The following is a 54,333-nucleotide window of genomic DNA, read 5'->3' on the forward strand; positions in this document are numbered from 1 at the left end:
GATGTTGACTTATCGTAGGGAGAAGAGCGAAGTCCACTAGCCGATGGCGCCTGGAGCTGGACATTTCTCGAAGTCAAATGCTATATTTTCTTATTCTAATAAGAAAAGCGCAAGGCGCCCGTCTATCGGCGTATGGGCTGGAGCGCTTCGACTGAGATAAAGGAAACACGGAGAGCGTAGCGATCCGATGTTGACTTATCGTAGGGAGAAGAGCGAAGTCCACTAGCCGATGGCGCCTGGAGCTGGACATTTCTCGAAGTCAAATGCTATATTTTCTTATTCTAATAAGAAAAGCGCAAGGCGCCCGTCTATCGGCGTATGGGCTGGAGCGCTTCGACTGAGATAAAGGAAACACGGAGAGCGTAGCGATCCGATGTTGACTTATCGTAGGGAGAAGAGCGAAGTCCACTAGCCGATGGCGCCTGGAACTGGACATTTCTCGAAGTAGAAAATTAACTTCATTATCTTAAAAAAAGCTGCGATCTATTTAGTTTTCCTTGAGGAAATCGCTTAAGGCTTGAAGCACACCCACATTTTCCTCAAAAGAGCCCACCGTAACTCTAACTGCTGTCGGGAATCCTAATGCTTTTCCGGAGCGGACAATAAATCCCTTTTCAAGTAAATATTGAAAGACTTTATCACCATCTATTTTAAAATCGATTAAAATAAAATTAGTTTGTGAAGGATAGTAGTCCAACTGATTTTGTTCACAAAAATCATAAAATTGGGTTAGACCTTGTCTGTTTTTTTCTTTACAAACCTCAACAAATTCCTGATCATTAATTGCCGCAATGGCTGCTAATTGACCTAATGAATTAACATTAAAAGGCTCTCTTGCAGGCTCAAGTGCTTTTATGATTGTACGATTTGCAACTCCATATCCGACTCTTAAGCCCGCCATTCCATATATTTTAGAAAAGGTTCTAAGCACAATTAAATTTTCATACTTCCTTGTTAAATTAATGGAATCATAGTAATCTTCAGCTACGACATATTCATAGTAGGCTTCATCTAGCACGACTAGAATATGTGGGGGAACCTTTTCTAAAAACGGAATTAATTTATTTTCTGGTATATATGTACCCGTTGGGTTATTAGGGCTGCAGACCCAAATAACATTTGTCTGCTCGTCTATAGCCGCAAGCATTTCATCCAAATCATGTTCACCGTTTATAAGAGCTAATTCCTTAATAACGGCCCCTTCAATGATAGCGTTGTGTTTGTATTGTGAAAATGAGGGTGTTGCCATAATCGTACTTGCATTAGGATGCAAGAGTGACCTTGAAATAATTTGGATAAGATTATCTGAACCATTCCCTAAAATAAGTTCTTCCTCGTTAATCCCCAAAAATCCTGCAAGCTTCTCTCTTAAATGAGTGGCGTACCCATCAGGATAAATAGCTAAACTAGACGGGTTTGTTTGAAGGGCAGTAATAACCCCAGTTGAACATCCAAACGGGTTTTCATTGGAGGCAAGCTTTACAATCTTCTCCAGATTAAACTGTTTTTTAACTGCATCAATTGATCTTCCTGGCTGATATGGAGTAAGTCTCAATAATTGTTCTTTCCATCTCATTTTCTCCACCCCTTTAGTATTAGTAAAATAAAAAAATAAGAAAATTCTCTACAATGCCAAGCTATTATCTAAATCCGGTCTAAGCACCTTAGCTTCTCTTAAATAAACATGAATAATTTTTTCTTGGGAGAGGCCTGTATTCACATGCATCATAATTCTTACACACATATTCAAAGAATTAGGAACTTGCATTTCCCGCATACACATGACTGGTACATAAATCCAGCCCGGAAATTTCCGCAATGCTTTTGCCGGGAAGGCGGCATCAATATCTTCAGTAGTTGAGATAAATACGGACGCAACGGAATCAGGCTGTATATGATTCACTTCAATTAATTTTGCAAGAAGCTCTTCAGTGGCAGAAATAATCGCTTCCTCTGTATTGCCACTAACTGTTGTTGCTCCTCTCACCCCTCTGATCATAAAAAAGTCCCCCCTTGTTAAAAACTTTTAAGTTCTTCTAACAATTTTGTTTCGGATATTTTCTGAAGCTTTGGCAGTCCCAATTGCTCGAGTAAAACGAATCGAATCGAATCACCTACAGACTTTTTATCTTGTTTCATTTTGGCTAATAATTTTTCAAAGGAAAGATGATTTGGAATTTTTGTTTCATATCCTAGTTGTTCTACCCACTCAATAAATTCTTCTAAATGGAAGGAAAGATCTAGTAATTCTTTACTTAACTTCAAAGCAAAAATCATCCCTATCATAACCGCTTCACCATGAGTAAAGTTCCCATAACCCATTTCTGATTCAATGGCGTGCCCTAGCGTGTGCCCCAGGTTCAGGTAAGCTCGTATTCCCGTTTCCCTTTCATCCTGACTAACAAACTCATTTTTAATCCTAATGCCTTTTATTAACGAATTAGATAGTTGATCTAATGTTAGTAAATTAAGGTCATCAACATTATTTCGCAACCATTCATAGAATGTCGGATCAAAAATCAGTGCATGTTTAATAACTTCAGCAAATCCTGAACGGATTTCTTGGTCAGGCAAGGTAGTTATAAACTCAAGATCATAAAACACAGCTTCAGGTTGATAAAAAGCCCCAATCATATTTTTCCCAAGTGGGTGATTGATGGCCACTTTCCCGCCAACAGCACTATCATGAGCTAGAATAGTAGTCGGGACTTGAATAAAAGGGATACCTCTCATGTAGGATGAGGCAACGAATCCAGACAAATCCCCTACTGCTCCACCGCCAAATGAAAGAATAACTGATTTACGATCAAGGCGGTTTTCAAGTGCGGTTGATAGAGCATCATAATAAACTTCAAAGGTTTTAGTCTTTTCTCCACTTGGCCCTGTATAAATAATAGGCTCCCACGGTTTTAGACTGCTCAGCAATTTTTCAAGATGAAGCTTAGCTACCGTTTCATCTGTAATAATTAATATTCTTGTAAGGTCCTGAAAATGATTCGTTAAAAAAGTACCAATCTCATTCCTTACACCTTCTCCTACAAAGACATTATATTTTTTTGACTCTGTTTGGATGTGAATCGTTTCCATTAAAATTCCCTCGCAAATTCCCGCTGTCTTTTGATTTCTTCTGCAAAGGTTGCAAAGCGATCGCTGTAAAATTGTTCAACCAAAGCGTTCGCAAGTTCCCATGCCACAACACTCTCAGCAACAACAGCTGCGGCAGGTACAGCACAGCTGTCCGAACGCTCAATGCTGGCAGCAAACGGTTCTTTTGTTTCGATATCAATACTCATTAATGGTTTATATAACGTTGGAATCGGCTTCATCACACCGCGTACGACAATAGGCATTCCTGTCGTCATTCCACCCTCAAAACCTCCGAGACGATTTGTTTTCCGGTAGTATCCTTTTTCTTGATCCCAAGCGATTTCATCATGAACTTCGCTTCCAGGCTTTCTGGCTGCCTCAAAACCAATACCAATTTCTACCCCTTTAAACGCGTTAATACTCATAATAGCAGCTGCTAATTTTCCATCCAGTTTACGATCATAATGGACGTAACTTCCAACACCAACTGGCATACCAGTAGCGATTACTTCCACGACCCCACCAATGGAATCACCGTTTTTCTTCGCATTATCAATGGCTTGCATCATTTCTTGCTCCACATTTGGGTCTGCCGTTCGAACTGGGGAACTTTCTGTCCGCTCTTTTAAATCTTCCAATGTAATCGTGCTGTCAACGTTTGCTGTAACTCCACCAATTTCAACGACATGGGCGACAATACTGACTCCTACTAACGATAAAAGTTTCTTGGCTACTGCACCTGCTGCTACCCTAACGGTTGTTTCACGTGCAGAAGATCGCTCAAGCACATTTCGCATATCCCTTTGCCCATATTTTATAGCTCCATTTAGGTCAGCATGTCCTGGCCTTGCACGGGTTACCTTGCGTTTTATTTCATCCTCTTGTCCTTCTTCAACGGATTCAATACCCATTATATTGGTCCAATGCTTCCAATCGTTGTTTTTGACTACTAAAGTAATCGGCGATCCAAGCGTTTGTCCATGACGAACACCTGAGACAATTTCAGCTGTATCTTTCTCTATCTGCATTCGTCTCCCGCGGCCGTAACCTTTTTGCCGTCTTGCTAACTCCTCATTTATATCAGAAGCTGCTAACGTCATTCCCGCAGGGAGGCCTTCTAATATTGTCGTTAGCTGTGGTCCATGGGATTCTCCAGCCGTTAAGTATCTCATTCCCATCGTTCTTTCCCCCTTCAACTCATTAAAGAATTATGTATCAATATATCATAACATCCTCAATAAACCTAGTATAACTATTCAGAAAATAAGGGTAAAATTTTATATACGTATACAAAAAAGCACTTGTATAATTAAATACAAGTGCTCCGCTAATATTAAATTAGTAAATCCATTCATTCACTAACTTGGAGTACTCAACAACCCCAGTTTCTTTAAAAAACAAGCCAATTTCACGCTCTGCACTTGCTGGTGAATCAGAGCCGTGAATAACATTTTTTCCAACTGTTAGTCCAAAATCACCGCGAATCGTACCAGGTGCCGCATCCTTTGGATTAGTAGAACCCATCATTTGGCGAGCCGTACCGATGACATTTTCTCCTTGCCACACCATTGCAAATACAGGACCAGAGGTAATGAAATCAACTAATTCACCGAAAAATGGTCTTTCCTTATGCTCACCATAATGCTTTTCTGCAAGCTCTTTAGGGATGCTCATTAATTTAGCTCCAACCAATTGAAAGCCCTTTCTTTCAAAACGTGCAACAATTTCTCCAATTAAATTACGTTGTACTCCATCAGGCTTTACCATTAAAAATGTTTTCTCCATAAGTTCCACTCCTATATATTATGTATACTTAATTGTCATAGTGGACAATTCTTGAAAATGTTATCATTTTTTTGAATATTTAGCAACCAATTTAAAAGGTAGAAAAAACTTAACATATCATCACTTTTTTAAACTAAAAACGGTGAGAGAAACTCCTCTCATCGTTAATATTTTCGTCTGCCTATAAATTTTGCAATATCACGTAGTGTCTTCTTAGCCTTATTTGCAGGTAATTCTTCTAATATTTCAAGGGCTTTACTTAAATAATGATCACTCAGTTGAACTGATTTTTCGATTGCACCAGACTGCTTTATCAGGGTAATGATCCTTTGAATATCTGCTGATTCCATCTTTTCATGAACATTCTCAATTTCACTACGTATCGTAGCATCTTCTAAGGCAAATAGGGCTGGTGCCGTAATATTCCCATGCAATAGGTCACTGCCTGCAGGCTTTCCGAGTTCTTCCTCCGTTGCAACAAAGTCTAAAATATCATCAGTTATTTGGAATGACATCCCAACATAATACCCGAAACGGTAAAGTTTTTTATGAATGGTCTCCTCAACATCAGCAACAATTGCCCCTAACTGGCAGCTTGCAGCAATCAGTAAAGCAGTCTTTCTTTTAATTCTACGCAGATAATCGCGAAGATTTTGGTTAAAGCGGTACTTATCCTTGATTTGTTGAATTTCCCCCACTGTTACTTCAAAAATCGTATCAGCCAAGATTTTATGGGCCTCAGTTCTTTCAATGATTGTCATCAATTCAAGGGCTAAAGCAAAAACAAAGTCACCTGTATACATGGCAATTTTGTTATCCCATTTAGCTTTGACTGTTGGCTGACCCCTGCGAAGATCTGCATCATCGATAACATCATCATGAACAAGTGAAGCCATATGTATTAGTTCAAGGGCAACCGCCACATTTTTCATCACGTTGATATCATAATGACCAAATTTACCACCGAGCAAAACAAAAACAGGACGAATTCTTTTTCCTCCAGCTTGTAATGTATGCATAGAAGCTTGTTTCAAAAGACGAGACTCCGCTTGAATTGTCTCTTCGAGTTTTTTTTCAATTATGTTAATATCCGAATTCAAAAATGAATACATCATTTTTAATTTCATTTGTATTCACCCTGCTTTTCATCCTGTCTTCATTCAAATAATTATTTTTTATATCCAATATGAACTGCAGCTGCGCCGCCGCTGTATGGTTTGTATTTCACTTCATCAAACCCGGCCAGTTCAAACATGTGGGCAAGTTCTCTCATTCCAGGAAAATCGCGGGCAGACTCCTGAAGCCAAGAGTATTCTTTATAGCTCTTAGCAAATAATTTACCAAACATCGGCATGATAAATCGAAAATAAAAATAAAAAAGTTGCCTATAACCAATTAATGTTGGCTGCGAAGTTTCCAGACAAACAGCAAGGCCACCTGGCTTTACAACGCGATGCATTTCTTTTAATACCTGTAGGTAATCCGGCACATTTCTCAGTCCAAAACCAATCGTAACGTAATCAAAACTATTAGTTTCAAAAGGGAGCTCCATTGCATTCCCATGTATCAGGTCCACCTGGTTTAATCCTAGATCCTTAACCTTTTCAATCCCAACATTGAGCATATTCTGGCTAAAGTCAAGACCTGTTACACTGCCGGAAGGGCCTATGGTCTCTGCTAAAGCAATCGTCCAATCAGCTGTACCACAGCAAACATCGAGTGCTTTTGAGCCTGGCTGTACATTCATTCTTTTCATGGTGTCTTTTCGCCACTTGAGATGCTGTTGAAAACTGATAACAGAGTTCATTTTATCATAACTGTCAGAGATTTTTTCAAATACATCATGAACTCGTTCTTCCTTCGATTGCTGCATGTTTATTACCCTTCTTCCACAAAAGTTTTTGCAAATGACTGATGCTGATTTAAAAGAAAAGAAATTCTTTTCTCTAAATAATCATTTAAATACGGAAGCTGTGGAATTCCTTTTTCTATGATTTGTTTTGATTGTTCAAGATAGCGGTCACATACCATTAACAAATGATTTTGATGATCACTTGAAAGATTCACCAAATGATTATCATCTTTAGGATAAAGGTTTCTCTTTAATGCCTCGAATAATAAGGAGTTCCCAGCTTGAATAAATTGGTTTCTCTCAGCCAACAGTCGTTTAAAAAATAAAAGATTGGCAAGAATCTCATTCCAGATGTCTACTTTAAAATATTCAGCAAACCTTACATGTAAAGAACTCTCAATCTGCTTTATACTTGTCATGAGTTTTTCGATTCCGATTGTTTTTATCTGATAAACAAGAATTTTATGTTCATTTACCTCTTTTATTCCTTTGGCAAGTGCCTTAATCATCAAAATATCTTTTGATTCTGCAAGAAGCTTATAATATAAGCCACTATAATAATCACCGGCAAGAACCGTTAATTGTCGTCCTATTTCATTATCAGACGATTTCAAAATATGTTCATGTGTATCAAGGGCAATTTGGACCAGCATTGTTGACAGCGCGTAGTTTTCCATTTTGTTATAAGGCAAGTCGAGTCGGTCCATTATTGAGATGAGGATAAGGAGTTTATCTTCGTCAATAATTGGGGTTTCAATATATTCGAGCAAGTATGAGTTAAAAACTCTCTTTTCGACCTGCCCTCTAATACTTTTATATTTTTGTCGAATGTCCGGCACTCTAATCACCCCATAATCCCCTAAATATGATGTTTATATGTATGTTAATTTCTAAAAAATATAAAAGAAAATTCATGCCCATTAAATAAAAAATTAGCCTCTTACTTCTATAGGCAAGCAGAAACCATTATATCATAAAAGATATTACATGGGCAGGAATTCACAAAATAAACAATAACTAAATAAGACGATACCAAGCTAATTAAGATTAGCTTGTAAAGTTTTTAAATATTACTTCTTTATTTCACTTTCTACTTCACCAAAGTGAGTAAGAATTTTTGCATTTCCCCTAATTTTAATTGCGGAAGTATGCTCTGTAAATTGTGCAATTAGTACTTCACCTTTATCAAGCTTTTCTGAATGATGGAACTTTGTATCAGTCCCTCTGGTTAAGCCAATTACACTAACTCCATCATCAATGGCCTTTATCACCACAAAATCACTATTTTGCTGATTGCGCTTTTCCAATTTAATCACTCCAAATATGTTAGAAATATTCGATACTAATATTTTATTAAGGAAAGCACTTCAGAACGGGCAACTGCATCATCGGCAAGAGTTCCACGGACTGCGGTTGTAACTGTTTTTGAGCCGGGCTTTTTAACCCCGCGCATCGTCATGCACATATGCTCTGCTTCGACCACCACCATTACACCATGGGGATCCAGCTTTTCCATTATGCTGTCAGCAATGGTCGAGGTAATCCGCTCTTGCAGCTGCGGCCTTTTTGCAACCGCTTCAACAGCCCTTGCTAATTTACTTAGGCCTGTGACACGACCATTTTGTGGTATATAAGCCACATGTGCTTTTCCGAAAAAAGGGACCAGATGATGTTCACACATCGAATAAAACGGGATATCTTTAACCAGTACCAGCTCTTCATGGTCTTCACTAAAAATTGTCTCAAAATGCTGTTTAGGATCCTCATTTAAGCCGCTAAAAACTTCCTCATACATTTTTGCGACACGTTTCGGTGTATCAAGTAAACCTTCACGTTTTGGGTCTTCACCGATTGCTTCTAATATTAGACGTACCGCCTCTTCAATTTGGGCACGATTCACTTCTGTCATAAAGAATTCCTCCTAGCGTATATCTGTCAAGTATAGATAAAGACAACCCGCCGACAGGCAAGCCCCTAAGGGCGAAGACAGAGACGTAGTTGCGCTTATGCATTCAGAATTTATGAAAATAAATTCTGATTAGCTGACAAATACATATTAGCACAACCATTTCGGTCCAAGCAAAAAAATAATAAAGGCGCAGCCGCAAGAACTAAACGGTTGCAAGTTCACCCATAGAAAAAAGGCCATGGACATTCCCATGACCTTTTTGCTTTAGCCAACCGCTTAAAGCAATAAATATATGTAATTATTTTACTGCGTCTTTAAGCGCCTTGCCTGGTTTGAATGCTGGAACTTTGCTTGCAGCGATTTCGATTTCTTCACCTGTTTGAGGGTTGCGGCCTTTACGGGCAGCACGCTCACGTACTTCAAAGTTTCCAAAACCAATTAATTGTACTTTATCACCATTTTTTAAAGCATCTAAAATCGCATCAAAAACAGCATCAACTGCTTTTGTAGCGTCCTTCTTTGAAAGCTCGCTAGCTTCAGCAACTGCATTAATAAGTTCTGTCTTGTTCATGCCATTCACCTCCTCCCAAAGAAATTATCAAGATTCGTAAATAAGATTACTTATCTACATTTCTAAACAATTTTTTTAATTTCTATACGTTATAGCGCAGTTTAATTACCAAAGTAAGCCAAATTAACTGCTTTAGTGTCTTAAATCTATTTTTTTATAAAAAACCTTATGAAATAAAGGTTTTAAGCACTATAACGTAATTCTGTTAAAAGATTATCACAATCAATTCAGCATATCAAGAAGATTTCAAGATTTTATGGTAATCTTTTCGTTATTTCAACAAATTTCTCCTATACCGAACTCACTTCCTGTTAAATTTATTGACAAAATAAAAAAGACTCCAACTGGAGTCCAAGTCTAGAGGATAATGGCAATTAAGCCACCAGATCCTTCGTTAATTATTCTCTCTAATGTCTCTTTTAATTTATATCTTGCATTCTCCGGCATCAAGGAAAGCTTTGCTTGGATACCCTCACGAACAATGGAACTCAAGCTACGGCCGAAGATATCGGAATTCCAAATCGATAATGGGTCATCCTCAAAATCCTGCATTAGATAGCGAACTAGCTCCTCGCTTTGTTTTTCCGTACCAATGATTGGGGCGAATTCTGATTCCACATCAACTTTAATCATATGAATGGATGGTGCTACTGCTCTGAGTCTTACCCCAAACCTCGGACCCTGGCGGATAATTTCTGGTTCTTCAAGGCTCATGTCAGAGAGTGTTGGCGAGGCAATCCCATAACCTGTTTGTTTCACCATTTTTAATGCGTCGGCAATATGATCATATTCTGCTTTCGCATGGGCAAAATCCTGCATTAATTCAAGGAGATGATCTTTTCCTCTTATTTCTACACCGACGATTTCTTTTAATATGTCATCATATAATTCATCTGGTGCAAGTAAATCTATTTCGGCAACTCCTGAACCCATTTCAATCCCTGCTAGACCAGCACGCTCAATGAATTCATAGTCACTAAATTGCTGCACAACGCGGTCGACATCTCTTAATCTCTTAATATCCTTTACCGTTTCTTTAACGGCCTCCTGGTAGCTTTCACGAAGCCAGTGGTTTTCCCTAAGCACCATGACCCAACTCGGAAGATTCACATTGACTTCAAGCACAGGGAACTCGTATAGTGCTTCTCGAAGGACATTGAGGACATCACTGTCGCGCATACTCTCCACACTCATCGCAATGACAGGGATATCATATTTCTCAGCTAAACTTGATCTGAGTGTTTCCGTACTTGGATGGTATGGTTGGGCACTGTTCACAACCATTATAAATGGTTTCCCAACTTCCTTCAGTTCGTTGATGACTCTTTCTTCCGCCTCAATATAATTGCTTCTTGGGATTTCACCGATGGTTCCATCTGTGGTAACGACTACCCCAATTGTGGAATGTTCTTGGATAACCTTTCTTGTGCCGATTTCAGCTGCTTCATGAAATGGAATCGGCTCCTCATACCAAGGCGTATTAATCATTCTTGGTCCATTTTCATCCTCATATCCTTTTGCACCAGGAACAGTGTATCCTACGCAATCAACGAGCCTTATATTGACATTTAAACCTTCATCGACATGAACAGTGGCTGCCTGGTTAGGCACAAATTTCGGCTCTGTTGTCATGATGGTTTTGCCTGCTGCACTTTGTGGCAGCTCATCTTGTGCACGCGACCTCTCAGCTTCACTGTTTATATTCGGTAATACAACCAACTCCATGAATTTTTTAATAAATGTTGATTTTCCAGTTCGTACAGCTCCTACTACTCCTAAATAAATATCGCCGCCTGTTCTTTCGGCAATATCTTTAAAAATGTCAACCTTCTCCAAGTGATCCCCTCCCGATCATTGAGTAAAGTGGGATAATAATCATCCATTTAGGTATTTTTGGACAATATATGTTTATGACGTTGTCCTATCATGTTATGACACTTTTGTAAAATTTTTTTACCTCCTTACTTAAAACTCACTAGATAAATAAATATCTGTATTTCTCTGAACATTTGATTTTATAGATGAAGAATCGCCATATCGCATAAGATTTTAATACAAAAAAACCCTTCTCCTACAATATATTTCATAGGAAAAGGGTTATGACAAAATTATTCTTCTAAGAATACAGGTTCCTTCGTTTTTGAATCAATCGTATAGGGCAGGGAATAGGCAGGAACAAACATTGAATCGGTTAGTAAAATAGGACGAATATCCTCACCTGGTTTAAACTGTTTATCCGATTTCTTAAGCGACTGATAAAGGTCAGGTCGATAATCAACATATACCTCAGCATCGCCTGTAATAACTAGAGAAAGGTTTTGATTGGAAAATGGACTGATAACAAATGGTGGCTTCTCATAGCCTAATTGTTTAAAATCAAGCGAAAATACATTTTTGGCAAGTTGTGCTTTATATGGCGGATAACCTTTGGTTTTTATTCGTAGTTTAATATCGCGGATTGTTTCTGTCATCCTTAAATCAAACAACTTTACGGTTGGATGAGTTTCTACGTCAACAAGCACGTATTGAAAAATACCTCCATTTTCAAACGCATTTCCTGGAGGCTCAGCCATATACTTCGGGGTAATTCTTTTAAATTCAATCGGATATTTTTGATAAATCGGCGTATTCGCTTCCTTTGTTTTTATTGGCAGGATACCGCCATTATCCTTCTGAAAATCATCTACTGCCGTTTGTACCGCCTGAATTTGGTCTTTATAAGGGATTTGGTTTTTTGCTAATTCCTCCTCAGGGTACATACATCCCGACAATAGTAATACGGCTGAAACAAAAAAACAACTGAGCAGATTCCATTTCATACAATCACCTTTTTATCTATGTAATGATTTCGATTAGGCTAAGAAAACAATGAGTAGGGTTAATCCAGCAACAATCAAAAAGATATAGGCGACAATTGCTGTGATAAAACGGAGCACCCCTTTTAACTTATACCTGCTAAAATAAATGGTTATGATGGCAAGAAACATTAGAGCCATGCCGGCAATTGATATCCACATTTTTAACATACCTGGCGACAAACATCATTCCCCCTTTTTCAAATGTTAATTATATCACAGGTGAATCCATTCCTAAAAAGTTTTCAACCACATGCAAAAAAACTGAAGTAAAGAGGGGCGAATTCTCTACTTCAGTCAGTTGGACTAAATAACCCATTCTCCAGCGTCATACTACCAGGTTGCTTCGTTGCATTGTATGCAATCCAGTTTAAAAGCGCATCATAAGAACGCCTAATTTCTTAATGAAAAAGCACATTTTTAGTCTTCCGTATTTCTTTCATCAAGTACATTCACTAAATCTTCCATCTCATGAGTTTTACCTCGTGCCATTAGCACATCGACTGCGTCCTTAGCATTCTTGTCATTAAATAAAACATCATAAAGTGCAAAAGTAATTGGCATCTTGACATTGTACTTTTTTGCCAGTTGAAAGGCGGCTTTGGTTGTCCTAACACCTTCTACAACCATCCCCATACTATCAAGAACTTCATCAAGTGTTTTCCCTTTCCCCAGCATATTTCCCGCTCTCCAGTTCCTTGAATGGACACTTGTACAAGTAACTATTAAATCACCAATACCTGTTAAACCAGAGAAGGTTAAGGGATTGGCACCCATCTTCGTGCCAAGACGAGCAATCTCCGCTAAACCTCTTGTCATTAGGGCTGCTTTCGCATTATCCCCATATCCAAGCCCATCAGTTATTCCGGCAGCTAAGGCTATAATATTCTTTAATGCACCACCAATTTCAACTCCGACGACATCTGAATTCGTATAAACACGAAAATTGTGGTTAATGAACAAATCCTGGATTTTTTCAGCTGCTTCCATATTTTCTGATGCTACTGTAACAGTTGTTGGATACCTAAGGCTTACTTCCTCCGCATGACTTGGACCAGAAAGGACAACAACGTCCTTTAAAAGCTTATTCGGTGTCTCTTCCTTAATCATTTCGGTAATACGCAAAAGGGTATCAGGCTCAATACCTTTACTTACGTGTGCGATAGTAATAGGATCAGCCAAAACAGCTCGTATTTTTCCGAGAACTTCACGAATTGCCTTTGTTGGAACGGCTAAAATAACTGTTTCTACACCCACTAAAGAATCACTTAAGGAAGCATAGCCAACAATCAATTCCGGCAGCACAATTCCAGGCAAATATTTTTTATTGGTGTGATGTTCGTTTATTTCATTCACCTGGTCTTCATTATGGCTCCATAGACGGACCTCATGAGCATTATCTGCTAGTACCATGGCAAGGGCTGTTCCCCAGCTTCCTGCGCCCACAACGGCTATTGCTGCTTTTTTTGCCTGCATTTCATTACACCCACCTTATCGTTATTTTCTTTCTCTCGCATAAATTTTGATAGGGGTTCCCTCGAATCCAAATGCGTCTCTAATTCTATTCTCGAGAAAACGCTCATAGGAGAAATGCAGTAATTCAGGTTCGTTGACAAAAACAACAAAAGTAGGAGGTTTGACTGCTACCTGTGTCGCATAATAAATCTTTAATCGTTTCCCTTTGTCTGATGGTGTGGGATTCATCGCTACCGCATCCATAATAACATCATTTAACACACTTGTTTCAACCCGCATCGAATGATTTTCACTTGCCGTATTAATCATAGGCAACAAGGTATGAATACGTTTCTTTGTTTTAGCCGATAAAAACACAATTGGCGCATAACTTAGAAATAAGAAATGTTCCCTAATATTCTGTTCAAGCTCTTTCATGGTCTTTTCATCTTTCTCAATTGCATCCCATTTATTTACCACAATAACTACAGCACGGCCTGCCTCATGGGCATAACCGGCAATTTTCTTATCCTGCTCAATTATTCCCTCTTCGGCATTGATGACAACAAGAACTACATCCGAACGTTCAATTGCCCTTAAAGCACGGAGGACACTATATTTTTCGGTACTCTCATACACTTTTCCTTTTTTCCTAATTCCTGCTGTATCAATGATGACATATTTTTGTCCATTATACGTATAAGGAGAATCGACAGCATCACGAGTTGTACCCGCAATATTGCTGACGATGACACGTTCTTCACCTAAGATTGCATTGACTAGTGAAGATTTACCGACATTAGGCCGACCAATTAAGGAAAATTTGACCACATCTTCATCATATTCGATTGGCTTATTTTTTGGAAAATGTTTGGCTGCTTCGTCCAATAAATCACCAAGGCCTAATCCGTGTGAGCCGGAAACTGGAATTGGCTCTCCAAAGCCTAGTGAATAAAAATCATAAATTTGCTCTCTCATTTCAGGATTATCGATTTTATTTACTCCTAAGACGATAGGCTTTTTCGTCTTATATAAAATTTTTGCTACTTCTTCATCCGCAGCGGTAACCCCTTCTCGTCCATTTGTTAAGAAGATAATAACATCTGCTTCATCAATCGCTACTTCAGCTTGCTGACGAATTTGCTCTAAAAACGGTTCATCACCAATATCAATTCCGCCAGTATCGATTACATTAAAGTCATGTGTCAGCCACTCACCAGAACTATAAATCCGATCTCTTGTTACTCCTGGAACATCTTCGACGATGGAAACTCGTTCACCGACAATCCGATTAAAAATGGTTGATTTCCCAACGTTTGGCCGTCCTACAATGGCAATAACAGGTTTAACCATTATGATCGCCATCCTTTCTTTCATATATTGAAAATACTTTTTGTTATGTTAGCAATCCCTATAGTTCTTATTAAGTAAAGAAACCCTTCTGTCATCGAGAAGGGCCTAACTTTATTATTTTATCAATGTTAATCCTTTCTCGCAATTGAAAGCTTAACAAGAATTGATTTTACGATGATTTTTGTTTTCCTTTTTCAAAAAAATGAAAATGAGTTTGGAAAATGGAACCTGCATTTTCAATGAAACTCCATCCTGCCAGCAAAGCCACAATTAATGAACAAACATCTAAGTAAGCAAAAGCTCCAATTGAATAAGGAAATTGAAGCTTATTTAAGATATAGGCATATAAAAACTCCCCCTGCATGGTGCCACTCACTATAATCAGCAATCGGCCTTTTAAAGTTTTTTGCAAGAGAATCGCAAGATAGCCAAAGCATATTCCCATCATCCATTCCTTCTTAAAGATAATCCAAATAGGATCAAAAATCTCGAACAAATGGAAAGTAACATAGGCAATGGATACTATAAATGAACAGATAAAATAATAAATAATGGCTCCAAGTTTTTCCTGACTATAAAATATGTATGAGACGGCTAATAAAAATAATCCACTCGCATGGATTTCAAACCCGCTAGCCATGAATTGGATATTCGATACTACTAACACAATAAGAACGAAAGCAGATAGTTTAAAACGGTATCGGTTTTGTTTATTTAATATAAATGTGAAGTAGACCCAAAACGACCAACAAATCCAGTAAAACATTGCCCCTTCCATCTCACACACCTCCTATTATTCTCATTATTGGTATTCTTTATGTATTTTCATACTTCCTTGAATAATATTTTCAATGTGATTCATCTTATTAATAGGAGGTGTGGATGAATGGGTAAAGACCGCCAAGAAAAAAAGCTAAAAGCGAGCAGGAGAGTGGAGTCAGACCGTGATCAAGCATTACACTATCCCGATGCAACCAAGCTCTCAAGTCCTGAAGAAGCACGAGGATTAAATGATGGCAAAAAATAAGTAATACCAAAAAGCTCTCGCAGTTCAACGGCGAGAGCTTTTACTTAATGGAACGCTGGCTAAATCGTTTAGTATCTATTCCTCTTTGGTGAAGCCAATGGTATGTTTCACCGGAAATTATTAATGGCACATTTTGTAAATCTGTAATAGTTTGGGCTCCTAAAGCAGTCATAATCATAGTTAATTCCTTATGAAGGTTTCCGATTTCTTCTTGTAAAGCATCCGATCCCTTCTCCATAAGTATTCGCAAGAAATACCCGGCCATACCAATTGCATTTGCACCTAAAGCTAAACCCTTAGCGATGTCAGATCCTGTTAAAAAGCCACCTGAGCCGATAATGGTTATATTATTAGAATTGGATGCAGCTTCAATGATTGATATGGGCGTAGGAATGCCCCATTGATTAAAAAATGTGAATATTTTTTCTCTGCGTTTGTTTTCTATTTCTGCAAAGTTTGTTCCCCCAGAGCCGCCAATATCAATCGCCGTGACACCGGTTGTTGCAAGAGAATCAACCGTTTCCCTCGTCATCCCGAATCCAACCTCTTTAACAATTACAGGAATGTCCACCGCTTTAACAATGGATTCAATTCTTTTTAAGACACCGGTAAAATCACGGTCTCCTTCTGGCATGGTCAGTTCTTGAATCACATTTAAATGTATTTGCAGGGCATTAGCTTCAATCATATCGATTGCCGCTTTCGCATTCTCTGATGTTGCTTCACTGCCTAAATTAGCGATGATAACCCCGTCAGGATTTTCCTTTCTGACTACTTCGTAAGTATATCTTTCACCTTTATCTTTTAAAGCAGACATTTGCGAGCCTACAGCCATAGCCAACCCGGTACGTTTAGCAACAATGGCAAGTTCTTTGTTAATCTGGAACGTTCTTTCACCGCCGCCGCCTGTCATTGCATTGATAAAAATTGGCGAACTTAAAGAAAGTCCGCCAATGGAGTGATCTAATCGAACATCGAACACACTGATATTTGGTAAGCTCTGGTGAAGAAATTTAACATCGTCGAAAACTGTCGAGCTGTTTTGCCTATTTTCAAGAGCAAAGCGAATGTGGTCCCATTTTCGTTCAAATCTAGACACGTAAAATCACCATTATTTTCTTAGATTCTTTAATTTGTCACCAATGACTTCACCAAGTTGGAAGCCTTTTGATTCCTCAGGAAGCTCATAATCGAGATTTTCCTCATCCTCTTTCTCAAGAAGTTCTTTAATACTTAATGAAAGACGTTGATCCTGTTCATTGGCATCTAAAACCTTTACTTTCACTTCTTGTCCTTCTTTAAGAACTTCATGCGGTGTCCCTATATGCTTATGAGCGATTTGAGAAATATGAACAAGTCCTTCAACACCAGGGAAAACCTCTACAAAAGCACCGTATGAGACTAATCTTTTTACTGTCCCAGTTAAAATACTTCCTTTTGGAGCTTTTTCAGAAATATTTGCCCAAGGTCCTGGAAGTGTTTCTTTTATAGACAAAGAAATTCTTTCATTATCACGATCAACATTTAATACTTTCACTTGAACTTGCTGGCCTTCCTGTACAACATCTGTTGGCTTATCAACATGTTCATACGATAATTGTGAAATATGAACAAGACCATCAATACCGCCAATATCGACGAATGCGCCAAAATCAGTAATTCTTTGAACGGTACCATCAATGATTTGGCCTACTTGTAATGAACCAAGTCTACTTTGTTTTTGTTTCCCCTTCTCTTCTTCTACCACAGCTCGGTGAGAAAGGATTAAGCGGTTCTTTTCTTTATCAAGTTCAACTATTTTTAAGGTAAGATTACGATCTTTGTAATCGCTGAAATCTTCAACGAAGAAGGCTTCAACAAGAGATGCCGGCACAAATCCGCGGACACCTAGATCAACAACAAGGCCGCCTTTAACAACGTCTTTTACCTCAGTTTCAAAAATTTCTCCACTTTGAAATTTTTGTTCTAAGGTTTCCCATGCCTTCTCCGCATCTACTTTTCTTTTTGAAAGAATTAAAGCTTCTTCCTCTACTTTTAATACTTCTAATTCAAGTTCATCACCTTCGTGAACAGCATCGGATGCTTTTTCAATATGCAAGCTTGAAAGCTCACTAATTGGGATAATTCCATCAAGTTTACTACCTTGAATCGCCACAAGCACCTGCTTCTCTTCTACTTTAGTAACTTGTCCAGTTACTTTGTCCCCAATTTCAAAGCTTCTCACATCTACTTGATTAAATTCTTCCGACATATGTATTCCTCCTTAATCCATTTACTTCTAAAAAAATCTATATATGATTTGGTGAAGGCAACGCAGCAGACACCACATATAAAACCATTTTAAAAAGAAAAGAATATTCTAAAAAAGACTCTTTTTTATAACTTCTTACAAATAGTCTATTTTGTCAAGCAGAAACCTATTGATGCTCTTTGATTAGTTTATGAATTTCTGACATAATTAATTCAGTAACCTCGTCTGCAGATGCTTTATTTGTTCTCATTTCTTCCATTGCTATCGGCGGTCCGTATACTACCTTTAACCTGCCAAAACTTTTATATGGACCGATAACCGCACAAGGAACCACTAGGGCATCTGACCTTAGGGCGAAAAAACCTGCCCCTGAGAGTCCTTTTCCTAGCTCCCCAGTCTTACTTCTTGTTCCCTCTGGAAATAGTCCGAAAACATGTCCATCCTTTAAAACCTTTAATCCTGATCTAAGTGCCTCACGGTCCCCAAATCCTCTTTTTACTGGGAAGGCATTACATTTTCTAACAATACCACCCAACACAGGTACGCGAAAAATTTCTTCCTTCGCCATATAGTGAACAGGCCGAGGTGCCATGATTCCTACAATGATTGGGTCGAAATTATGAATATGATTGGAACATAGAAGAACTCCGCCCTCTTTAGGGAAATTTTCTACTCCAATTGCCTTAACCCGATACCACGGTTTAAAAATCCCATAAACAACTGACTTTGCAAACCCATAAAACGTCAATCTAATCCAATCCTTTCTTGCACCAGAACCATTATTTTTTCAACAACATTAGGAATGGTCAATGAGGTTGTGTTAATTTCAATTGCATCTTCGGCCTTTTTTAAGGGTGCTATTTCTCTCTCTGAGTCAATTTTATCTCTACGTGCAATTTCCATCTTTAATTTATCCAAATCGGATGAAAATCCTTTTTGAATATTTTCATTATGACGCCGGACAGCTCGTTCATCGACACTAGCAAGTAAAAATACTTTTACTTCTGCACCTGGTAATACATGTGTTCCAATATCCCGACCATCCATCACAACACCCCCGCCTATAGCAAAAGCTTGCTGCCTTCTGACCATTTCTTCACGGACCGCTTGATGTTTTGCAACATACGACACAGAATTGGTAACTTCTGCAGAACGAATTTCATCTGTTATATCTTGATTGTCAAGATATACCAATTGCCCTTTATCTGATGGTAGCAATTTAATATCTGATGATAAGAGTGTATCTAATAAAGGAGCCTCTTCTTCAAGATTTATACGGTTAACAATTGCTTTGTATGTTAATGCCCGGTACATTGCACCAGTATCGATATAAATGTAAGATAGCTTTTCTGCCACAATTTTTGCTACTGTACTCTTTCCGGCTGCAGCAGGGCCGTCAATTGCGATTGATAATTTCTTTTTCATAAATCCTCCTATAACAAATCATGATTGTCTCATATGTTGTCTTCTTTATATTTTACCATAAGAAAGAGAAATGCTTCTTATTTTTCACTTATTAAAACAATAAAAAATAAAGCAGGAAAACCTGCTTTATTACTTGGTTTGAAGGGTTTGGAGAATTTCTGTAAATGTATTTTCATTTACGCCCTCATATTTTGTTAATTGTTTAATTTGAGGTAGAACATCCATCTGATGAAAAAAGAACTGAGATAAAAGTAGAAAAACAAATTGAATGATAACAACCTTCAGTAGAACCGTTTCAACTCTTTTCATTACAATCACTCCAGCATTCATATATTCTTATTATTGGGATCAGTGATTTTTTTTATTCAAGGAAGCAGTGTGGATGAACGGAATATGAGAAAAGGAAAAGCAGTCGCTTTTCCTCACAAAACGTCATCATATATGGCCTCAGCATTTTTTAATTTCTCAACCTCTTCTTCCTTTCCATTTGTGGCGTTAATAAAAATTCGGTATGTGTCATTTCCAACGGTTCCTAAAAATTCATAACAGAGAACCTCTTCATTTAGATCATTGACAATATAAGCCTGCCGATCCTCCATCACTTTAAAGTTCGGATTTACCTTCGATCGAGCCTGTTCAAGAGAAATAACGGGTTTTTCTATTTTCCTAGTATGGAAAGATTTTAAGTACTCTTCTGCAGATAGACCAATAATATCTCCTTTATCTAGTGCGACTTTTACTTTTACTGCTTCAGGATAAATTCTAATGCCGTTAATATTTGTGACAAAATTGAAAACGCCTATATTATCATATTGTGTGCTTTCAAATACCTCTAAATTTTTAAAACCCGTTTCTTTTAGGAAAGCACCAGCTTTGTTATCAGCTTCATTTAGACTGAGAACTTGTTTTTTAACGTCCCGGTTATTTATAAACCAAATGGGATGCCCTGCCTTTTTGGTTATATCCATGCTAGCTTCTTGGCCAGTGTTTTTATTTTTTATCGAAACACTATAAAAACCGTAATCGGAGCCTTTGCCATTTTCAGTCACTTTCACAGTAGCATTTCCATCAAACTTCATATAACTTTTAGCAATCTTGATTGCTTCCTGGCGGGAAATTGTTTTTCCTTTTATTTTTTTAAAATTTTCATCTTTTTTCTTCATATTAGTAAAGGTAGGCCCATGGTCCGATTCTTCATATCCAGTTACAGTCTTTTCAACTGTTTTAAAACCATCAATAATCGTATTGTCGGTTGCTTCTTTTCCTGACGCAAGTGCAAGTTCAACATCCATCCAGCGGAGGTTATTTTTCAAAACCATATGTTGAACATTTCTGAGCTCATTCTGGATATCACCTGACTGTTTATATAGTGTTTGTAATGTACTATACTCCTTTTTTGATAACGGTTCCTTGTCCAAATCCCTGGCAGCTGTACGATAACTAAAGTTTCCGATATTCGCCAAAAACTCTTCGGTCTTGTTAAATGGTAATAGTGTTAATGGCAACTGCCCAACATCACCATGTGCCTCCGATGTAAGTCTCCATACCTCAACTAATGATGGAGATAAAGAATGTCTGGAATTCATGGCCAATGTTGTCCCAATTTTATCGTGTAATATATCCATACGATAGGAAAGATTATGAAACGCTCGTTGATAATTGTTTTCTGCATTTAAGAGAACCGCATTTTTTTCCTGATGTTCTTGGTAACCCCAAAAGGCTGTTCCTGCGATACCTAAAGCAAGAACACCGATTAATATCCCTCTAATCATTTCCATTCACCTCTCTACTTACAAAAAATATGTTTGCCAATTCGTTTTATTTGCGGCCTTCCCCATATCCACCCACTTGTGGCAGTATCCGGATTAAAATAGTACAATGCATCACCGGTTGGGTCCCATCCATTGATTGCATCGACTACCGCTTTTTTTGAAGATTCATTAGGGGTAAGCCAAATCTGCCCATCAGCTACAGCTGTAAAGGCTCCAGGTTCAAAAATAACCCCAGAAACGGTGTTAGGAAACGATGAACTATTTACACGGTTCAGAATAACAGCGGCTACGGCAACTTGGCCTGTATACGATTCTCCTCTTGACTCCCCATGAACAGCATTCGCCATTAAGCGGATATCATTTTGCGAATAGCCATTTGGAGTGTTTGCAGCTGTTGGTTTTTTGGGTGCGGCTTTCGAAGCAGCTTGTTTGGCTGGTGCTTTGGCCGCAGGAGCTTTGTTATTAGGTTTACTTTGCTTGCTTTGATTAACTCCACCGTAATGGGTAAACTTTTTCTTGGAATTGATTTGTTTTTTTACAAATTGTTCATTATATTTGCTAACCTTGGCTAGTTTTGCTTTAGTTGTCGCCCCTGCCACCCCGTCAATTGGCAGCCCAAATTCATATTGAAAGTTTCTTAGCGCCCAATATGTACTCCAACCAAAAACTCCATCAATTTTCCTATTATAGTATCCAATATATTGAAGCCTAGATTGTAGTTCAATAACATCATCACCAACAGCTCCTTTTTGAATTACCTGTTTGGAGAAAGCGTGAGCCTCATTATTTTCCAAAAAGGATAATGGAAAAGTTAGAAAAAAGATTAATATGAAGAGTTTTATTAAGATTTTTTTCTTTAACATGGAATAATAACCCCCAAAGTGAGTCTTTTTAACAGTAACTCTATTTTTTGTTATATCCGTGTTTTTATTCCATTTAAAATGGAATAAATAAAAAACCCTTCATCATGAATGAAGAGTTTTTTGGACTTGATATTGTTTTTTAAAATGATTGGCGCTTAAAGCTTTAGCTTTTTTCACTTTTCGCAATCCAAACCACCAAAGGAAAATCATAAACGGAAAAATAATAAACAGCCAATTTTCCAGAGAAATCAAGATATAATCATAGGTTCCATGCAGAATAAAAGGCAAAAGCAGAGAGAATATAATCCACTTTCCTTTCTTTCCTTCAGTAAACTTTGCTTTTCCAATATAAAAGCCCATAATTACCCCAAAAAGGGCATGGCTAGAAACAGGTAGTAAAGCACGTGTCATCGCATGTTCAATCCCATTTGCAAGTAAATATAAAATATTTTCAGCCGTTGCAAAACCAAGGGAAACAGCTACTCCATAGACAATTCCATCAAAAGGTTCATCAAACTCAACATGCTGATAAACAGCATAAAAAAGGATGAACCATTTAAAAAATTCTTCAAGCAGGCTTGAGCTAAGAAACGCATCGAAAAGATGAGAGTTCACCAAATGCTCTGTTTCAAGTACATGCTGGATAAACATGATAGGAAACATCAATAAAACACCGTACAAAAATGTACGAAGTACAAAGGAAATTGGCTCTGGCTCATATTCATCTTTTAAATAAAAATAACAAAGTAAAGCCAGACCGGGGGCAACTCCAGCCGATAAAATTCCCAGCATGATGAACCTCTTTTCAAATCCATTTTCTTAATCGTACCATGTAACCTCCATATTGAAAATGATAGATTATTCCACTTGAAATATTCCTATTATTAAACATTTCATGATAATATATCGACTCAAAAATTAATATTCTCCAAGCCGCTAGCAATCGCAACGGCTAATTTTATTCTTGCCTTTTTGCTATCATTGTCACTACCAAGGATTACACCTTTATTATAAAGGTCGTAAGCACTTCCTTCGTAGTCATAGGTTGTGTACACAGAACCCTCTTCTGCACTTGTGGTTACGACCAACTTGATTCCAGCATTAATAGCCTTATCAATTTCTTCCATCATTTTAGGAGCCACCTGGCCGCGTCCTACACCTTCAAGGACAATCCCGCCAACGCCTGCCTCTCTGGCAGCCTTGATAAATTTCCCATCTGCTCCAATATAACATTTAATAATTTCAACCTGCGGAATCGAAATGTTAATTTCAAAATGCTCGCGTTTAATTGGTTTTTGAAAGACATGGACCTGGTCGTTGTCAATGATGCCAAGGTAACCAAACCCAAATGCATTAAACCCTTGAATATTGGAAGCATGTTCTTTTTTTACATATCTTGCAGCAAAAATTCGTTCATTGAAGACAACAACGGTTCCCGCACTCTTTAAATCAATTGAGCAGGCTGAATAAATCGCATGCCTTAAATTAATATACACATCACTTCCTAAATCTTCAGGAGACCGCTGCGAACCTGTTACTACTACTGGTCTGTCGTCTTTAATCGTTAAATCTAGGAAGTAGGCCGTTTCTTCCATTGTATCGGTACCGTGCGTTACCACGACACCGCAAACCGTCTCATCCTGGAAATAATCGTCAATCTTATTCTTTAAGACAAGTAAATCTTCAAAGGTAATATGAATGCTTGCTTTTTGAAAGACTGATTCAACAACCACTTCAATATCTTTTGGTAATTGACACATTGCTGCCAGTTCTTCACCGGTTAAGGCACCCGAAGCTAATTTACCAGATCCCTTATTTGGTTTACTAGCTATTGTACCGCCTGTTGTTAATAAAACAACCTTTTTCATTTATTATCACCCTTTACTTCAATGTCTGTGATGGAACGTGCAATTTGTTCACCATGGAACCTGCCATTTTCAATGAAAATTTCATTCGCATTATTTCCTGCAGCAAGAACGCCTGCAATATAAATACCATTAATATTTGTTTCCATTGTATCAGGATTAATGAATGGTCTTCCTGACTCCTGATCAATTTTCACACCTATTGTTTTTAAAAATTGATGATCTGGATGGTATCCTATCATAGCAAAGACAAAATCGTTCCTTACTTCTTTCTCTTCACCGTCTTTTGTATAAATCACTTGATTGTCCGTAATTTTTTTCACATGAGCATTAAATTCCATTAAAATGGTTCCTGTTCGAACTAACGCTTCAAATTCAGGTAGAATCCATGGTTTAATGCTAGGAGAATATTCTTTACCTCGATATAACACAGTCACTCTTGCTCCGGCCTTTACAAGTTCAAGCGCTGCATCAACACTAGAATTTTTCCCGCCAATAACACACACATCTTTATTAAAATATGGATGGGCTTCTTTAAAATAATGATAAACCTTTGGAAGGTCCTCCCCTGGAACGTTCATATAATTTGGGTTATCATAATAACCAGTCGCAATGACTACATAACGTGTGAAATAAGTATGTTTATTGGTCGTTACTTGAAATAGACCATCCGGCTGTTTAGCGACATCTAATACCTTTTCAAACGCATTAATCCGCAGTCCCTTTTTCTTGACTACCTCTCTGTAATAGACGAGCGCTTGATTTCGCTTCGGTTTATAACTTTCAGTGATAAATGAGACGTCACCAATTTCTAGCTTTTCACTTGTACTAAAAAAAGTTTGATGTGTAGGGTAATGGTAGATAGCGTTCACAACATTACCTTTTTCAATGATTAGAGGTGTTTTCCCAATTTCCTGTAGGGCTATAGCCGCTGCTAAGCCGCACGGACCTCCCCCAACGATAATACTATCCTCAATTTGCAAAATGGATACACTCCTTAACTAAAACGTATATATTTTTCATCAAAAAACTCCTACCGTCTTATGATAGGAGTTTTTTGCTTATGTTTCAATGTTTAAGTTATTATATCCAGCCTCTGAAACGGCTTGCCTCTGCCATTTTTCTTACACCGACCATATAGGCAGCAAGACGCATATCAACACGGCGTGTTTGGGCAGTGTCATAAATATTTTTAAACGATTTAACCAATATTTTTTCAAGTTTTTCTTCTACTTCTTCCTCTGACCAATAGTACCCTTGGTTATTTTGAACCCACTCAAAATAAGAAACGGTAACCCCACCTGAAGATGCAAGCACATCTGGTACAAGAAGAATTCCCCGCTCTGTTAATATTTCCGTAGCCTCTAAAGTGGTTGGACCATTGGCAGCCTCCACAACGATGCTTGCACGAATATTATGAGCATTTTCTTCTGTAATTTGGTTTTCAATGGCAGCAGGAACAAGAATATCACAATCTAGTTCTAGCAATTCTTTATTTGTTATCGTGTTATTAAATAATTTTGTAACCGTTCCAAAACTGTCTCGTCTATCTAAAAGATAATCAATATCAAGTCCGTTTGGATCATGTAATGCACCGTAGGCATCAGAAATTCCAATTACCTTTGCCCCAGCATCATGCATGAATTTCGCTAAAAAGCTTCCCGCGTTACCGAAGCCTTGAACAACAACCCTTGCACCCTCAATTTGAATGCCTTTCTTTTTAGCTGCTTCGCGAATACAGATGGTCACACCTTTTGCCGTTGCCGATTCACGTCCATGTGAGCCTCCAAGCACAAGCGGCTTACCAGTGATAAATCCAGGAGAGTTAAATTCATCAATTCGGCTATATTCATCCATCATCCATGCCATGATTTGCGAATTTGTAAACACGTCTGGTGCTGGAATATCCTTCGTTGGTCCTACAATTTGGCTGATAGCTCGTACGTATCCACGGCTTAACCTTTCAAGCTCTCTAAATGACATATCTCGAGGATCGCAAACAATTCCACCCTTACCACCGCCATATGGTAGATCAACGATGCCGCACTTCAAGCTCATCCAAATGGAAAGTGCTTTTACTTCTGTTTCTGTCACACCTGGGTGGAAACGGATTCCACCTTTTGTCGGCCCAACTGCATCATTATGCTGCGCACGGTAGCCCGTAAATATTTTTATTGAACCATCGTCCATTCTAATTGGAATTTTAACTGTCATCAAACGTAACGGCTCTTTCAAGAGCTCGTATACCTCTTCAGGATAACCTAACTTTTCAAGGGCCTTATGAATAACAGTCTGTGTTGATTTCAACACATCATGCTTTTCCTCTTGATTAGTCTTTTCATTAGCTTTTTCGGCTACCATTTGTAATCCTCCTAAGAAATCACTTTTACGAATGTTGTCCGCTTTCAGACACAAGTATACACGTTTAATTGATTTATGCAAGAAGAAAAATACACTTTTCATAATTTTATAGTGTTAATATGTAAACGCTGCCATTTGAATTTTTCAAATAAATTTTTTTAAAAATAATAACCCCATAATCCCTTTCTTCCAAACACATAAAAGGGGCGCTTGCCCCCTATTTACTTTATACAATTTATTTAAAAAAATGGAGTATGGTTTCCACCGTTTTATCTTCAATGATTGCTTTACCATATTCAGCAAGAACGAATGGACTGAGAATGGAGGGGTTACCAAATTCTGATAAAATACAAGCTGCCTTTTCTTTATTTACTGTTTCTACCCTATCCATCAAAAGATAATAACGGTTATTCATTTCATAAAGGCTGCCTCCAAAAATATCTGAATAGGACAGTCTTTTGGACAGATTAATAATGTCCTCAAATTCTCCAAACTCATACAAGAGATTTTCACAGCCTTCAACCCTTACTTGCATTTCAATAAAACCATCATACAATAATTCTTCGTCCTCTTTTACTTCGTCGACGGTAATAATTAATATCATACCTTGGGCCTGAAGAGAAAAAATTTCAACTGCTACGGAACCCTGTATGTCAACATCAAATTCTTCACTCGCCTCTTCTAGCATATCGTGAAAGAGCTGATTCCATTTACTTGAGTCCTTCCAGATATCTTCTTTGGAAAGACCTCTTTCAAACAAATCATCAGAAGTTAAAAAAATTTTTATCTTATTGGCCGTTAAGCGTTCCAAGCGCATGCTTTTGCCCCCTGCCGTGACATAACTCTTGTTTTCAGTGTATGCCATAGGGTTCTATTGGTGAATTGTCTAAATCATACTACCGATTATTACCTTTTCTAAGCGTGATGAGATGAGTTTCAGCTGGTGCTCCTAGCCTTAAAGGAAAGGAAGTTGTTCCAAATCCATTACTAATGAGTAAAATTGTATTTTCTAATTTTTTTATGCAACCCCGTTTTTGGGGGCTAAATCCGAAAATATGTATTTGCCCTCCGTGGGTATGACCGCTTAGAACTAGTCGAATTTCATGTTCGGAGTGAATTTTTTTTGTAATACTTGGGTAGTGGCTTGCTAATATTTTAAAACTTTTCTCGTGTGCATCTAAAAGAGCTAAATCAAGCCGGTCCCGCTCCTGATTCAGGTCATCGACTCCGAGCAAACATATTTTTTCACCTTGTTCTGATTCAAAGGTAACGGCAGTATTATCTAAAACCTTTACACCTGATTCGAGCAGAATCGCATCCAATAAACGAAAATCTACTTCATAATCGTTGTTTCCCCACACAAAATAGACTGGGCCAATTTGCTTTAATTTCAGCAAGTTTGCTCGCACTCTATCAAAAGGAACCCCTTTTTCTGTTAAATCCCCTCCGATGATGACCACATCAGCCTTTCCCTTAACAGCATTAATTACGACATCCGGTATGGTTCGACGATGAATATCCGATATAAAAAAGAGTGAAACCTTTCCAAAGGATTCAGGAAAGTCTGGAAAAAGTAATTCATGCTCCATCACCTTATTTAAAAAAGCTTCGCGAACCATATATAAAAGGAGGAGGACTCCTCCTAGAATAACCAGGATAACCAAAAATATAATCATTATCTTGTTCCCCATTTCCATCCTAATTTCATACGGAAATCATACCATAAACATGGATTATAAACATAAAAAACCCCTCCCATATTCATGTATGAGAAGGATTTATATTTTTTCTAATTGGTTTTATTCGTCTTCTTGAATACTTAAAATTCGGAAGCCATGTTCTTCAAGCTTCTTGGTAAACCTGTCAATATTGTCTTTCTTTTCAATTTTCATCACAATTCTTCGAACAAGTTTATCCGTTTCATCGAAAGTAACAAGTGAAATGATATGCTCATGGAATTGATGGGCAATTTCAGAAAGACGAGCAATACGCCCCTCAGTTTCAACTGATGTAAAAGCAATCCTAACACCTGGGCGATTTACGCCAAAAGCACTTTCAAATGAACTGATAACATCCGAACGTGTGACAATACCAAGAAAATTTTGTTTTGGATCCACCACCGCTAATAAAGGAAAATCCTTCAAATCAAGTAGTGTTCTCTCGAATAATTCTCCACCCTCTAAAAACTTTTCTTGGTGGGTGACAACGTCTTTAACAAAAGTTGAGCTTAAATATTCATCCTTTTGTTGGTTAGACAGAAAATAGCTTTCATAAATTTTATACCTTGTTGCAACCCCTAAATATTTTTCTTCGTTTAACACTGGTATACCATCAATTTGGTGCTTTTCTAACAATTCTAAAGTTTCTTTCAGTGTAGCATTTGCTTGCGCTGTAATACATTCGTGTTTTGGTATCATAATATTTTTTACGAACAATTCCCATCACCTCAAAGTAATTATCCTACCTATATATAATACTTCGACAGTTATTGAAAAAACCCTTTAATTTATTAAAGTTTTATGTCATGTAGATAGAAAAAATTCATATGATTAAATGATATTGTTTAATGGGAGGGCTACTATGAAAACACATTTTAAATCGTATTATCCTTATGCGAGTCCATTTGACCCTTGCCAACCAGTGACTGAAAAAACCTACTCCACTCCACCTCATTTATATATGAGTTTCCAACCACCGAATCTTCCACAATTTTCTCCACTTGAAGCACTAAAGGCGGGTACGCTCTGGAAGGATTTTTATGACCCTTGGTACAATTCGTTCGAGAAAGCTAAAGGAGGGGGGGGAATATGACCCAGGTCCCTGCCGAATATTATCAAATAATGGAGCAACTTCAAGCAGTTGACTTTGTATTAATAGAACTAACTTTATATTTAGATACCCATCCTGACGATATGGAGGCAATTCAACAATTTAATCAGTTTACTAAGGAAAGAAAACGAATCAAAAAGACCTTCGAAAGCCAATTTGGCCCTTTATTACAATATGGAAACAGCTACTCCGGATTCCCTTGGAACTGGAGAGACTCCCCGTGGCCTTGGCAAGTATAAAGTGATACTTAAACAGTAGGGGTTATTCTTTCCCCCGCTGTCTTGAAATGGAGGACTTACTGCCCTTTATTGATGAATAAAAACGGAAAGTGGCTGTTTGGCTTTGCTCAATTATAGGGGGGATTGAAATAAATGTGGGTTTATGAAAAGAAATTACAATATCCAGTTCGGGTCAGTACCTGTAATCCGACGTTAGCAAAGTATTTAATTGAGCAATATGGCGGTGCTGACGGTGAACTTGCAGCTGCACTTCGATACTTAAATCAAAGATACACGATTCCTGATAAGGTAATTGGCCTCCTAACAGATATCGGTACTGAAGAATTCGCCCATCTTGAAATGATTGCCACAATGGTCTATAAATTAACAAAAGATGCCACTCCTGAGCAAATGAAAGCTGCTGGGCTAGGAGCTCATTACGCTGACCATGATAACGCATTATACTACCATAATGCTGCAGGAGTACCTTTTACAGCAACTTATATTACTGCAAAGGGAGACCCCATCGCAGATTTATATGAAGATATTGCAGCAGAAGAAAAGGCTCGAGCAACTTATCAATGGTTAATTAACCTAAGTGATGATCCTGATATCAATGATAGTCTTCGCTTTTTGCGCGAACGTGAAATAATCCATTCCCTACGGTTCCGAGAAGCTGTAGAAATATTAAAAGATGAACAGGGAAAGAAGAAAATTTTTTAATAAGAAAAGCGCAAGGCGCCCGCCTATCGGCGTATGGACTCCTCGGAAAAGCTAACGCTTTTCCTTCGTGCGATGCCAATGCTGCCGAAGCATTCCTTATGGAGCGCTTCGACTGAGATAAAGGAAACACGGTGAGCGGAGCGAACCGATGTTGACTTATCGTAGGGAGAAGAGCGAAGTACACTAGCCGATGGCGCCTGAAGCTGGACATTTCTCGAAGTCCAATGTTATAAATTCTTATATTATAAAAATAAGAAGCAGGGATGTAAACTGCTTCTTATTTCTTTTCATGATAGAGATTAATATCGTACTTATTTTTCATCATTTCAAAAACAATGTGACGATGTTTCCATTCTTCTTCTTTTTTCCATAAATCCTTGCTGCGGTCAACAATTTCACACCTTAAGTCTTGGTATTCTTTTTCCTTTTTCTCCTTTTGCTGCTTTAATAGATTCATCGCACCAAAGCCTAATATGGTTAACGCTAACAAATATATATTGATCCCATCGTTTAATGTAGCAGACAACATAGCTAAAAAAGAATAAGAATAGTGCTCGGCAATGGTGAAATAGAAATAAACAAAGAAAGAGAAAGCAAAAAAAAGGGTTGCATATATTGATAAATAATGCCATCTTTTCGTATCATCAAACTTTTTCTTTCTTTTCCTTACATTTTCTAGCATTTGCTTGGTTGCTTTATCAGTATTTTCAATTAATTGGATGGGAGAGTCCATCTAATCACCTTCCATTTCCATACATACTTATGTCCTTGTCCCTCAAATTATGTTTAATATATATAAAAAAACCGACCAAAGTGATATTGATCGGTTACTTGTTTAATGGTATTTTCAAAACCTGACCAACTTGAATTTGATCGCTCTTCAGATTGTTGGCTTTCTTAATAATATCGATACCATTTGCTGATTGATAATACTTTTTCCCAAGTTTAAAAAGGGTTTCTTGAGGCTGAACTTTATGATAGATGATTTTACTTGTCTTTGTTGTCGTCGTATTGGTTGGGCTTTTAGTCGTCTCTGTTTGTGACTGACTATTCTTATCTGAATCCTGCTTATTGGTATTGTCTACATTTGAACTTGGGGTTTGAACAGTTGTATTAGGATGATTATTAGCATCTGGCTGTTCACTGTCGACCTTAGGCTCTTCTTTTTTTTCCTCAGGATTACCTATTTCACTATTATCTTGCTTAGTTTCCTTGGCTTCCTCGGATTTATTGGAATTAGCTTTGTTTTCTTTTTTCGACTTTTCAAAGTTGACGGTTTCATATCCGACTGTGCCGCCAGAAGTTTTTTCATTTACCTTCATTAATTTTCCATCATTAAGATATGAAATTACACTTAAAATTATGATAGGAAGTAGGATAAAACATAAAACTAATAAGCGAATAATTGGGTATTTTAGCTTCCATTTTGTTTTTTTCTTCTTTTGACGATGGATCTCCTCTCTAGGAGGTAAATGGTCACTTTCTTCAATTAATTCATTTTGTTCATTAATTTTTTGAATCCGCTGCTTTAATCTTTCCGCTTGATCTCTATATGGTTCTTCTTTGTTCATGGAGCAGTTCCCCCTTGTTCATCAGCCATTTTCATTCGGCTAATTTTTATATATACACCCAAAAGAAAATCGATAACAAAATGCATCATAATGGTTACAGCTAAATTACCGGTCCACTCATATACCATTCCAATAATAAAACTTAATAAGACAATATTAAGAAATAAGAACCAATTAAACAGGTAGCGAAAGTGAATGACAGCGAAAATAATGCTGGCCAGGATGAGACCAACCTTTGTTTGAATAATTCCACGGAATAGCAATTCCTCACTACAAGCCACAAACGCAGCAATTACCAATATATGTAAGGTTGTTCTCTTTTTAAAAATTCTTTCATTCAACCCACCGTCATCATAATAAGATGAAGGCAACCATTTCATTAATACAATATCCATTATAACAACTGTAACACCTGCAGGTATTCCAATGACCACAATATTTAAGTCATTCAAGTGAATATTGTTCAAAAAGGAGAAATGATCAAATAAAAGAAACCCTAAAATGAACGAAATCGCAAGGAGAATTATTTGGGTCATATACAAATGAAATAGCAATTCTTTTTCAGTTAAACTTGAGATTAGGTCATTATACTTCTTTTTCATTTGGTCAACCCACTATTAAGTAATATTTTGGCAAGATAATCCTTCCACTTCTCTTCTTCAGCTGTTAAAACTGGAGTTTTTTTATTGGATTTATACTCGCTTAATTGCAAACCACATTGATCGCAGCACGAAGGAACCTTGTCGGATAATATTTCAGTAAAATAATCTAAGATTGATTCACGTCTGCATGAGGTTGATTCTACCCATTTTTTCATTCTAAAAATATTCGATTTCTTAATTGTTATTCTTTTCTTAACAAATTCTTTAATAGTTACTTGTAAATAATCACTGGAACTTGTTTGTGGTTGTGGGCTGTAAACAAAATCCTCAATAATTCGCCATTGTATTTCTGAAAAACCACCAAGCTCTTTTAAGTGATTGTTTAATTTAAATCTTCCATCCATTAAGGGTTGTTCATCCGCCAATCTGTTGAACAGCCAATCAATTTGCTGCATAGAAGGCAATTCGCCTTCTGCAAGCTGAATCGGAAGCTGCTCGTCACCCGGCGAATATAATAGAATAGCAATACTAGGCAATCCATCCCGTCCTGCCCTGCCGATTTCCTGTAGATAGGATTCTATTTGCATCGGCATGTGAAAGTGGATAATAAATCGAATATTTTCTTTATTTACGCCCATTCCAAATGCACTTGTTGCACAGATTACATCGAGCTGGCCGTAAATAAACTGTTGTTGAATCAAAATTCTTGTAGTTTGATCTAATCCCCCGTGGTAGGCCATTGCTTGACATATTTCTTTTTCTACCAATAATGACGCCATTTGTTCTGCAGCTTTTTTACTAGAAAAATATATGATCCCAGGCTTTTGCAGCCATGAAACTAGGTCAATTACTCGGTTTTGCTTATCATGGTAATCGGTTATTTGTTCAACATAGTAGGCTATATTCGGGCGGTCAATCGTCGATTCTACTTTGATCATTTCTTCTAACCCAAGGGAAGCTATTATATCCTCTCTCACCTTACTTGTCGCTGTCGCTGTAAGGGCAAGTGTGAGGGGATTCCCAAGCTTCTTTCGAATCTCACCCAGCTTTGAATAATCGGGACGAAAATCATAACCCCATTGGGAGATACAATGGGCCTCATCGACCACAAACAACGAGATGGTCATTTCCTGAATCCTGCTAATAATAAAGGGAATCTGCAACATTTCAGGAGAAAGAAAAATATACTTGTAGCTGCTTAGCTGCCGAAGTGCACTATTTCTTTCTGCGACAGAAAGAAAAGAATTCAAGGCAATGATCCTTTTTTCGCCAAACCGCATAAACTGCTCCACTTGGTCCTGCATAAGAGAAAGAAGTGGAGAAATAATCAAAATCTGCCCTTTTAAAACATAACCAGGAAGCTGGTAACACAACGATTTTCCTGTACCTGTCGGCAGCATCGCCAATGTATGTTGCCCGGAAAGTATGGACGAGATGACTTCTTTTTGTCCTGTTTTAAACGAATGATAACCAAAATATTTTTCTAAAATACTTTCTAACTCCATTATCGACCACCATACTTTGCCAGCACTAATCTAATTTGAAAATAAGTTGCTGTCTTCAGTTTTTCCCTAATAATCTTTAGCTGTCTCGTTGCTGAGTCCCGGGATATTTCCAAAATCTTTGTTTGTAACTCTTTATCTACATAAACATCTATAGGAAAATTATCTATATTTAAGGCAAACTCAACGAGATGGTCTTCAATAGTACTTAATTTCAAATGCCTGTAAGTGGCAATCATATCAAGGGAATATCCATGTTTCAATAACGCCCACGTTTTCTGTGAAGAGTGAGTTAATTCATTATCTTGCTGCAGTTCGTGGAAAAGAAGGGATAGAATCCTAAAACGATTAGACTCGCAGTTAATTTTTTGAATCAAGTAATGAAGTGTGTGAATAAATCCGATATGGTAATCGTGAATTTCCATATGTAACTTTTGGGCTGCCTGCCTAGGAGTTAATCCTATTTGTTGAAAACCAGTTAACCGAAATACCAATAGAGAGGGATCTATCTCAGTTGCATCATTAAAACAGTCTACCAGCTCGAAAAAAACAAGTCTGCCAACTTCTTTCCTTGGTGCTTGGATTTCTTTTAAAACAGCTTTCAGCCATTTATGAACATCTTTGTTTTTTTGGATGGGAACGTATCTTGCTTCCTGGTAAACAAGATTCGAAGTGACCTGAATAAATAGACTCAGTCTTTCCCAAACCTGCGATGTGAATAAATGATATTTCCATCCATTCATAAAATAGGGTAGTGGATGGGTGGTTAAAACTGACTTTCCCAAGGATGTCACAAGGAATCGCTGCTCCATTGAGGGATAGATCCACTTTTTTTTTAGCAAGGATTGAATTATTTCTTCAAAGGATTCTCTCGTTAAAGATTCATATATCCCAAAAAACTTTTTCAAAGAATATAAATGAGCATCCTGGATGGTTTGTGAGGATCTTTTTCCATTCAAAAGGTGATAGACAGAATAAATCGTCCGTTCACTGTCTAATTGTTTTAAACAATATAAAATAATGGGTTCTATTTGCAGCATTCAGGGCCTCCCATCACTTTTTCGCTTTATATCGACAAAATACCGTTTTTTTCTATTCTTATTTTAACATGAAATGAAGGAGGTTGTTGCCAAAATATGTGGAAGTTTAAGAAAATCAACTAAACAACCACGTTTTTAATAGTATTTTTCTATTGAAAAGTTGCTCATACAGTTTTACAATAGAAATGTGTAATGCGTTTCCATTTTAAACATGGATAATGAGTAAGAATAATTTTTGTTATTTAATTGGGAGGTTTTTTTCATGGCAAAGTATACAATTGTGGATAAAGAAACTTGCATCGCATGTGGTGCATGTGGCGCTGCTGCACCAGATATTTATGATTATGATGATGAAGGTATTGCATTTGTAACTCTTGACGATAATGAAGGTATCGTTGAAATTCCAGATGTATTGATCGATGATATGATGGATGCATTTGAAGGCTGTCCAACTGATTCAATCAAAGTTGCTGACGAATCATTTGATGGCAATCCAACTAAATTCGAATAATATTTTGTCCAAAAGATATTCTTAAGCTACTAACCCCCACCTTCCTTAGGCGGGGGTTTTCCTATTTACAGAGTTATAAAAATAAAAGCAACCAGGAGCAAAAACCTGATTGCTTTTCACGCTATTATGCACTTTTTACCGTTGAAAATTTATTAATCCACGCCTGCATTCTAGTGAACAGTAACATAAAGACAAATGACATAGCAACACCTTTTAGTATATTGAACGGTAGAATTCCAGGTACCACATAGTTACGCAGGTCAGGATAATGCAAAATTGCTGTATAGGCAGGGAGAATAAAAAAATAATTTAATACACTCATCATAACTGCCATTGTCATTGTGCCGAGTATTAAAGCAAATGTCATGCCTTTTCTCGTCTTTATTTTATTGTATACATAATAGGTCGGTAAAATAAACAGAATGCCCGCCAGAAAATTAGCAATATGGCCTATTGGAATCCCTGTTTGACTTCCAGTCGCAATATAATTTAGAACATTTTTGAAAAACTCAACTAATATTCCCGCTATTGGTCCAAAGATTAAAGCGGCAATTAACGCTGGAATGTCGCTGAAATCGACTAATAAAAAATTTTGGAACGGCGGCAGCGGAAAATTTAATAGCATTAAAAGATATGCGATACTGCTCAGCATTCCAATTGAAACATATACCCTTACCTTTGACTTCTTTGTGTTCTTCACTTTCTTCATCTTCCTCTCTCCTTTTTTGATCCATCGTGTAAGGAAGAGAGGTTCAGCAAACTGTCGACCCATGTAAATAAAAATCCCCCAAGAATAATTACTTGAGGGAGTTACTAAGGCACGCTTAATAAACGTTCAATCAATCATTATTTTTTGAACGTCTGCAGAACCTCCATCTTCTCCCATCCAGACTATACTGTCGGCTTTGGAATCACACCAAATCCTGCCTATAAAGGCTCGCGGGCTTATGAGAATAACTCAAATACCGCCGATCGGGAATTTCACCCTGCCCCGAAGATAGATCGATATTAAATTACAAGATTATTATACTGGAAAACGCAGCTTTTGTTAAGCAAAAGAAATATCCATTTATTTTATTGGTTATTATTAAACATTTTCGCACCATAAACCAGCAAAATCTATGTCTACAGGTTACACAATTACTGAACGATTAAAGTTTGATTTACCCTAATTAAGTCTGAATTGAGATGATTTATTTCTTTTATTCGATTTATTGAAATATTTTGTTTCCTAGAAATGGAGTACAATGTATCCCCAGGTTTAACAATATATCTTCCATTGGTTGGTGAATCTATTCCTCCCGCTGCCTCTTGCTGAATTTGCGGGTATAAATGGCTACTTGCTACCATAACGTTATTACCGATACCTGCAATGCCCCCCTGTACAGCTTCGCCAACATCCACTTTACCAAGCAGTATTTCTGGATCCTGTGCATTTTTCTTATCGAATCTCCATTCTAATTGATGAGCTTCAAAATGAAGATGAGTTCCGGTTGCCTGCCCTGTTTTCCCCATATTCCCAATTACCTCACCCTGCTCAATATTTTGCCCCGCTGAAACAGCTCGCTTGTTTAAATGGGCATAAACCGTTACAAATTGATTTGGGTGTTTAAGAAACACTACATTCCCATATGTATTAGAGTAGTACGATTTCACCACCAATCCATCGTCAACAGCAAGAACAGGAGTGTCCCATTTTCCGGCTATATCAATTCCTTTATGCGTTCCATGCCTCGTTCCATATGTATCAGAAATGACACCATCTGATGGCCAAATCCAGCTGTCCTTCATTTCCTTTGTATCAGACAAACTTGCCGCCTCTGAATGCTTTCCACCCAAAAATAATAAACTGATACAAAGCGCCATAATAATGGCAATCAAAAATCTCTTTATGTAGTCACGCATTTTCGATTTTCCTCCTTATAACTTGTCCTCTCCTCCACACCATATGTCGGTTTGTTCATGTTTAGTACATTTTGACACTTCGAGGAGTGACTTGAGCATACTTGTTATAATTTGGAGTATTTCACTATTTTATTCATAAAAAAAATCAACCACTATGGGTTGATTTGATAAGTCTATTGGATGGTGCGTAAATTAGGCGCTACTGGCACTTTGTTCTCTTTGGATAAATCGAATGAACCGATGTGTGTTAACGGAGAATCCTTTACAATCACTTTTTCCAAACCAAATTCTTTTGCGGTTAGCAATAGAGCCTCAAAAGAAGATGAAGTGAGTTGATTATCTTTCAATTCCGAATGACCCTTAAATGATACATATAAGGTTCTATCAATAACAGTAACGTCATTTAACGGCTGTAATGGCAATAGTGAATTTTTTAAACCTAGTACTGGTATATCGGTCTGCATTGCCTGAAAGGCTGCATTTATATCTTTATACGAATCTTCAGATGGTGTTAGGAATGGGTAGTCGCTCCCTTTGGGATAGTAAAAGAAAAAGGCATGATTTTTTTTATTAACAATATCAAGATTTTCCATCTTCCCAAATCTCTCAAAATCAATTCCAGGTTGACCATTTGTTGTAAGTATTATTTTATTACTATTGCTATTGGAAGATATATCATTTATTAATGCATTAATAAAAGTTAGTTCCATAGATCCCAGTCCGTACTGATGGTTCTCAGGAACATCAACCTTGATACTATTATTTTCTTCATAAAGCTCCCTTGTCAGATTAAGCGGGTAGAACTCACCTAATCCCCACTCTTTTTCCTTTAAGTTCGCCATATTTTCATTAAACAGAGTAAGCCGGGACGTATCCTTCGCAGCAGGAACGATAATGGAAACAGGAATGAGTATTTGAACATCTGGATCGGGTATCCAATAGGTTAACACTGTTTTTCCGTCTCCTACTTCTTCATCATAGATAGCTGTTTTAGTACTGTTTGTGCTCATTAGTTCAGGTTTATCACCAGTTTTAAGTGAATTTTCTTTTGCGACGGCAGGATCGTCTTTTTGTAATGCTATCATTGAGGTATCCCTTTTATCAGCAAGCTTCATATCTTGATTTCCCGATGATTTTTGCTCTTGGGTTTTATCGTGAGAGTAATTTGTACTATCCATTAATTTTGGAGCTAAAATGAAAAAAAGAAACAATGCTGCTGCTGCAGCTATACCAGGTAACATCCATGATTTGGTTTTACGCTTTTTAAGAGAAACATTTTGGTAAATGTCACGAGGATCGCGATGATCTTGTATTTTTGGCATTAGCCTTAATAATTCTTCGAGCTCTCTATCGCTCCACTCTGACTTTTTCACTTGTTAATCCCTCCTTCTCATAAAACATTTCCATTTGCTTTTTCAAAACCTTTAACGAGCGGTGCTGTGTTGTTTTAACCTTACTCTCCGTCCACCCTAAAGCCTTTGCTGTTTCAGCAATGGACAAATCCTGTAGATATCGCAAAACAATGACGGCTCGTTGGTCCATCGTGCAAAATTCAAGGCATTTGTAAATCCATAGAATTTCTTCCTTTTGGACGGTAATCTCTTCTGGTATTGGATACTCATCCTTTACCTGATTGGTTGACCAATCAAATTTTTCAAGTAATTTCTCCTTCCAGCCCTTTTGTTTACGGAAAAAGTCGATGGCTACGTTTCGTGCAATGGAAAACAGCCATGTTTTTTCACTGCTTTTTCCTTCGAAATTTTGATAAGACTTAAATACTCGTATATAGACTTCTTGAACAAGATCCTCAGCGTGCTCTTTATTTCTAACCATATAAAATAGAAATTGAAAAACGTCATGATGATATTTTTGATAAAGTTCATCGAAAACGGAGTCCATCCATTCCCCTCCCCGTTCATAGTATTAGTCGAAATTTATGTAAAAAAGGTTACATCCTTTTAAATATAGACTTTTTTCAGCTAAAAAGGAAGATATTATCTGTAAATCCATTCATGGAAAAATTCAATTCCTCATTAGAAAAAGCTCATCCACCTAAGGCGATGAGCTTTTGATTTGTTTCTCGTGAATCAAGAACAATCGGCAAAATCATTGGTAATATTACTTTTTTCGAGGTAGCAGGAAAGTGAATGTTGTTCCTAGACCCATTTTACTTTGAACAGAAACAGACCCATGATGCGCATCAATAATATTTTTCACAATTGCCAGCCCAAGTCCTGTACCAGCTCTCCCCCGTGTCCTCGCTTTATCGGCTTTATAAAATCGCTCAAAAACGAAGGGCAAATCTTCTTCAGGAATTCCGGAGCCTGAATCTTTTACTTCCAATCTGATGCCCATGTCTTCAGAAGTAGCCTTTAACCTTACAGACCCACCTTTTGGAGTATGCCTTATAGCATTATCAATTAAGTTAGTGAGAACCTGCTCAATCCGATCAGGATCAAAGGAAACCGACGATATTCCGTCTTCAATTTCCGCGTTTAATTGAATTTCATTATCCTTAGCTAAGCCTTGGAATTTATGAATAATTCGATTGATAAATGGAGATAAGTCTATATCTTCAAACGATAATTGAAGATGTCCAGCCTCCATACGAGCAAGATCAAGAAGCTCGTTAACAAGCCGGCCCATACGCAATGATTCATCATAAATAACCTTTGCCATTTCTTTTTTCTCTTCTTGCGATTCAGCGATATCGTCTACAATTGCCTCACTATATCCCTGCAGCATGGAAATAGGTGTTCTCAGTTCATGTGAAACATTGGCAATGAAATCTATCCTCATTTTATCTAATTGCCTTTCCTCTGTCATATCCCTTAGAACTGCAACTGCCCCGCGAATAAATTGGTTACTATACAACGGACTAACCAGAATAACCCAATGACGGCCTTGAAGTGAAATTTCACCGATCTGCTCTTTTTCTGTATCAACAGCTTGTTGAAAAAGTTCCATAACTTGCGTTGGAATCCCCTCAGAATCAGATTCAAATCCTCCTTTTTCGTAATACCAATATTGAAGAAATCGATCTGCAGGAGGATTGGTGATTAATATCGTACCATCCCGATTAAAAGTAATGACCCCATCTGCCATACTACTTAAGATACTTGCAAGCTGTTCTTTTTCCTGACTGAGAGCATTCATATTAAACTTTAATTGCCGGCCCATCTGATTAAAGGCCGTTGCCAACTCCCCAATTTCATCATGAGTTAAGATCGGAACCTTAGTATCAAATTTCCCTCTAGCTACTTCGAATGCAGCCTCCCTCATTTTTCTAAGTGGTGCAGTGATTCTCGTAGATAAAAAGAACGCAAAAATAGTTGTTAGAATAATGGCGACACCTGCAACGAGAAGAATAAACTTGGTTGTTGATTGTGAGGTTTCCTGCATATCTTCTAAAGATTGATAAATAAAAACGGCTCCATTTTTTTCTCCAGGCAAATGTAGTGGGACACCTATTATCGAATAGTTGGTATCTCTATTACCATTATTAGCAGAAAGATTTGACATTTTTTCAACTGATGTGTCTAAGCGGAACACCTTTGATAGTTCCGGATCATGTTTTATATCCGTTAATGATAATTTTATTGCCTTTTCCGTATTTGGAGAGTAATAGATTTCTTGGTCGTTTTTTACGATAACCACTTTGGTAACATCATCGATAATTTCCCAAGATATTTCTAAACCAAGCGGGAATTTATCTTCCGGATGTTCTTCCAAAACGTGCGCAATTTTTTCAGCGGTGTTGGTTAAGTCCTTCTTTGTAACATCGATGTTGTAGTTTTGGAAAAATTCAAGCAGCATGACTGTTAAGATGAACAGCACAAATGATACTAATAAAAGGATGGTAAACCAAAGCTTACCTACAACACTTCGTAAAAAGATCATTCATTAATTACCTCAAATTTGTAGCCTACTCCCCAAACTGTAACAATCATTCTTGCTGCTTGTTCGGACACTTTGTTTAATTTCTCACGAAGTCGCTTTACATGGGTATCAACCGTCCGTAAATCACCGAAAAATTCATAATGCCAAACTTCTTTCAGTAATTGTTCGCGATCGAATACTTTGTCCGGTGCTTTAGCAAGGAAGTAAAGCAATTCATATTCTTTTGGTGTTAAGCTAACTTCTTTGCCATCAGCCGTTACCCGATGGGCGTCATTATCAATGGTAAGGTGTGGGAAGACAATGACATCCTTCGTAGTTGTTTCCGTTTGTAGATAACTTGTTTGCGATGACCTTCTTAGTAGCGCTTTAACACGTAAGACCACCTCGCGCGGGCTAAATGGCTTGACAATATAATCATCTGTGCCCACTTCGAAGCCCTGAACGCGATTGATTTCTTCACCTTTTGCCGTTAACATGATTATCGGTGTAGCTTTTTTCTCCCTTAGTTCGCGACAAACCTCGATACCATCCTTACCTGGCATCATTAAGTCAAGAAGAATGACATCATAGTCATTGGCAATTGCTTTTGTTAATGCCTCATTACCGTCTTCTGCTTCATCAATCATATACTCTTCACGCTCTAAATACATTTTTAATAAGCGGCGAATTCTTTCTTCATCATCCACTACTAAAATTTTCACGTCTTTTTCCATTATAAATCCCCCCATGGAGTTTATTTTACGAAATGTTATTATTTTTTGCTATCTTTTCAGGACAATTACTCCTATAAAAAGTGTCAATAATTTGACAATGCCAAATACTAATAATAAATTATTTTTTATTTTAAAAAAAGCCTTCACTCAACAAAAAGTGAAGGCTATAAAATTTATATTAGTCGAGATGGTAAATTACGAACCAGCATAGGAATGGAGGCCGGCAATAACCAGATTAACAGCAACAAGGTTAAACATGATTATAACGAATCCAAGGACGGCTAGCCATGCTGATTTTTCACCATGCCACCCTTTTGAAAGACGTAGATGTAAAAACGCAGCATAGAAAAGCCATGTGATTAAGGCCCAAACTTCCTTTGGATCCCAACCCCAGAACCTGGACCAAGCCATTTGCGCCCAAATCATCGCAAAAATGAGGGCACCTAAGGTAAATACCGGGAAACCAATTAATACAGATCGGTAGCTAATCTCATCCACAAAGTCGAGTTTAATGTTTTTAACCAATGGTTGAAGTGCTGCGGCAATCCGCTTCCTTAATATTAATCTAATTAAGCCGTAAAGGAGAATACCGGCCATTAATGACCAAATAACAGTATTAAATTTTTTGGCATTAATGAATGCTGGCATTTCAATCAGCGGTTTAAATCCATCCTTTGTAAGCAATTCTCCGGCATGAGGACCAGAAATAGCCGGCATGGTATATTCAACAACGGCAACAGTTCCATGTTTATCTGTCCAATTAAATTTCTCATGATAACTTGCTGCTGAAAAGACAGTTGAAACTGCAACAAAGCCCAGGACGGCTACTAGTGCAAACATAACTACTTCAAGCCAAAAGTTTCGTTTGTTCAATTTTGTTTGATCAATCGCCTTGACGAGATAAATTAACCCAGCGGCAAAACTAATTGCCAAGATCGCTTCCCCAATTGCTGCCGTCGTAACATGAATATGAAGCCAATAGCTTTGTAACGCTGGAATTAATGGAGTAATGTCCTTAGGGAACATACTTGCATAAGCAATAACTAAAATAGCCACTGGCATAGTAAATAATCCCAGTAAGGTTGTCCGATAAATAAAATAAATAACTATAAACGCACCTACAAGTGCCATCCCAAAAAATGTTGTAAACTCAAACATATTACTAACTGGAGCATGACCAGCAGCTATCCATCTTGTAATAAAATAACCAAGCTGTGCAATAAAACCTACTATTGTTAAAACAACTGCAATTTTCCCCCATTTGTTGGTTTCTTTCTTTTCATTTAGCTCTTTCTTAGATTTAATTGATCCCCCAAAAAATAGGGTTGCAACTAAATATAGAATAAAAGCAATAAACAATAAATTACTACTTATTGTTGCCAACTAAACTCCCCCCTTATCCGCTTGTTCACTTTGAAGTTGATCGTCCGGCATGTTAAGCTTCGTATCCTCTATTACCTTTTCAATCTCCCGTTTAAGACCATACCAATTTTTATTCGTATGGGCAGCAATCCAAATCTGTCCGTTTTTATTTTGGACCCAAATCCGGCGGTGGTTCCAATAAGCCCCTTGAATAACACCAATCATGAAAAGGATTCCACCCAAAATTATCACCCATAATGTTGAATCCTTGCGAACAATAAATCCTGAAACATTTTTTGTTTCAATACCCTTAAAAGCCATCTTATAAGTATTATCTCCAAAGGGCTCAATGGTCTGTTTAATAGCGACAAAACTCTTTTCACCATCTGGATTTTCAGGAGAGATCATTTGAAAAATAAAGGCAGGATTGTTGGGTACTCGCGATTTCGTTGATGGATCCCCGTTCTTATCAAATTCAAAATCCGGAAAATAATTAAGAATTTTTACCGAATAGCCATTTCCAAGATCATACTTTTCCTTTGGATCCTCAAAGTTGATTTTCATCTCTCCAAAAGTCTGATTCGTATTTTTATTTGTCAGCATAAAGGTCATTGCTTTTAGCTCACTTCTAAAAGAGGATTGGAAAAGAGAGTAACCATCAAAGGTTAATGGGTGATTGACACGAACCTTATATTCGGTTACCTTCTCTAGCTTTGGCTTCTCCCCAGGAAGACTTTCACCAACCCGTTTGTATAAAACGACGTTGGATTGATAATTCTTTACGACCTCACCAGCCTGTTCAATCGCTTTTTCGAAGGCTTTATCTTTATTTTTATCATAGTGCTGTAAAATAAATTGATTATTTTGCAGATAAAATGTTTCTCCCGTTTCTGGAACTGCGGTGGTTTCTCCCTCTTTCACCCACAAGTTTTCATTGACATACATCCCAGGGATAAAACGGAGCATGCCCCCAAATAAGAAAATGATTAAACCTACATGGTTAACGTATGGTCCCCAGCGGGAAAAACGGCCCTTTTCCGCTAATAAATCGCCACTTTCTTCGCGAACATGGTAGTGTTTTTCCTTTAAATGTTTCTTCACAATGTCGAAGTCTTGGGCATCTATCACATGGTTGGTCCCAAATAGACGCTGACGCTTAAGGAATCCTTCATTTCGTGTAACTCTTTGCGCTTTTAAGGCCTTATATAAAGGTACAACCCGATCAAGACTACAAATGACAAGTGAAATTCCAATCATAGCGATTAACAATAAATACCACCAAGAGCCATACAAATCATGTAACCCTAACTGGTAATATAATTTTCCAAACCAACCATACTCTTGCTCATAATACACATCAGGAGGCAGGTTGATATACATTTTCTGTGGAAGTATGGTTCCTAGTATGGAAGCAAGTAAGGTAATGATAATTAGCCAGACGCCGACCTTTACCGACGAAAAGAAATTCCATATTTTATCTACAATCGTTTTATTATAGGTTTGTGAGCGGCGTGCACTACCTTCATAGCGCATATCAAGTAATTCATCCTTGTTTTCTCGTTCGTCCAACACCTTACCGCAGGCCTCACACAACACGGTTCCATGTGGATTCACGTGCCCGCATTCACATTTCACATCTTTCATACTAAAAAACTCCCTACAACCTTAAGGTTTAATTTTCTCCATAAATTCCTTAATCATATTTTCAGTCAGCTCTCCCGTATGATATTTCACAACCTTCCCATCTTTATCAATTAAAAATGTGGCTGGAAGCAGATCAACACCATAAGTATTCATAACTTCTTTTTCTGAATCAATCATAATGGGAAAATCAAGCTTAAGGCGGTCTGCAAATTGTTGAACGGCGAGTGGGGATTCCTGTATATCTACAGACATAAGCTGAACCCCTCTGTCTTTAAATTGATGGTATTGATTATTGATATATGGCATTTCTTTCTTACACGGAGGACACCATGTTCCCCAAAAATTCAGGAACACTCCTTGTCCTCGATAATCAGAAAGTCGATGTTTGTTTCCTTCCATATCAACCAGCGCAAAATCAGGCGCCGTGTCACCAACTGCCACTTTTTGTTTATTGTCTTTAGTAAAATTAGCATATAGCGTGTAAACAACGGCAGCACCAAGTACAAGCAAAATAATAGTTCTTATTACTAATCGCCGTTTTTTCATAAAGAACCCTCCAGTAAATCAACAGACACAGTTTGTATAAATTATAGCATTTTGCAATATCAATATAGTGTTAATGAAAGAAACTATTTGTGACGATTCTATGAATTTTTTTTAGAAACACCCATTGCTAAGGCCCTCAACTGCTTTACCTCATGTGGAGTCAGTTCCCTCGCCTCTCCTGCCTTTAACCCGTTCAAGGTCAAGAATCCATATCGCTCACGCTTTAATTTCATTACGTCATGACCAATTGCTTCAAACATCCTTCTAACCTGACGATTCCTTCCTTCATGAATACTAATCTCAACTATAGCTGTTTGTTTTTTCTTATCTCCTGAGAGCATTTTCACTTTGGCTGGTGCTGTTTTCCCGTCCTCCAGCCGAATTCCTTTTTGTAATTTTCTTAGGTTCTCCGGGAGCGGGATGCCCTTTGTTTTTGCAACATACACTTTTTCAATTTCATTACTTGGGTGCATAAGCAAATTGGCAAATTCCCCGTCATTCGTTAACAGCAATAATCCTGATGTATCATAATCTAAGCGGCCAACTGGGAAAATTCTTTCTTTAAAGTTAGAAAAGAAATCAGTAACGACTTTCCTGCCCTTCTCATCGCTTACACTTGAAATGACTCCTCTTGGTTTATATAAAAGAAAATAGACAGGCTCTTCTTTCTCAATTTGGATTCCATTTACTTCAATTTTATCGGAAGAAGTAACTTTCAAACCCAGCTCAGTAACAACCTTTCCATTAACCTTTACTCTGCCTTCTTTTATAAGTTCCTCAGATTTTCTTCTGGAAGCAATCCCAGCTCTAGCAATAACTTTTTGCAATCTTTCCATTTATTTCACCTCTAAATTTTTCCGAATATGAAAGTTTGGCCCATTTTTACGCTTTTTCACTCTGTTTTGTAAATAGGAATATTTCCCATTTACATATAAAGCCTTTTCACCTTACTATTCTAATGAATTATGACACAATTTCTCCACTTTTCAAAGTAACGGGCTTTAATAATGAAGAAAAAAAGTAAGTTCCCAATATGAGAACTTACTTTTTCTCTCTTTTTCTTAATTTCAGCTTATTTTGTTCCAAATACCAAGGCAACCACAGCAATTGCCGCAACAATTCCTACTACGTCTGCAAGAAGACCAACTTTAAGAGCGTCCCCCATTTTTTTAATTCCAACTGCACCAAAATATACGGTTAATACATAAAAGGTCGTGTCCGTGCTCCCTTGTAAAACTGATGCAAGCCGGCCAATAAAAGAATCCGGACCATAGGTAGCAATTAAATCACTGGTCATGCCAAGAGCAGCTGTTCCCGAAATGGGCCTGATGATTAGCAATGGAACAATTTCCGCTGGTACTCCCATCGCTTTCGTAAGCGGCCTAATCCAATTCATTAATGCGTCCAGTGCACCAGATGCACGAAATATAGAGATGGCGACCAGCATCCCGACAAGAAATGGAATGATGGATACCGCTATTTTTATACCTTCTTTTCCACCTTCAACAAAGCTTTCATAAGTTGGTACTTGTTTAATGGTACCATATAATAGAATAAACCCTATTAATAAAGGGATAAAAGTCAACGAAATTAGCGAAATTAGTTCCATATATTTTCACCCTTTACGGCTTCTGCGATAATAAAAGTAGCGGTCTATCAAGATTGCCCCTATTGCCGAAAGTATGGTGGCAATAATGGTTGGAACAACAATTTCAGTGGGAGAAGTGGATTTATAGTTCATTCGAATGGCAATAACGGTTGTCGGAATAATTGTAATACTTGCTGTATTTATAGCTAAAAAGGTAACCATTGACCTGCTTGCAGCATTCTTCCCCCCATTTAATTTCTTAAGTTCCTCCATTGCTTTAATTCCGAGAGGAGTTGCTGCATTCCCCAACCCAAACATATTAGAAATCATATTTGATAAGATATACCCCATCGCAGGGTGGTTTGTGGGGACTTCGGGAAAGATAATTTTTACTACTGGTCGAAATAGTTTAGAAAGACGTTCAAGGAGTCCTGACTCCTCTGCAATTCGCATCATGCCTAGCCAGAAAACAAGAACACTAATTAAACCGATACAAAGAGTTACCGCTTCTTTTGCACCATCAAATATTGCCTTATTTACTTCCTCCATAGTTCCATTAATCAGTGCAAAAACAATGCCTATGATCGTCATAAATACCCATATATAATTAACCATTGGCGTTCACACCGATGACTGAAAGGAAAATTTCCATAATAAAATGGAACAGCCCTTTCTTCTTTTCAGGAACGTTTCCATAGTAAATCGGGATTTCCTGTACAACTCTCCCATCCAAATAAACAGCTGCCTTCCCAACAACTTTTTCCGTTTTCTTAGTAGAACCCCAGTTTTTCTCCGGCTTATTTAACTTAAATTTCACTGAAAATAAGTCCGCTTCAGCGCTTGTTGCAGGATAGACAATTGACTTTTTTACGTACAAATGATTTTTATAATATTTGTTTTTCACTAAATCAATTTTACCCTTCGACAACACTTCAATCATGTCGAACCCTTTAAAGCCATTTTCATACATAGAAATATGATCATTCCAATCATCTGGTCCATTCAAGGTTACAGCAATCAGGCTCATATCTCCTTTTGTTGCGGTAGTGACAAGCGTTCTTTTCGCTCTTTTTGTAAACCCTGTCTTTCCTCCTGTGCAATATTTGTATTTTGAAAGCAGGCGGTTTTTATTTTTCCACTCACGGTCCCAATTTTCTGTTGGATTCGGAGCATGATATACCTTGGTACTAGAGATTTTTTGGAATGTCTTATTTTTCATAGCGTAGCGCATTAGAATGGCCATATCATATGCTGTTGAGTAATGATCTTCATGATCATCTAGTCCATGCGGATTAGCAAAATGGGTATTATACATCCCTATTTCCTTTGCTTTTTGATTCATTAAATAGGCAAATCCATCGACACTTCCACCAATATATTCGGCAATGGCTACAGCGGCATCATTTCCAGATCTTAGCATCAATCCATAAACCAGATCGTTCAGTTGGATTTTTTCTCCAGGTTTTAAATAAACGGATGACCCTTCAGCACGAGTCGCCTTTTCACTTACCTTTACCATTTGATTCATTTTCCCCGAATCAATCGCGAGAATCGCTGTCATAATTTTTGTTATGCTCGCAATCCTCCTTTTTGTGTAGGCATCTTTCTCAAAAAGGACCCGACCAGATTTCTGCTCGATAAGTACGGCACCAGCTGCACTTACTCCAAGGGAAGCATCCACCTTTTGAGGAATGTTTGCAATGAATAGTGAGACCATGAGGAAAAAAATTACTAACTTCGAAATCATTCTCATCAGATTTACCTCGTCCCCTTCTTATAAAATCAGAATTTATATCATTAGACTTTGAGAATTGTCTAGCTCCAGCTCCGCTAAACGGGCGCTTACGCTTTTCTTACAATCTACTTGTCTAGTCTTGTACAATTCAATTTTATGCAGGACAAGGTTTGATATGACTACTTCCTTGAGAAAAACGAAAGCACCCGACAACTGTCGACTGCTTAAATGAGAACTCTTCATTTTTAAAATGCAGGCCATTTAATATCTGCTGCTTTTTCAAACCTCATTTCGACATCATGCCAATTAACGATATTCCACCATTTGTCCACGTATTCAGCCCTGTTGTTTTTATATTGCAGATAATAGGCATGCTCCCAAACATCAAGGACAAGAAGCGGAATCGTATCCCACTGGGTAAGTAACATATGCCGTTCCGATTGTAATACTTCTAGATGCCTTGCCCTAGGTGACCAAACTAACAAGGCCCAGCCGACACCTTCAACCTGTTTTGCCGCTTCTGAAAATTGTTTTTTAAAAGCGTTAAGACTCCCAAAGTATTGATCTATTTCTTCTTTTAACGGTCCATGGGGATTTCCACCGCCATTTGCGCTCATATTTTTCCAAAAAATTGTATGAAGGTAATGACCCGACCCATGAAAGGCAAGCTCTCTCGACCAATGTTTAATTAATGAAAATTCATTGGTCTCCCTTGCTATTTTTAGCTTAAGTTCTGCTTTATTTAACCCATCAACATAGGCACGATGGTGCTTATCGTGATGCAGATGCATTATTTCTTCAGAAATATAGGGCTCTAAGGCATTATAGGGATAAGGAAGATCTGGTAGAGTATGGCCACCCGGTGGAATTCGCTTTTCGACTATCCAGATATTTCCTGTTGCTTTTTCTTGTTTTCTTTTAAAGTAATCTTCCATTTGTTCATGGATATGCTCTGCTTTTGTTTGAAGAGATAGTAGCTCCTCATTTGATAACTCACGGTTTGTGCTTTCAATCAATTCTGTAAAATCTTCAAGCTTTCCCCATAGTTCTGAGTCTTGACCAACCTTTTCAGAGTTTAGGAACTGTTTCATTTGCTCATTCCATTCAAATAGTTCAATGACATATCGACTAAACCGATCCATCTTATCCCCCTCATTCCATAGCCCTATTATCGTTGGAAAACAATAATTCTACCTAAATGGTATGAAAGGTATAATTGATTAAGAACGGATTAGAAAAAGTAAAAAGGCTGCCCCGTCAAAAAGGCAACCTTCCATGTAGATTTATTTGGATTGAATCATTTTTGTTCTGTAATCCGTTTCGTAATACTCAAGTTCTTCTCTAATTCGCTGGAATTCTCCTTCAAGACTAATAAGCAGTTGCTCGATGCTATCCGGGACATTACGATAAAACTTAATGGAATTCCTCCCTGTATAGGCGGATCGACTATCTTCGTACCAGGCATCATTCTTTGGCGCAAAAAATTCTTCTATACATTGATGGTAAATTTTATAAAGAATTTTTTCCGCTGCCGCTTTTTGAAAAGGTTCACTTTGAAAAATGACCGAACAGGCATCCAAGCCTTCCTCGCTATACACGATAAGTTTACGTAAATTTGAAAAAATTAATTTTGTATAGGACCGTTCCTCTTCATTTTCTTTATGCAATTGCGTGATGGTTGTTTCATTTAAGAAATCCTCTAAAGTTGAAATGGTCTTACTTAGGAACCCTTTTACATCGTTTAGTTGTGAATTTACTAACGTATTCCCCATAGTTACCCCCTTAGATTTTCTCCAATTTCCCTTTATTGAGGTTGCATGATGAACTCAAGTGGAGACCTGAGCTCATAGCTGCTTTTTTGATTCAAAGCTTGAAATATTTCTGGCAGTTTATTAAAATTTATATCTTGAAAATTTGCAGCAAATTCATGTTTAGAATTGATATATAGGCGCTTCCGCCCACGCAAGCCTGGATTTTTCAATAGACACACAAGTGCCACGATATCCTTGAACTTGACCTCTTTTCCTTCTTGAACAATGATCGGGTCTTGTTGGTATGGAGTAAATTCCTGGATGATTTCATCAAAATAGCGAACATAAAGAACGTGAAGTGTTCTTTCCTGCCCATCTTCGCTGAAAGTAACTTCACTCCTATTAAAAAAATCCTCCGAAGTATTTGATTTTTCTTTTTCTAATTCAAACCCTCTACATTCTTTTATTAGCACCTTCATCCCGCTCCTTATCGAATTGCTCAGCTCATTCTCTTTATGATCTGATTAACTGAAAACGTATTTTTATTTTATCATAAATACCCCTAATAAATGGGGAATTATGAGTTAATCGTTTCCTGGAATTTCTCAAAAAATAAATCTGCTTCCTCTTGAATAAATTCATCCGCTACTTTTTCAGGAAGTTGTGGTAGTTCTTCCAAGCTTTTTAAACCAAAATAATCGAGAAACTCTTTCGTCGTCCCATATAAATAAGCTCTTCCTGTTCCTTCTGCACGACCAACCTCTTTTATTAACACTTTTGCACTCAGTGTATGTAGCGGTCTTTCCGTTTTTACTCCACGGATTTCTTCAATCTCCGCCCGTGTTATCGGTTGTTTATAGGCAATGATAGCCAACGTTTCTAGTGCAGCCTGAGATAAAGTCGTTGTATGTGGAGAGTCCACCAGCTTCTTTAAGTAAGCGGCATTTTCCTTCTTCGTTGCCAATTGATAGGTTCCTGCAAGCTGAACAATCATGATTCCTCTATTGTTTTGCTCATATTCTTGTTTTACATCCTCAATGATTTCACTTGCCTTCAGTTCATCCACCTCTAAGACTTCTACCAATTGCTTTAGCGAAAGCCCTTCATCACCTGCTGCAAATAATAGACTTTCGAGTATGCTGTTCCAATTAATTATATCCAACCACATCTGCTCCTTCCTTTAGAGCTTCAACAAAGATATCTCCAAAGTTTTCTTGCTGCTCTACGTCAATTTCTTTTCTTTTTATAAGCTCCAAAATAGCTAAAAAGGTAACGACGATATGTTCCTTCCCAGGATACGGAAATAAATCATTAAAATTTTTCCGCCCTTTAAGCTGTTTTAATTCATCCATTATTTCAGTCATTCTTTTTTCAATCGATATTTCCTGACGGGCAATTTTTGTAGCCATTGGCCGCTGGAGTTTCTTTCTGCGTAATAATTTCTGAAAAGCAGCTAACATGTCATAAAGAGAAACATTTAACTCTGCTTGTTGAGGCTGGGATTCTTTCGCAAAATCTGAAAGATCGCTCGGCGGTTTTGTATACATTAAGCCGCGTTCTTCTTCCATTGACTTTAAATCATGGGCAGCTTCCTTGTACTTTCGATATTCAATCAAACGTTCAACCAGTTCATCTCTTGGGTCTTCCTCGAAGGGCATTTCATGGTCTTCATCATCGAAAAACTCTTCATGCTTCGGCAAAAGCATTTTACTCTTAATGACGAGTAAGGTAGCAGCCATAACCAAAAACTCGCTCGCCACATCTAATTTAAGCTCACTCATTGTTTTAATATAAATTAAGTATTGTTCCGTAATTTGGGCAACTGGAATATCATATATATCAATTTCAAGTCGATTTATTAAATGGAGCAGCAAATCTAATGGCCCTTCAAACGCATCTATTTTCACCTGATATGGCATTAATCTCACCAAAATTCTTAAAAAATAATATTCATTTAGTTATTACAATGACTATTACTAGTATAGTGGATTCAATTGGGTTATCCAATAGAAAATTCAACCGTGTAGGGTTTTATTATGAAAACATGATGTTTGCCCATAACAATGGACAAATATCCTACATAAGATGACATGGAAAAGAACAATATCTTTTAGGAGGTTTTATATATGGATGGCGGTTTTGGAGGCGGCTTTGCATTAATCGTTGTACTATTTATTTTGTTAATAATCGTTGGTGCTTCTTGGATCTATTAATATAAAAAAGGAAGTACCTGCTTGAAACCTTGTTCCTTTTTGGATCGGACAAATTGATTAGAACAAGCGAAGGCCCGTCAATCCTGACGGGTTTTTTTTACAGGATTCCTTTTACCAAAGAACCTATTCGAGTATGATAAACTAAGTATTAATCATTAGTTGAGGGGGGATTATTTGTATCCGAAAGAATATATCCAATTTTTAACCCATTTTCATGGTGACAGAGATTATTTTGAGTGCCATGAAGTACTTGAAGAATATTGGAAAAAGACAGATTCCGGGAACAAGGATTCCATCTGGGTCGGTCTTATTTTATTAGCAGTTTCTTCTTATCATCACCGGAGAAGCAATTTTATAGGTGCGAAAAAAACGTTAGAAAAATCGTTAAAGATTTTTGAAACACAAGTAGATGAGTTAACAATTCTTGGCTTAGATAAAATTCTCCTCTCCGAGTCACTAAAAAAGCGTTTATCATTCATTGAAACAGAAGTAGTATATGAAAGCTTTGATTTACCTATCTGTGACACTGTCTTATTAGAATTGTGTAAAAAATCTTGTATAAGTGAAGGATTTACATGGGGTCAAAAAAGTGATATCACTAATAATAACCTAGTTCATCGTCATAAATTTCGGGACAGAACAGACGTTATTCAGGAAAGATATCAGTCTTTAATGATGCGAAAAGGCAGCGAATAATGATATTCGCTGCCACTCGCTAAAATCTAACATAATTCACATTTTTCAATAAAAGCTGCTGTATTTTCATTTGAGATAATATCTTTATCTGTATACATTTCTTTTAGTGCTTTAACCATTCTTTTTCCAATCCCTTGAAAACGATGGGAAGGATTGACTGAAATATGCTGAATTTCTAGAGCATTTTTATCCTCATGGTACAGGACCCCAAGGAGTCCAATAATATCTTCTTCTTTCCACAGAAAAAGCTGCCAATCCTCTTCTGTCTCATATTCTTTCATGGTTTGCTGAAGCTTCTTTAAATCCTTTTCATTCGGCATAAAAGACAATAAACCCATGGCAATTTTTTCGAATGTTTTCTTATAACGAATTAACATTTAGATCCCTCATTATATTAAATAAACCAATGAACACTCTGGTTTAGTAATAGTATATTTTTTTCAAATAAATCATTAATAAACCTTATTCATTATATGTAGGTGAATTTATAATGTTTCACTAACAACAATCATACATAACTATTGGGCAATCATCAATTACAATTATTGCTATCGGGTAGGCGCAATAAAGATCCAGTAAATAATTCCCCAAATAATGGAAAGGCCAATAAGAATACCAAATAAAACCCAGTTGTTTCTTTTCATTAAAAACGATCCTCCAAAAAGAGTTCTTTCTTATCCAATAGGAAAGTATATCTTGCCTATCAGGCAAAAGTGCTCTAAGGAATGCTTCGTGAACATAAGCTTGGCAGTCGAAAAGCTGACTTTTCGACGCCCCCCCTCATGAACCGCCCTTAGGGACCCGCCAGTCGGTGAGTTTTCTTTATCCTCCATTCTACACCAAAAAACAAAAA

Annotated in this window: 62 protein-coding genes and 1 riboswitch; of the genes, 7 read left to right on the forward strand and 55 right to left on the reverse strand. The window is 37.5% G+C overall.

The genetic code is table 11. The features are described from left to right. Window positions 1-487: 487 nt before the first annotated feature. From hisC to RTR43_RS19950, 17 genes are all read right to left on the reverse strand, one after another. Window positions 488-1,576, reverse strand: a complete 1,089-nt coding sequence (gene hisC, locus RTR43_RS19870; RefSeq protein WP_312474296.1) for a histidinol-phosphate transaminase — start codon at window positions 1,574-1,576, stop codon at window positions 488-490. Window positions 1,577-1,624: 48 nt separating this feature from the next. After that, the gene (gene aroH, locus RTR43_RS19875) at window positions 1,625-1,999 is read right to left on the reverse strand and encodes a chorismate mutase (protein ID WP_248736019.1); all 375 of its coding nucleotides are present in this window, start codon (window positions 1,997-1,999) and stop codon (window positions 1,625-1,627) included. 17 nt (window positions 2,000-2,016) lie between these two features. After that, window positions 2,017-3,087, reverse strand: coding sequence for a 3-dehydroquinate synthase (gene aroB / locus RTR43_RS19880; protein WP_312474302.1), 1,071 nt, complete (start codon window positions 3,085-3,087; stop codon window positions 2,017-2,019). Then, entirely contained in the window at window positions 3,087-4,259 is a 1,173-nt protein-coding gene (aroC, locus tag RTR43_RS19885) for a chorismate synthase (protein WP_312474448.1), read from the reverse strand. The genes aroB and aroC overlap by 1 nt, the downstream gene beginning before the upstream one ends. A gap of 166 nt (window positions 4,260-4,425) precedes the next feature. Beyond that, window positions 4,426-4,872: a nucleoside-diphosphate kinase gene (gene ndk, locus RTR43_RS19890; protein ID WP_312474305.1), complete on the reverse strand. Its 447-nt coding sequence runs from the start codon at window positions 4,870-4,872 to the stop codon at window positions 4,426-4,428. Between the two features lie 164 nt (window positions 4,873-5,036). Beyond that, window positions 5,037-5,999, reverse strand: a complete 963-nt coding sequence (gene hepT / locus RTR43_RS19895) for a heptaprenyl diphosphate synthase component II (protein WP_248736016.1) — start codon at window positions 5,997-5,999, stop codon at window positions 5,037-5,039. Window positions 6,000-6,040: 41 nt separating this feature from the next. Continuing rightward, entirely contained in the window at window positions 6,041-6,745 is a 705-nt protein-coding gene (locus RTR43_RS19900; protein WP_312474309.1) for a demethylmenaquinone methyltransferase, read from the reverse strand. Between the two features lie 5 nt (window positions 6,746-6,750). Continuing rightward, window positions 6,751-7,572 (reverse strand): heptaprenyl diphosphate synthase component 1, encoded by an 822-nt coding sequence (locus tag RTR43_RS19905; RefSeq protein WP_312474311.1) that lies wholly within the window; start codon window positions 7,570-7,572, stop codon window positions 6,751-6,753. Window positions 7,573-7,794: 222 nt separating this feature from the next. Then, entirely contained in the window at window positions 7,795-8,031 is a 237-nt protein-coding gene (mtrB, locus tag RTR43_RS19910) for a trp RNA-binding attenuation protein MtrB (RefSeq protein ID WP_248736013.1), read from the reverse strand. 35 nt (window positions 8,032-8,066) lie between these two features. Further along, window positions 8,067-8,633 carry a GTP cyclohydrolase I FolE gene (gene folE / locus RTR43_RS19915; protein WP_248736012.1) on the reverse strand — a complete coding sequence of 189 codons (567 nt, stop codon included), beginning with the start codon at window positions 8,631-8,633 and terminating at the stop codon, window positions 8,067-8,069. Between the two features lie 298 nt (window positions 8,634-8,931). After that, the gene (hbs, locus tag RTR43_RS19920; RefSeq protein WP_024030636.1) at window positions 8,932-9,204 is read right to left on the reverse strand and encodes a non-specific DNA-binding protein Hbs; all 273 of its coding nucleotides are present in this window, start codon (window positions 9,202-9,204) and stop codon (window positions 8,932-8,934) included. Window positions 9,205-9,561: 357 nt separating this feature from the next. Continuing rightward, a complete protein-coding gene (gene spoIVA / locus RTR43_RS19925; RefSeq protein WP_248736011.1) occupies window positions 9,562-11,040 on the reverse strand; it encodes a stage IV sporulation protein A in 1,479 nt (492 codons plus the stop codon). Between the two features lie 272 nt (window positions 11,041-11,312). Continuing rightward, the gene (locus tag RTR43_RS19930) at window positions 11,313-12,023 is read right to left on the reverse strand and encodes a hypothetical protein (RefSeq protein WP_312474324.1); all 711 of its coding nucleotides are present in this window, start codon (window positions 12,021-12,023) and stop codon (window positions 11,313-11,315) included. Between the two features lie 33 nt (window positions 12,024-12,056). Next, window positions 12,057-12,242: a DUF2768 domain-containing protein gene (locus RTR43_RS19935; protein WP_248736009.1), complete on the reverse strand. Its 186-nt coding sequence runs from the start codon at window positions 12,240-12,242 to the stop codon at window positions 12,057-12,059. Between the two features lie 237 nt (window positions 12,243-12,479). Further along, complete coding sequence (locus RTR43_RS19940; RefSeq protein ID WP_312474330.1) at window positions 12,480-13,535, reverse strand: NAD(P)H-dependent glycerol-3-phosphate dehydrogenase; 1,056 nt, start codon at window positions 13,533-13,535, stop codon at window positions 12,480-12,482. Window positions 13,536-13,556: 21 nt separating this feature from the next. Continuing rightward, window positions 13,557-14,867, reverse strand: coding sequence for a ribosome biogenesis GTPase Der (gene der, locus RTR43_RS19945; protein WP_312474332.1), 1,311 nt, complete (start codon window positions 14,865-14,867; stop codon window positions 13,557-13,559). A 169-nt stretch (window positions 14,868-15,036) separates the two neighbouring features. Further along, a complete protein-coding gene (locus RTR43_RS19950) occupies window positions 15,037-15,645 on the reverse strand; it encodes a YphA family membrane protein (RefSeq protein WP_312474334.1) in 609 nt (202 codons plus the stop codon). Window positions 15,646-15,753: 108 nt separating this feature from the next. On the opposite strand from RTR43_RS19950, the gene RTR43_RS19955 reads away from it, so the two are divergent. Next, window positions 15,754-15,894 (forward strand): YpzI family protein, encoded by a 141-nt coding sequence (locus tag RTR43_RS19955; RefSeq protein WP_248736005.1) that lies wholly within the window; start codon window positions 15,754-15,756, stop codon window positions 15,892-15,894. Window positions 15,895-15,934: 40 nt separating this feature from the next. Here RTR43_RS19955 and fni read toward each other — a convergent pair whose 3' ends face one another. The 14 genes from fni to RTR43_RS20025 all read right to left on the reverse strand — a co-directional run bounded on the left by fni (window position 15,935) and on the right by RTR43_RS20025 (window position 28,866). Beyond that, window positions 15,935-16,993, reverse strand: a complete 1,059-nt coding sequence (fni, locus tag RTR43_RS19960) for a type 2 isopentenyl-diphosphate Delta-isomerase (protein WP_312474339.1) — start codon at window positions 16,991-16,993, stop codon at window positions 15,935-15,937. Window positions 16,994-17,005: 12 nt separating this feature from the next. After that, window positions 17,006-18,145 carry a 30S ribosomal protein S1 gene (gene rpsA, locus RTR43_RS19965; RefSeq protein ID WP_312474341.1) on the reverse strand — a complete coding sequence of 380 codons (1,140 nt, stop codon included), beginning with the start codon at window positions 18,143-18,145 and terminating at the stop codon, window positions 17,006-17,008. A gap of 166 nt (window positions 18,146-18,311) precedes the next feature. Next, window positions 18,312-18,893, reverse strand: coding sequence for a lysophospholipid acyltransferase family protein (locus tag RTR43_RS19970; RefSeq protein WP_312474344.1), 582 nt, complete (start codon window positions 18,891-18,893; stop codon window positions 18,312-18,314). Further along, on the reverse strand, window positions 18,890-19,570 hold the full coding sequence (cmk, locus tag RTR43_RS19975) for a (d)CMP kinase (protein WP_248736001.1): 681 nt from the start codon (window positions 19,568-19,570) through the stop codon (window positions 18,890-18,892). Before cmk ends, RTR43_RS19970 begins: the two co-directional genes overlap by 4 nt. A 129-nt stretch (window positions 19,571-19,699) precedes the next feature. After that, window positions 19,700-19,879, reverse strand: a complete 180-nt coding sequence (locus tag RTR43_RS19980) for a YpfB family protein (protein WP_248736000.1) — start codon at window positions 19,877-19,879, stop codon at window positions 19,700-19,702. Window positions 19,880-19,992: 113 nt separating this feature from the next. Continuing rightward, window positions 19,993-21,342 (reverse strand): germination protein YpeB, encoded by a 1,350-nt coding sequence (ypeB, locus tag RTR43_RS19985; protein WP_312474350.1) that lies wholly within the window; start codon window positions 21,340-21,342, stop codon window positions 19,993-19,995. A 14-nt stretch (window positions 21,343-21,356) separates the two neighbouring features. Next, entirely contained in the window at window positions 21,357-22,205 is an 849-nt protein-coding gene (sleB, locus tag RTR43_RS19990; RefSeq protein ID WP_312474352.1) for a spore cortex-lytic enzyme, read from the reverse strand. Window positions 22,206-22,307: 102 nt separating this feature from the next. Beyond that, window positions 22,308-22,997, reverse strand: coding sequence for a glutamic-type intramembrane protease PrsW (gene prsW / locus RTR43_RS19995; RefSeq protein ID WP_312474355.1), 690 nt, complete (start codon window positions 22,995-22,997; stop codon window positions 22,308-22,310). Between the two features lie 119 nt (window positions 22,998-23,116). Then, on the reverse strand, window positions 23,117-24,073 hold the full coding sequence (locus tag RTR43_RS20000; protein WP_312474358.1) for an asparaginase: 957 nt from the start codon (window positions 24,071-24,073) through the stop codon (window positions 23,117-23,119). Then, a complete protein-coding gene (locus tag RTR43_RS20005) occupies window positions 24,070-25,053 on the reverse strand; it encodes a YpdA family putative bacillithiol disulfide reductase (RefSeq protein ID WP_312474360.1) in 984 nt (327 codons plus the stop codon). The genes RTR43_RS20000 and RTR43_RS20005 overlap by 4 nt, the downstream gene beginning before the upstream one ends. 100 nt (window positions 25,054-25,153) lie before the next feature. Further along, on the reverse strand, window positions 25,154-26,431 hold the full coding sequence (locus RTR43_RS20010; RefSeq protein ID WP_312474362.1) for a Glu/Leu/Phe/Val family dehydrogenase: 1,278 nt from the start codon (window positions 26,429-26,431) through the stop codon (window positions 25,154-25,156). A 235-nt stretch (window positions 26,432-26,666) separates the two neighbouring features. After that, the gene (locus RTR43_RS20015) at window positions 26,667-27,248 is read right to left on the reverse strand and encodes a genetic competence negative regulator (RefSeq protein ID WP_312474364.1); all 582 of its coding nucleotides are present in this window, start codon (window positions 27,246-27,248) and stop codon (window positions 26,667-26,669) included. Window positions 27,249-27,327: 79 nt separating this feature from the next. Then, window positions 27,328-28,107 (reverse strand): metallophosphoesterase, encoded by a 780-nt coding sequence (locus RTR43_RS20020; protein ID WP_312474366.1) that lies wholly within the window; start codon window positions 28,105-28,107, stop codon window positions 27,328-27,330. 123 nt (window positions 28,108-28,230) lie between these two features. Next, window positions 28,231-28,866 carry a CBS domain-containing protein gene (locus RTR43_RS20025; protein WP_312474368.1) on the reverse strand — a complete coding sequence of 212 codons (636 nt, stop codon included), beginning with the start codon at window positions 28,864-28,866 and terminating at the stop codon, window positions 28,231-28,233. Window positions 28,867-29,011: 145 nt separating this feature from the next. Here RTR43_RS20025 and RTR43_RS20030 point away from each other — a divergent pair, with 145 nt between their 5' ends. The 3 genes from RTR43_RS20030 to RTR43_RS20040 all read left to right on the forward strand — a co-directional run bounded on the left by RTR43_RS20030 (window position 29,012) and on the right by RTR43_RS20040 (window position 30,201). Next, window positions 29,012-29,242: a spore coat associated protein CotJA gene (locus RTR43_RS20030; protein WP_312474371.1), complete on the forward strand. Its 231-nt coding sequence runs from the start codon at window positions 29,012-29,014 to the stop codon at window positions 29,240-29,242. Further along, window positions 29,239-29,499: a spore coat protein CotJB gene (locus tag RTR43_RS20035; protein WP_312474374.1), complete on the forward strand. Its 261-nt coding sequence runs from the start codon at window positions 29,239-29,241 to the stop codon at window positions 29,497-29,499. Before RTR43_RS20030 ends, RTR43_RS20035 begins: the two co-directional genes overlap by 4 nt. A 132-nt stretch (window positions 29,500-29,631) precedes the next feature. Then, entirely contained in the window at window positions 29,632-30,201 is a 570-nt protein-coding gene (locus RTR43_RS20040; RefSeq protein ID WP_312474377.1) for a manganese catalase family protein, read from the forward strand. 277 nt (window positions 30,202-30,478) lie between these two features. On the opposite strand, the gene RTR43_RS20045 is transcribed toward RTR43_RS20040, so the two are convergent. From RTR43_RS20045 to RTR43_RS20065, 5 genes are all read right to left on the reverse strand, one after another. Continuing rightward, on the reverse strand, window positions 30,479-30,934 hold the full coding sequence (locus RTR43_RS20045) for a DUF2663 family protein (RefSeq protein ID WP_312474378.1): 456 nt from the start codon (window positions 30,932-30,934) through the stop codon (window positions 30,479-30,481). 94 nt (window positions 30,935-31,028) lie between these two features. Continuing rightward, window positions 31,029-31,772, reverse strand: coding sequence for a LysM peptidoglycan-binding domain-containing protein (locus RTR43_RS20050; RefSeq protein WP_312474381.1), 744 nt, complete (start codon window positions 31,770-31,772; stop codon window positions 31,029-31,031). Next, a complete protein-coding gene (locus tag RTR43_RS20055) occupies window positions 31,769-32,374 on the reverse strand; it encodes a CPBP family intramembrane glutamic endopeptidase (RefSeq protein ID WP_312474384.1) in 606 nt (201 codons plus the stop codon). The genes RTR43_RS20050 and RTR43_RS20055 overlap by 4 nt, the downstream gene beginning before the upstream one ends. Then, on the reverse strand, window positions 32,371-33,879 hold the full coding sequence (locus tag RTR43_RS20060) for a RecQ family ATP-dependent DNA helicase (RefSeq protein WP_312474387.1): 1,509 nt from the start codon (window positions 33,877-33,879) through the stop codon (window positions 32,371-32,373). Before RTR43_RS20060 ends, RTR43_RS20055 begins: the two co-directional genes overlap by 4 nt. Continuing rightward, complete coding sequence (locus RTR43_RS20065; protein ID WP_312474390.1) at window positions 33,879-34,916, reverse strand: YpbB family protein; 1,038 nt, start codon at window positions 34,914-34,916, stop codon at window positions 33,879-33,881. The genes RTR43_RS20060 and RTR43_RS20065 overlap by 1 nt, the downstream gene beginning before the upstream one ends. Window positions 34,917-35,178: 262 nt before the next feature. Between RTR43_RS20065 and RTR43_RS20070 the strand changes: the two genes are divergently transcribed. Beyond that, window positions 35,179-35,427: a ferredoxin gene (locus tag RTR43_RS20070; RefSeq protein ID WP_066060880.1), complete on the forward strand. Its 249-nt coding sequence runs from the start codon at window positions 35,179-35,181 to the stop codon at window positions 35,425-35,427. A 124-nt stretch (window positions 35,428-35,551) separates the two neighbouring features. On the opposite strand, the gene RTR43_RS20075 is transcribed toward RTR43_RS20070, so the two are convergent. From RTR43_RS20075 to RTR43_RS20160, 18 genes are all read right to left on the reverse strand, one after another. Further along, window positions 35,552-36,136 (reverse strand): ECF transporter S component, encoded by a 585-nt coding sequence (locus RTR43_RS20075; RefSeq protein WP_312474398.1) that lies wholly within the window; start codon window positions 36,134-36,136, stop codon window positions 35,552-35,554. A gap of 161 nt (window positions 36,137-36,297) precedes the next feature. After that, window positions 36,298-36,430: riboswitch (FMN riboswitch) on the reverse strand. 137 nt (window positions 36,431-36,567) lie between these two features. Continuing rightward, window positions 36,568-37,332: a peptidoglycan DD-metalloendopeptidase family protein gene (locus RTR43_RS20080; protein WP_312474401.1), complete on the reverse strand. Its 765-nt coding sequence runs from the start codon at window positions 37,330-37,332 to the stop codon at window positions 36,568-36,570. A 173-nt stretch (window positions 37,333-37,505) separates the two neighbouring features. Next, window positions 37,506-38,705 (reverse strand): hypothetical protein, encoded by a 1,200-nt coding sequence (locus RTR43_RS20085; protein WP_312474404.1) that lies wholly within the window; start codon window positions 38,703-38,705, stop codon window positions 37,506-37,508. Beyond that, window positions 38,680-39,231 (reverse strand): RNA polymerase sigma factor SigX, encoded by a 552-nt coding sequence (gene sigX, locus RTR43_RS20090; RefSeq protein WP_312474407.1) that lies wholly within the window; start codon window positions 39,229-39,231, stop codon window positions 38,680-38,682. Before sigX ends, RTR43_RS20085 begins: the two co-directional genes overlap by 26 nt. Window positions 39,232-39,450: 219 nt before the next feature. Then, window positions 39,451-41,232, reverse strand: coding sequence for an ATP-binding protein (locus tag RTR43_RS20095; RefSeq protein WP_312474410.1), 1,782 nt, complete (start codon window positions 41,230-41,232; stop codon window positions 39,451-39,453). Then, window positions 41,229-41,945 (reverse strand): response regulator transcription factor, encoded by a 717-nt coding sequence (locus RTR43_RS20100; RefSeq protein WP_248735978.1) that lies wholly within the window; start codon window positions 41,943-41,945, stop codon window positions 41,229-41,231. The genes RTR43_RS20095 and RTR43_RS20100 overlap by 4 nt, the downstream gene beginning before the upstream one ends. Window positions 41,946-42,140: 195 nt before the next feature. After that, window positions 42,141-43,328 (reverse strand): c-type cytochrome biogenesis protein CcsB, encoded by a 1,188-nt coding sequence (ccsB, locus tag RTR43_RS20105; RefSeq protein ID WP_312474415.1) that lies wholly within the window; start codon window positions 43,326-43,328, stop codon window positions 42,141-42,143. Beyond that, window positions 43,329-44,951, reverse strand: a complete 1,623-nt coding sequence (resB, locus tag RTR43_RS20110) for a cytochrome c biogenesis protein ResB (RefSeq protein ID WP_312474417.1) — start codon at window positions 44,949-44,951, stop codon at window positions 43,329-43,331. Between the two features lie 21 nt (window positions 44,952-44,972). Next, window positions 44,973-45,497, reverse strand: a complete 525-nt coding sequence (gene resA / locus RTR43_RS20115; protein WP_312474419.1) for a thiol-disulfide oxidoreductase ResA — start codon at window positions 45,495-45,497, stop codon at window positions 44,973-44,975. A 98-nt stretch (window positions 45,498-45,595) separates the two neighbouring features. After that, on the reverse strand, window positions 45,596-46,333 hold the full coding sequence (gene rluB, locus RTR43_RS20120) for a 23S rRNA pseudouridine(2605) synthase RluB (RefSeq protein WP_312474421.1): 738 nt from the start codon (window positions 46,331-46,333) through the stop codon (window positions 45,596-45,598). A gap of 236 nt (window positions 46,334-46,569) precedes the next feature. Beyond that, on the reverse strand, window positions 46,570-47,106 hold the full coding sequence (locus RTR43_RS20125) for a spore maturation protein (RefSeq protein WP_312474423.1): 537 nt from the start codon (window positions 47,104-47,106) through the stop codon (window positions 46,570-46,572). A gap of 6 nt (window positions 47,107-47,112) precedes the next feature. Next, a complete protein-coding gene (locus RTR43_RS20130) occupies window positions 47,113-47,700 on the reverse strand; it encodes a nucleoside recognition domain-containing protein (protein WP_248735972.1) in 588 nt (195 codons plus the stop codon). Then, window positions 47,693-48,838: a D-alanyl-D-alanine carboxypeptidase family protein gene (locus RTR43_RS20135; RefSeq protein WP_312474426.1), complete on the reverse strand. Its 1,146-nt coding sequence runs from the start codon at window positions 48,836-48,838 to the stop codon at window positions 47,693-47,695. Before RTR43_RS20135 ends, RTR43_RS20130 begins: the two co-directional genes overlap by 8 nt. A 227-nt stretch (window positions 48,839-49,065) precedes the next feature. Continuing rightward, window positions 49,066-49,962, reverse strand: a complete 897-nt coding sequence (locus RTR43_RS20140; RefSeq protein WP_312474429.1) for a superoxide dismutase — start codon at window positions 49,960-49,962, stop codon at window positions 49,066-49,068. Window positions 49,963-50,103: 141 nt separating this feature from the next. Next, entirely contained in the window at window positions 50,104-50,592 is a 489-nt protein-coding gene (locus RTR43_RS20145; RefSeq protein ID WP_312474433.1) for a YpuI family protein, read from the reverse strand. A gap of 32 nt (window positions 50,593-50,624) precedes the next feature. Continuing rightward, window positions 50,625-51,050 carry a hypothetical protein gene (locus tag RTR43_RS20150; RefSeq protein ID WP_312474435.1) on the reverse strand — a complete coding sequence of 142 codons (426 nt, stop codon included), beginning with the start codon at window positions 51,048-51,050 and terminating at the stop codon, window positions 50,625-50,627. A gap of 98 nt (window positions 51,051-51,148) precedes the next feature. After that, window positions 51,149-51,733, reverse strand: a complete 585-nt coding sequence (gene scpB, locus RTR43_RS20155; RefSeq protein WP_312474438.1) for an SMC-Scp complex subunit ScpB — start codon at window positions 51,731-51,733, stop codon at window positions 51,149-51,151. Next, window positions 51,720-52,490: a segregation/condensation protein A gene (locus RTR43_RS20160; RefSeq protein WP_312474440.1), complete on the reverse strand. Its 771-nt coding sequence runs from the start codon at window positions 52,488-52,490 to the stop codon at window positions 51,720-51,722. Before RTR43_RS20160 ends, scpB begins: the two co-directional genes overlap by 14 nt. Before the next feature lie 207 nt (window positions 52,491-52,697). On the opposite strand from RTR43_RS20160, the gene RTR43_RS20165 reads away from it, so the two are divergent. Both RTR43_RS20165 and RTR43_RS20170 read left to right on the forward strand, forming a co-directional pair. Next, complete coding sequence (locus tag RTR43_RS20165; protein WP_248736060.1) at window positions 52,698-52,784, forward strand: YjcZ family sporulation protein; 87 nt, start codon at window positions 52,698-52,700, stop codon at window positions 52,782-52,784. 174 nt (window positions 52,785-52,958) lie between these two features. Then, complete coding sequence (locus RTR43_RS20170; RefSeq protein ID WP_312474442.1) at window positions 52,959-53,480, forward strand: DUF309 domain-containing protein; 522 nt, start codon at window positions 52,959-52,961, stop codon at window positions 53,478-53,480. A gap of 26 nt (window positions 53,481-53,506) precedes the next feature. Here RTR43_RS20170 and RTR43_RS20175 read toward each other — a convergent pair whose 3' ends face one another. After that, the gene (locus tag RTR43_RS20175; RefSeq protein WP_248735964.1) at window positions 53,507-53,857 is read right to left on the reverse strand and encodes a GNAT family N-acetyltransferase; all 351 of its coding nucleotides are present in this window, start codon (window positions 53,855-53,857) and stop codon (window positions 53,507-53,509) included. Window positions 53,858-54,333: the final 476 nt, after the last annotated feature.

This window comes from Neobacillus sp. (assembly GCF_031988165.1).
GTDB classification, from domain to species: Bacteria; Bacillota; Bacilli; order Bacillales; family Cytobacillaceae; genus Neobacillus; species Neobacillus rhizosphaerae.

Coding starts and splice junctions, on each gene's coding strand:
- hisC (WP_312474296.1), bottom strand. CDS start 1,576: ATGAGATGGAAAGAACAATTATTGAGACTTACTCCATATCAGCCAGGA.
- aroH (WP_248736019.1), bottom strand. CDS start 1,999: ATGATCAGAGGGGTGAGAGGAGCAACAACAGTTAGTGGCAATACAGAG.
- aroB (WP_312474302.1), bottom strand. CDS start 3,087: ATGGAAACGATTCACATCCAAACAGAGTCAAAAAAATATAATGTCTTT.
- aroC (WP_312474448.1), bottom strand. CDS start 4,259: ATGAGATACTTAACGGCTGGAGAATCCCATGGACCACAGCTAACGACA.
- ndk (WP_312474305.1), bottom strand. CDS start 4,872: ATGGAGAAAACATTTTTAATGGTAAAGCCTGATGGAGTACAACGTAAT.
- hepT (WP_248736016.1), bottom strand. CDS start 5,999: ATGAAATTAAAAATGATGTATTCATTTTTGAATTCGGATATTAACATA.
- RTR43_RS19900 (WP_312474309.1), bottom strand. CDS start 6,745: ATGCAGCAATCGAAGGAAGAACGAGTTCATGATGTATTTGAAAAAATC.
- folE (WP_248736012.1), bottom strand. CDS start 8,633: ATGACAGAAGTGAATCGTGCCCAAATTGAAGAGGCGGTACGTCTAATA.
- hbs (WP_024030636.1), bottom strand. CDS start 9,204: ATGAACAAGACAGAACTTATTAATGCAGTTGCTGAAGCTAGCGAGCTT.
- RTR43_RS19930 (WP_312474324.1), bottom strand. CDS start 12,023: ATGAAATGGAATCTGCTCAGTTGTTTTTTTGTTTCAGCCGTATTACTA.
- RTR43_RS19940 (WP_312474330.1), bottom strand. CDS start 13,535: ATGCAGGCAAAAAAAGCAGCAATAGCCGTTGTGGGCGCAGGAAGCTGG.
- der (WP_312474332.1), bottom strand. CDS start 14,867: ATGGTTAAACCTGTTATTGCCATTGTAGGACGGCCAAACGTTGGGAAA.
- RTR43_RS19950 (WP_312474334.1), bottom strand. CDS start 15,645: ATGGAAGGGGCAATGTTTTACTGGATTTGTTGGTCGTTTTGGGTCTAC.
- RTR43_RS19955 (WP_248736005.1), top strand. CDS start 15,754: ATGGGTAAAGACCGCCAAGAAAAAAAGCTAAAAGCGAGCAGGAGAGTG.
- rpsA (WP_312474341.1), bottom strand. CDS start 18,145: ATGTCGGAAGAATTTAATCAAGTAGATGTGAGAAGCTTTGAAATTGGG.
- cmk (WP_248736001.1), bottom strand. CDS start 19,570: ATGAAAAAGAAATTATCAATCGCAATTGACGGCCCTGCTGCAGCCGGA.
- RTR43_RS19980 (WP_248736000.1), bottom strand. CDS start 19,879: ATGAAAAGAGTTGAAACGGTTCTACTGAAGGTTGTTATCATTCAATTT.
- ypeB (WP_312474350.1), bottom strand. CDS start 21,342: ATGATTAGAGGGATATTAATCGGTGTTCTTGCTTTAGGTATCGCAGGA.
- sleB (WP_312474352.1), bottom strand. CDS start 22,205: ATGTTAAAGAAAAAAATCTTAATAAAACTCTTCATATTAATCTTTTTT.
- prsW (WP_312474355.1), bottom strand. CDS start 22,997: ATGCTGGGAATTTTATCGGCTGGAGTTGCCCCCGGTCTGGCTTTACTT.
- RTR43_RS20000 (WP_312474358.1), bottom strand. CDS start 24,073: ATGAAAAAGGTTGTTTTATTAACAACAGGCGGTACAATAGCTAGTAAA.
- RTR43_RS20010 (WP_312474362.1), bottom strand. CDS start 26,431: ATGGTAGCCGAAAAAGCTAATGAAAAGACTAATCAAGAGGAAAAGCAT.
- RTR43_RS20015 (WP_312474364.1), bottom strand. CDS start 27,248: ATGCGCTTGGAACGCTTAACGGCCAATAAGATAAAAATTTTTTTAACT.
- RTR43_RS20020 (WP_312474366.1), bottom strand. CDS start 28,107: ATGATTATATTTTTGGTTATCCTGGTTATTCTAGGAGGAGTCCTCCTC.
- RTR43_RS20030 (WP_312474371.1), top strand. CDS start 29,012: ATGAAAACACATTTTAAATCGTATTATCCTTATGCGAGTCCATTTGAC.
- RTR43_RS20035 (WP_312474374.1), top strand. CDS start 29,239: ATGACCCAGGTCCCTGCCGAATATTATCAAATAATGGAGCAACTTCAA.
- RTR43_RS20040 (WP_312474377.1), top strand. CDS start 29,632: ATGTGGGTTTATGAAAAGAAATTACAATATCCAGTTCGGGTCAGTACC.
- RTR43_RS20045 (WP_312474378.1), bottom strand. CDS start 30,934: ATGGACTCTCCCATCCAATTAATTGAAAATACTGATAAAGCAACCAAG.
- RTR43_RS20050 (WP_312474381.1), bottom strand. CDS start 31,772: ATGAACAAAGAAGAACCATATAGAGATCAAGCGGAAAGATTAAAGCAG.
- RTR43_RS20055 (WP_312474384.1), bottom strand. CDS start 32,374: ATGAAAAAGAAGTATAATGACCTAATCTCAAGTTTAACTGAAAAAGAA.
- RTR43_RS20060 (WP_312474387.1), bottom strand. CDS start 33,879: ATGGAGTTAGAAAGTATTTTAGAAAAATATTTTGGTTATCATTCGTTT.
- RTR43_RS20065 (WP_312474390.1), bottom strand. CDS start 34,916: ATGCTGCAAATAGAACCCATTATTTTATATTGTTTAAAACAATTAGAC.
- RTR43_RS20070 (WP_066060880.1), top strand. CDS start 35,179: ATGGCAAAGTATACAATTGTGGATAAAGAAACTTGCATCGCATGTGGT.
- RTR43_RS20075 (WP_312474398.1), bottom strand. CDS start 36,136: ATGAAGAAAGTGAAGAACACAAAGAAGTCAAAGGTAAGGGTATATGTT.
- RTR43_RS20080 (WP_312474401.1), bottom strand. CDS start 37,332: ATGCGTGACTACATAAAGAGATTTTTGATTGCCATTATTATGGCGCTT.
- sigX (WP_312474407.1), bottom strand. CDS start 39,231: ATGGACTCCGTTTTCGATGAACTTTATCAAAAATATCATCATGACGTT.
- RTR43_RS20095 (WP_312474410.1), bottom strand. CDS start 41,232: ATGATCTTTTTACGAAGTGTTGTAGGTAAGCTTTGGTTTACCATCCTT.
- RTR43_RS20100 (WP_248735978.1), bottom strand. CDS start 41,945: ATGGAAAAAGACGTGAAAATTTTAGTAGTGGATGATGAAGAAAGAATT.
- resB (WP_312474417.1), bottom strand. CDS start 44,951: ATGAAAGATGTGAAATGTGAATGCGGGCACGTGAATCCACATGGAACC.
- resA (WP_312474419.1), bottom strand. CDS start 45,497: ATGAAAAAACGGCGATTAGTAATAAGAACTATTATTTTGCTTGTACTT.
- rluB (WP_312474421.1), bottom strand. CDS start 46,333: ATGGAAAGATTGCAAAAAGTTATTGCTAGAGCTGGGATTGCTTCCAGA.
- RTR43_RS20125 (WP_312474423.1), bottom strand. CDS start 47,106: ATGGAACTAATTTCGCTAATTTCGTTGACTTTTATCCCTTTATTAATA.
- RTR43_RS20130 (WP_248735972.1), bottom strand. CDS start 47,700: ATGGTTAATTATATATGGGTATTTATGACGATCATAGGCATTGTTTTT.
- RTR43_RS20135 (WP_312474426.1), bottom strand. CDS start 48,838: ATGAGAATGATTTCGAAGTTAGTAATTTTTTTCCTCATGGTCTCACTA.
- RTR43_RS20140 (WP_312474429.1), bottom strand. CDS start 49,962: ATGGATCGGTTTAGTCGATATGTCATTGAACTATTTGAATGGAATGAG.
- RTR43_RS20145 (WP_312474433.1), bottom strand. CDS start 50,592: ATGGGGAATACGTTAGTAAATTCACAACTAAACGATGTAAAAGGGTTC.
- RTR43_RS20150 (WP_312474435.1), bottom strand. CDS start 51,050: ATGAAGGTGCTAATAAAAGAATGTAGAGGGTTTGAATTAGAAAAAGAA.
- RTR43_RS20160 (WP_312474440.1), bottom strand. CDS start 52,490: ATGCCATATCAGGTGAAAATAGATGCGTTTGAAGGGCCATTAGATTTG.
- RTR43_RS20165 (WP_248736060.1), top strand. CDS start 52,698: ATGGATGGCGGTTTTGGAGGCGGCTTTGCATTAATCGTTGTACTATTT.
- RTR43_RS20175 (WP_248735964.1), bottom strand. CDS start 53,857: ATGTTAATTCGTTATAAGAAAACATTCGAAAAAATTGCCATGGGTTTA.